58 protein-coding genes and 1 tRNA gene (2 of these 59 running past the window's edge) are annotated in these 57,671 nt (G+C 32.6%); 38 read left to right on the top strand and 21 right to left on the bottom strand.

Annotated elements, in window-relative coordinates; translation table 11 throughout:
- The 5 genes from IHE43_RS14990 to IHE43_RS14970 all read right to left on the bottom strand — a co-directional run.
- Positions 1-628 carry the 5' portion of an AraC family transcriptional regulator gene (locus IHE43_RS14990; protein WP_192184638.1) on the bottom strand. Its footprint begins 341 nt before the window's first position, so only the first 628 of its 969 coding nucleotides appear in the window; its start codon is at positions 626-628; its stop codon lies off the left edge, out of view.
- A 68-nt stretch (positions 629-696) separates the two neighbouring features.
- Positions 697-1,638 carry an AraC family transcriptional regulator gene (locus tag IHE43_RS14985; RefSeq protein WP_192184637.1) on the bottom strand — a complete coding sequence of 314 codons (942 nt, stop codon included), beginning with the start codon at positions 1,636-1,638 and terminating at the stop codon, positions 697-699.
- Between the two features lie 243 nt (positions 1,639-1,881).
- Complete coding sequence (locus IHE43_RS14980; protein WP_192184636.1) at positions 1,882-2,241, bottom strand: hypothetical protein; 360 nt, start codon at positions 2,239-2,241, stop codon at positions 1,882-1,884.
- The gene (locus tag IHE43_RS14975; RefSeq protein ID WP_192184635.1) at positions 2,229-2,858 is read right to left on the bottom strand and encodes an alpha/beta hydrolase; all 630 of its coding nucleotides are present in this window, start codon (positions 2,856-2,858) and stop codon (positions 2,229-2,231) included. Before IHE43_RS14975 ends, IHE43_RS14980 begins: the two co-directional genes overlap by 13 nt.
- A 147-nt stretch (positions 2,859-3,005) precedes the next feature.
- A complete protein-coding gene (locus IHE43_RS14970; RefSeq protein ID WP_192184634.1) occupies positions 3,006-3,239 on the bottom strand; it encodes a GNAT family N-acetyltransferase in 234 nt (77 codons plus the stop codon).
- Between the two features lie 947 nt (positions 3,240-4,186).
- Here IHE43_RS14970 and IHE43_RS14965 point away from each other — a divergent pair.
- From IHE43_RS14965 to IHE43_RS14895, 16 genes are all read left to right on the top strand, one after another.
- Positions 4,187-4,486: a phosphoribosylpyrophosphate synthetase gene (locus tag IHE43_RS14965; RefSeq protein WP_192184633.1), complete on the top strand. Its 300-nt coding sequence runs from the start codon at positions 4,187-4,189 to the stop codon at positions 4,484-4,486.
- Positions 4,487-4,540: 54 nt separating this feature from the next.
- Positions 4,541-4,951, top strand: coding sequence for a hypothetical protein (locus IHE43_RS14960; RefSeq protein WP_192184632.1), 411 nt, complete (start codon positions 4,541-4,543; stop codon positions 4,949-4,951).
- A 17-nt stretch (positions 4,952-4,968) separates the two neighbouring features.
- Positions 4,969-5,445, top strand: coding sequence for a Dps family protein (locus IHE43_RS14955; RefSeq protein ID WP_192184631.1), 477 nt, complete (start codon positions 4,969-4,971; stop codon positions 5,443-5,445).
- Between the two features lie 92 nt (positions 5,446-5,537).
- On the top strand, positions 5,538-5,690 hold the full coding sequence (locus tag IHE43_RS24070) for a DoxX family membrane protein (protein ID WP_370526663.1): 153 nt from the start codon (positions 5,538-5,540) through the stop codon (positions 5,688-5,690).
- Positions 5,691-5,694: 4 nt separating this feature from the next.
- The gene (locus IHE43_RS23665) at positions 5,695-5,985 is read left to right on the top strand and encodes a DoxX family protein (RefSeq protein ID WP_225585129.1); all 291 of its coding nucleotides are present in this window, start codon (positions 5,695-5,697) and stop codon (positions 5,983-5,985) included.
- A gap of 2 nt (positions 5,986-5,987) precedes the next feature.
- A complete protein-coding gene (locus IHE43_RS14945) occupies positions 5,988-7,409 on the top strand; it encodes a tyrosinase family protein (RefSeq protein WP_192184630.1) in 1,422 nt (473 codons plus the stop codon).
- Complete coding sequence (locus IHE43_RS14940) at positions 7,387-8,007, top strand: SCO family protein (RefSeq protein ID WP_192184629.1); 621 nt, start codon at positions 7,387-7,389, stop codon at positions 8,005-8,007. The genes IHE43_RS14945 and IHE43_RS14940 overlap by 23 nt, the downstream gene beginning before the upstream one ends.
- Before the next feature lie 16 nt (positions 8,008-8,023).
- Entirely contained in the window at positions 8,024-9,373 is a 1,350-nt protein-coding gene (locus IHE43_RS14935) for an alginate export family protein (RefSeq protein WP_192184628.1), read from the top strand.
- 194 nt (positions 9,374-9,567) lie between these two features.
- Positions 9,568-10,362 carry an alpha/beta fold hydrolase gene (locus tag IHE43_RS14930; protein ID WP_192184627.1) on the top strand — a complete coding sequence of 265 codons (795 nt, stop codon included), beginning with the start codon at positions 9,568-9,570 and terminating at the stop codon, positions 10,360-10,362.
- Between the two features lie 444 nt (positions 10,363-10,806).
- Entirely contained in the window at positions 10,807-11,466 is a 660-nt protein-coding gene (locus IHE43_RS14925; protein ID WP_255513797.1) for an alpha/beta hydrolase, read from the top strand.
- A 111-nt stretch (positions 11,467-11,577) separates the two neighbouring features.
- Positions 11,578-13,380 carry an amidohydrolase gene (locus IHE43_RS14920; RefSeq protein ID WP_192184625.1) on the top strand — a complete coding sequence of 601 codons (1,803 nt, stop codon included), beginning with the start codon at positions 11,578-11,580 and terminating at the stop codon, positions 13,378-13,380.
- 83 nt (positions 13,381-13,463) lie between these two features.
- Positions 13,464-14,435, top strand: coding sequence for an alpha/beta fold hydrolase (locus tag IHE43_RS14915; protein ID WP_225585127.1), 972 nt, complete (start codon positions 13,464-13,466; stop codon positions 14,433-14,435).
- A gap of 109 nt (positions 14,436-14,544) precedes the next feature.
- Positions 14,545-15,234 carry a hydrolase gene (locus IHE43_RS14910; protein WP_192184624.1) on the top strand — a complete coding sequence of 230 codons (690 nt, stop codon included), beginning with the start codon at positions 14,545-14,547 and terminating at the stop codon, positions 15,232-15,234.
- 62 nt (positions 15,235-15,296) lie between these two features.
- The gene (locus IHE43_RS14905) at positions 15,297-15,677 is read left to right on the top strand and encodes a DoxX family protein (RefSeq protein ID WP_192184623.1); all 381 of its coding nucleotides are present in this window, start codon (positions 15,297-15,299) and stop codon (positions 15,675-15,677) included.
- Between the two features lie 409 nt (positions 15,678-16,086).
- Positions 16,087-16,500 (top strand): nuclear transport factor 2 family protein, encoded by a 414-nt coding sequence (locus IHE43_RS14900; protein WP_192184622.1) that lies wholly within the window; start codon positions 16,087-16,089, stop codon positions 16,498-16,500.
- 54 nt (positions 16,501-16,554) lie between these two features.
- Positions 16,555-17,421, top strand: a complete 867-nt coding sequence (locus tag IHE43_RS14895) for an alpha/beta fold hydrolase (RefSeq protein WP_192184621.1) — start codon at positions 16,555-16,557, stop codon at positions 17,419-17,421.
- A gap of 135 nt (positions 17,422-17,556) precedes the next feature.
- Here the strand turns inward: IHE43_RS14895 and IHE43_RS14890 are convergent, their stop codons facing one another.
- The 8 genes from IHE43_RS14890 to IHE43_RS14855 all read right to left on the bottom strand — a co-directional run bounded on the left by IHE43_RS14890 (position 17,557) and on the right by IHE43_RS14855 (position 24,222).
- The gene (locus IHE43_RS14890) at positions 17,557-18,630 is read right to left on the bottom strand and encodes a TlpA disulfide reductase family protein (RefSeq protein ID WP_192184620.1); all 1,074 of its coding nucleotides are present in this window, start codon (positions 18,628-18,630) and stop codon (positions 17,557-17,559) included.
- 67 nt (positions 18,631-18,697) lie between these two features.
- Entirely contained in the window at positions 18,698-18,916 is a 219-nt protein-coding gene (locus IHE43_RS14885; protein WP_192184619.1) for a hypothetical protein, read from the bottom strand.
- Between the two features lie 217 nt (positions 18,917-19,133).
- Positions 19,134-19,493: a VOC family protein gene (locus IHE43_RS14880; RefSeq protein WP_192184618.1), complete on the bottom strand. Its 360-nt coding sequence runs from the start codon at positions 19,491-19,493 to the stop codon at positions 19,134-19,136.
- Positions 19,494-19,505: 12 nt separating this feature from the next.
- On the bottom strand, positions 19,506-20,381 hold the full coding sequence (locus IHE43_RS14875; RefSeq protein WP_192184617.1) for a pirin family protein: 876 nt from the start codon (positions 20,379-20,381) through the stop codon (positions 19,506-19,508).
- An 83-nt stretch (positions 20,382-20,464) separates the two neighbouring features.
- On the bottom strand, positions 20,465-21,070 hold the full coding sequence (locus IHE43_RS14870; RefSeq protein ID WP_225585125.1) for a Crp/Fnr family transcriptional regulator: 606 nt from the start codon (positions 21,068-21,070) through the stop codon (positions 20,465-20,467).
- Between the two features lie 67 nt (positions 21,071-21,137).
- Complete coding sequence (locus IHE43_RS14865) at positions 21,138-22,076, bottom strand: AraC family transcriptional regulator (RefSeq protein WP_192184616.1); 939 nt, start codon at positions 22,074-22,076, stop codon at positions 21,138-21,140.
- Between the two features lie 165 nt (positions 22,077-22,241).
- Positions 22,242-23,174 (bottom strand): AraC family transcriptional regulator, encoded by a 933-nt coding sequence (locus tag IHE43_RS14860; protein ID WP_192184615.1) that lies wholly within the window; start codon positions 23,172-23,174, stop codon positions 22,242-22,244.
- 127 nt (positions 23,175-23,301) lie between these two features.
- Positions 23,302-24,222 (bottom strand): AraC family transcriptional regulator, encoded by a 921-nt coding sequence (locus IHE43_RS14855; protein ID WP_192184614.1) that lies wholly within the window; start codon positions 24,220-24,222, stop codon positions 23,302-23,304.
- Positions 24,223-24,777: 555 nt separating this feature from the next.
- On the opposite strand from IHE43_RS14855, the gene IHE43_RS14850 reads away from it, so the two are divergent.
- From IHE43_RS14850 to IHE43_RS14815, 8 genes are all read left to right on the top strand, one after another.
- Entirely contained in the window at positions 24,778-25,293 is a 516-nt protein-coding gene (locus IHE43_RS14850) for a RidA family protein (RefSeq protein WP_192184613.1), read from the top strand.
- 384 nt (positions 25,294-25,677) lie between these two features.
- Positions 25,678-26,559 carry an alpha/beta fold hydrolase gene (locus IHE43_RS14845; RefSeq protein ID WP_192184612.1) on the top strand — a complete coding sequence of 294 codons (882 nt, stop codon included), beginning with the start codon at positions 25,678-25,680 and terminating at the stop codon, positions 26,557-26,559.
- A gap of 5 nt (positions 26,560-26,564) precedes the next feature.
- Positions 26,565-27,323 (top strand): sulfite exporter TauE/SafE family protein, encoded by a 759-nt coding sequence (locus IHE43_RS14840; RefSeq protein WP_192184611.1) that lies wholly within the window; start codon positions 26,565-26,567, stop codon positions 27,321-27,323.
- A 17-nt stretch (positions 27,324-27,340) separates the two neighbouring features.
- Positions 27,341-28,324: a type I glyceraldehyde-3-phosphate dehydrogenase gene (locus tag IHE43_RS14835; protein WP_192184610.1), complete on the top strand. Its 984-nt coding sequence runs from the start codon at positions 27,341-27,343 to the stop codon at positions 28,322-28,324.
- A 23-nt stretch (positions 28,325-28,347) separates the two neighbouring features.
- Entirely contained in the window at positions 28,348-28,962 is a 615-nt protein-coding gene (locus IHE43_RS14830) for a pyridoxamine 5'-phosphate oxidase family protein (RefSeq protein ID WP_192184609.1), read from the top strand.
- A 166-nt stretch (positions 28,963-29,128) separates the two neighbouring features.
- Positions 29,129-30,067 carry a ring-cleaving dioxygenase gene (locus IHE43_RS14825; protein ID WP_192184608.1) on the top strand — a complete coding sequence of 313 codons (939 nt, stop codon included), beginning with the start codon at positions 29,129-29,131 and terminating at the stop codon, positions 30,065-30,067.
- Between the two features lie 38 nt (positions 30,068-30,105).
- Complete coding sequence (locus IHE43_RS14820; RefSeq protein ID WP_192184607.1) at positions 30,106-31,152, top strand: proline iminopeptidase-family hydrolase; 1,047 nt, start codon at positions 30,106-30,108, stop codon at positions 31,150-31,152.
- Positions 31,153-31,212: 60 nt separating this feature from the next.
- Entirely contained in the window at positions 31,213-31,503 is a 291-nt protein-coding gene (locus IHE43_RS14815) for a GNAT family N-acetyltransferase (protein ID WP_192184606.1), read from the top strand.
- Between the two features lie 447 nt (positions 31,504-31,950).
- Here the strand turns inward: IHE43_RS14815 and IHE43_RS14810 are convergent, their stop codons facing one another.
- On the bottom strand, positions 31,951-32,130 hold the full coding sequence (locus tag IHE43_RS14810; protein ID WP_192184605.1) for a hypothetical protein: 180 nt from the start codon (positions 32,128-32,130) through the stop codon (positions 31,951-31,953).
- 643 nt (positions 32,131-32,773) lie between these two features.
- On the opposite strand from IHE43_RS14810, the gene IHE43_RS14805 reads away from it, so the two are divergent.
- Positions 32,774-33,646, top strand: a complete 873-nt coding sequence (locus IHE43_RS14805) for a DUF4238 domain-containing protein (protein ID WP_192184604.1) — start codon at positions 32,774-32,776, stop codon at positions 33,644-33,646.
- A gap of 25 nt (positions 33,647-33,671) precedes the next feature.
- Here IHE43_RS14805 and IHE43_RS14800 read toward each other — a convergent pair whose 3' ends face one another.
- A complete protein-coding gene (locus tag IHE43_RS14800; protein WP_192184603.1) occupies positions 33,672-34,601 on the bottom strand; it encodes a restriction endonuclease in 930 nt (309 codons plus the stop codon).
- Positions 34,602-34,886: 285 nt separating this feature from the next.
- On the opposite strand from IHE43_RS14800, the gene IHE43_RS14795 reads away from it, so the two are divergent.
- From IHE43_RS14795 to IHE43_RS14775, 5 genes are all read left to right on the top strand, one after another.
- Positions 34,887-35,600 carry a hypothetical protein gene (locus IHE43_RS14795; RefSeq protein ID WP_192184602.1) on the top strand — a complete coding sequence of 238 codons (714 nt, stop codon included), beginning with the start codon at positions 34,887-34,889 and terminating at the stop codon, positions 35,598-35,600.
- A gap of 68 nt (positions 35,601-35,668) precedes the next feature.
- Positions 35,669-36,484, top strand: a complete 816-nt coding sequence (locus tag IHE43_RS14790; RefSeq protein WP_192184601.1) for a hypothetical protein — start codon at positions 35,669-35,671, stop codon at positions 36,482-36,484.
- A gap of 265 nt (positions 36,485-36,749) precedes the next feature.
- Positions 36,750-37,541 carry a hypothetical protein gene (locus tag IHE43_RS14785; protein WP_192184600.1) on the top strand — a complete coding sequence of 264 codons (792 nt, stop codon included), beginning with the start codon at positions 36,750-36,752 and terminating at the stop codon, positions 37,539-37,541.
- A complete protein-coding gene (locus tag IHE43_RS14780; protein WP_192184599.1) occupies positions 37,542-40,676 on the top strand; it encodes a DEAD/DEAH box helicase in 3,135 nt (1,044 codons plus the stop codon). It begins immediately after the preceding gene.
- Between the two features lie 165 nt (positions 40,677-40,841).
- Positions 40,842-42,674 carry a hypothetical protein gene (locus IHE43_RS14775; protein ID WP_192184598.1) on the top strand — a complete coding sequence of 611 codons (1,833 nt, stop codon included), beginning with the start codon at positions 40,842-40,844 and terminating at the stop codon, positions 42,672-42,674.
- Between the two features lie 60 nt (positions 42,675-42,734).
- Here IHE43_RS14775 and IHE43_RS14770 read toward each other — a convergent pair whose 3' ends face one another.
- The gene (locus IHE43_RS14770) at positions 42,735-47,306 is read right to left on the bottom strand and encodes an AAA family ATPase (protein WP_192184597.1); all 4,572 of its coding nucleotides are present in this window, start codon (positions 47,304-47,306) and stop codon (positions 42,735-42,737) included.
- A 344-nt stretch (positions 47,307-47,650) separates the two neighbouring features.
- On the opposite strand from IHE43_RS14770, the gene IHE43_RS14765 reads away from it, so the two are divergent.
- The gene (locus tag IHE43_RS14765; protein ID WP_192184596.1) at positions 47,651-49,141 is read left to right on the top strand and encodes a recombinase family protein; all 1,491 of its coding nucleotides are present in this window, start codon (positions 47,651-47,653) and stop codon (positions 49,139-49,141) included.
- Between the two features lie 340 nt (positions 49,142-49,481).
- Here the strand turns inward: IHE43_RS14765 and IHE43_RS14760 are convergent.
- Positions 49,482-49,555: transfer RNA gene (locus IHE43_RS14760), tRNA-Arg, on the bottom strand.
- 114 nt (positions 49,556-49,669) lie between these two features.
- Between IHE43_RS14760 and IHE43_RS14755 the strand changes: the two genes are divergently transcribed.
- Positions 49,670-50,182, top strand: a complete 513-nt coding sequence (locus tag IHE43_RS14755; protein WP_192184595.1) for an adenine phosphoribosyltransferase — start codon at positions 49,670-49,672, stop codon at positions 50,180-50,182.
- Position 50,183: 1 nt separating this feature from the next.
- Here IHE43_RS14755 and IHE43_RS14750 read toward each other — a convergent pair whose 3' ends face one another.
- From IHE43_RS14750 to IHE43_RS14735, 4 genes are all read right to left on the bottom strand, one after another.
- Complete coding sequence (locus IHE43_RS14750) at positions 50,184-50,834, bottom strand: response regulator transcription factor (protein WP_192184594.1); 651 nt, start codon at positions 50,832-50,834, stop codon at positions 50,184-50,186.
- Positions 50,818-51,483, bottom strand: coding sequence for a sensor histidine kinase (locus tag IHE43_RS14745; RefSeq protein ID WP_225585123.1), 666 nt, complete (start codon positions 51,481-51,483; stop codon positions 50,818-50,820). Before IHE43_RS14745 ends, IHE43_RS14750 begins: the two co-directional genes overlap by 17 nt.
- Positions 51,484-51,581: 98 nt before the next feature.
- Positions 51,582-52,229 carry a hypothetical protein gene (locus IHE43_RS14740; RefSeq protein ID WP_192184592.1) on the bottom strand — a complete coding sequence of 216 codons (648 nt, stop codon included), beginning with the start codon at positions 52,227-52,229 and terminating at the stop codon, positions 51,582-51,584.
- A gap of 6 nt (positions 52,230-52,235) precedes the next feature.
- Positions 52,236-52,673 carry a hypothetical protein gene (locus IHE43_RS14735; RefSeq protein ID WP_192184591.1) on the bottom strand — a complete coding sequence of 146 codons (438 nt, stop codon included), beginning with the start codon at positions 52,671-52,673 and terminating at the stop codon, positions 52,236-52,238.
- 283 nt (positions 52,674-52,956) lie between these two features.
- On the opposite strand from IHE43_RS14735, the gene IHE43_RS14730 reads away from it, so the two are divergent.
- From IHE43_RS14730 to IHE43_RS14705, 6 genes are all read left to right on the top strand, one after another.
- Positions 52,957-53,808, top strand: coding sequence for a hypothetical protein (locus tag IHE43_RS14730; protein ID WP_192184590.1), 852 nt, complete (start codon positions 52,957-52,959; stop codon positions 53,806-53,808).
- Positions 53,809-53,826: 18 nt separating this feature from the next.
- Complete coding sequence (locus IHE43_RS14725) at positions 53,827-54,231, top strand: hypothetical protein (RefSeq protein ID WP_192184589.1); 405 nt, start codon at positions 53,827-53,829, stop codon at positions 54,229-54,231.
- A gap of 19 nt (positions 54,232-54,250) precedes the next feature.
- Complete coding sequence (locus IHE43_RS14720; protein ID WP_192184588.1) at positions 54,251-54,982, top strand: hypothetical protein; 732 nt, start codon at positions 54,251-54,253, stop codon at positions 54,980-54,982.
- 62 nt (positions 54,983-55,044) lie between these two features.
- A complete protein-coding gene (locus IHE43_RS14715; RefSeq protein ID WP_192184587.1) occupies positions 55,045-55,674 on the top strand; it encodes a hypothetical protein in 630 nt (209 codons plus the stop codon).
- Entirely contained in the window at positions 55,671-56,138 is a 468-nt protein-coding gene (locus tag IHE43_RS14710) for a hypothetical protein (RefSeq protein ID WP_192184586.1), read from the top strand. The genes IHE43_RS14715 and IHE43_RS14710 overlap by 4 nt, the downstream gene beginning before the upstream one ends.
- A 10-nt stretch (positions 56,139-56,148) precedes the next feature.
- Positions 56,149-57,671: the 5' portion of a S8 family serine peptidase gene (locus IHE43_RS14705; protein WP_192184585.1), read on the top strand. 151 nt of this gene lie beyond the right edge of the window; only the first 1,523 of its 1,674 coding nucleotides appear in the window; its start codon is at positions 56,149-56,151; its stop codon lies off the right edge, out of view.

Genomic DNA, 57,671 nt, shown 5'->3' with positions numbered 1-57,671 from the left:
TATCATGATGTTTCGTTTCTGGATTATTAATCACATAACCTTCCCAATATTCCTGCTTTATTTTTAGCAAAAATCTTGTCAATAAATTAGCGCAGATTTGATTTTTCCAAGGCGAATCATTTAAGAGTTGATCAACAATTAGCAAAAGAATTTTTTTCAGTTCCTGTTGAAATACTTCGGAGGTTTTTAATGGAATTTGTCTTTCAAAAAGCAAAAATGGAAAGGTTTTATAAATGGATATTCCGGCATATTTGGAGATAAAATTCTCGGAAAAAATTATCCCGTAAGACTCATTCATAACTTCCCATGTTAACTGCTGAAGCTCTCCGGGTTTATTGACAAATAACATTCCAGGTTTGACATTGAATGGTAGCTTATCTACTATAATTTTTCCGTAAGCATCCAGAACAAAACCTACTGAGAAAAATGTGGTGAAAAAAGGAGGTGTTGAAAAAGGAAGCTGGTCATCGGGATGAAGTACTTTGGAGTTGACAAAAGAGAATTCAGCATCTCCTAAATGTCCATAAGACATATCGACATGATCTAGATCCACGGATGACAAATCCAATCCCATTATTTTGGCTGTGTCATAAAAATCTGTGAATTTAATTTTGTTACTGTTTTCCATTTTTCAAATATTTACAGGTACCATTCCTTCATTATTTACTCAATATTAGATGCTTTGTAAATTATGGATTACACATAATTCTGATTTTTTTTACCGTTGTTAAATTCTTTTCTCAAAGCATTAGGTGCATTTAAAGTTTGCGTTTTAAAATAGCTGCAAAAATAGTTTAGATCGTTAAAAGCAAATAATGCGGCGATCTCTTTCATTGATTTATCGGAATGCTTCAGCAGGTATTTAATTTCATCAATAAGTTTCTCATTAATCCATTCATTTATTGTTTTTCCTGTACAATTACTTATTACTTTCGAAAGATGATTTTCGTTAAAATTCAATAATCTGGAATGTTCTTTTGTTCTCATTATTGAAGTGTCCTCACCTCGAATAAGTCTACTAAAATTATTTTCCATATTTTGACGAAATGCGCTCACAATTGTGGTTTGTTTTTCACTTTCCAATTTCAAATTTGAGTCGCTATTCTGATGTAATTGCATTAAAAACAATAGATTTAGAATTAAGTTAGCAATAAGTTCATCTTTATAGGCCATTGTTGAGAGTGATAAATCATAAATCTCCTGGCAAGTCTGCTCAAAATATTTCATACTTTTTTCAGTAAGATCATAGGTATAACCATTTTCTCCACCTAACTCCAGAACAGTGTCAATACCCGCAGGAAAATATTGCAGGAGAAAAGATTTTCTAAAACTGATAGCATAAACTTTTTGAATTTTTGTCCAATAGCTGGATGAAAACGATTCAGGACGGGAAATTATGATTTTTTTAGAGCTAAGTTCAAATTCTTTATCCCCAATGTAATAAGAGCCACATGCATCTACTATTATGAATAAATTATAAAAGTCAGGCCGAAATGTTGGTGAGTGGAAAGGTAAATTTATACCAAGCTCATGAAGTTTTATAAAACTAAAATCTACACTATTGTAAGTGGAAATTGGTAGATTCATAAAAGCCAGACATTCAGTAATTTTACTTAAATTGGTTAGTACTGGTTTCATTTTAAGTTACTTATGTTTAGTAATGTAGCTTATGTATATATAGATTTGATTTTTCAAAATTGCATAAAAATGAGATGATACAAGTTTCAAATCCTGACTAAAAGTTATAATATTTAAAGATTTTAACTTTTTGGCCGATTTTTTTTACTAAATTATTTATTTTGTTACTACTTAATATATTTGTGCAATCCTTGTGTATTGTAATTTTTTGTTGAGTTTTTTAAAGTTTTATTTTTCAAAGTGTTAAACCACATCAGTTTTTATAAAAATTGATTTTCGATATTTTAGTTGAATATTTTTTGTCTTGTGTCCTTTCCCTGTTATGTCTTCCACCAATAGAATCGATCCGGTTTCAAAACTTCTTTTTTCTCCTAACGAAGTTTCGATTTCTACACCACCCTCGAGTAAAACAATATATTGGCGGTCTGGAGCATTATGAAAATCGTAATCGTAAGTAGGATTAACTTCTCTGAAAACAATTGATTTTACTGGTATGTCATCAGATAAAAATCCAATATCACCATTGTTTTTTAACGGAACTTCAAATTCTTCAAAATGACTGTCGCCATTTTTATCGCTGTAGATTCGGGTTATCTGTAACATATTTTTGTAAAAATAAGTTCATTAGCCAAATCTAACTCGTCCTGACTTATAGTATGTCCCATATTTTCGTAAATCTTTTTAGTTACTGACGCGCCCATTTTTTTAAGAAGTGCTTCTGTTTGATTTACTCTTTCAACAGGAACATGAAAATCAGGATCACTTGTACCGATGAAAACAGGTGTATTTTCGAAATTACCGCTATAATGATCTTGATAAACCTTATCACCAATAAGTCCGCCTGTAAAAGCTACAATACCGCCATATTTTGAAGCATTTCGTGCGGTAAATTCCAATGCAAGACAAGCTCCCTGTGAAAATCCAAGAAAATAGATATTTTCTTTTTTGATTCCGTTTTGCTGAATTGCCACAACAACATTTTGAATAGCATCTAATGCTTTTGAAAAGGAAGGTTCATTCTGTTCAATCGGTACTAAAAAAGAATGCGGATACCACGTTCTGTTTTCAGCCTGTGGAGCAACCAATGCAAAATCATCTACTTTAAGATGTTTTGCAATGGAAATGATATCGTGAGCATCCGCACCACGTCCATGAATCATAATCAACGCCTTTTTGGCATTATTTAATGACAAACCAGCTGTTATAATTTCTTTATTCATAAGTTTTATTTTTAAATAATGTTGTTGTGTAATGCAAATTTTTTATAGTTATATTTTTGATAATTTCCGGATTACAGAAAAAGAAGTAGTTTATTTTTTCCAGATTTCCAGATACTCATCGGTATGTTTTTTGAATTGTGCCTGTACTTAAGGGTAAAGAGATAAGACCATTAAATTATTAGTATGAACATAGGATGCTATTTCGTCCATCAATTTTTTAGCATAACCTTTTCCTTCTTCATCCGGATCAACTCCTGTATGGTAAACGATAAGTAAATCGTCTTTTATGCTTACCATCATTTCTCCTAGTTTTTTATCATCAATATATAGATTAAAAGCACCATGTTTTTTTTCATCTAATTCTAGTTTTATTATTTCCATATATTTTAAATTTCATCATTGTTTTTGCAGGTATAAGACATTTAATTTTCATCTCTTAAGATATTCTATGATAATAAATCTGCAGTTTTAATCTGTTGCGTCTGGCTTGCTCCGGTGGTAGAGATAACAAATTATCACTGATACTACTTAAAGAAATCAAAATCTATAATCTATAAAACTTCCTGCAGCGACGCAAAAAGCAAATTTTATAAGATTTACATTTGATTTAATAATTCATGATAAATTTCTTTTACAAAATTACGAAACCTTGGGAAGTCTTTCCATTAACCTAGATTAAGAAAAAAAGAATCTTGTTTTACTGCGATGGCGGTTATTATTGCAGGGCATAAAAAATTCTTTTTTACAAGCAGGCTGCTCTGACTGATTATTCCAGTGCCCTTAAATTAATCTGTATGCAATTGTCCGTTTCACAATGCGGCTATCCAAAGATTCCAAAGCAGGTCAATCCGTTTATTTTCAACACAGGACTATGTGAGGAAGATGCAGTCAAGAAGTTTTTATAATGTAAGAATTAATTCCTCAGAGTTTGACCGCGGATAGTAATGTTTTAATCGTTGTGTACACTGGCAGTCAAAACTTTAATACTTAAGTGATTATGTTTTATTCTGGCAGATCCTACTTCCTCAGGTCAGATAATACTTTAATAAATCTATAATAGTTCTTTAAATCTTTAATATTTATAATTTTTGAGAACTATTCCATAGAAACCGCCGCTGACTTTAGAATTAATTTTGCTTTAACGAAAACGAAATCTATTGATTATGTTTTTTATATCAATTTTTAAATATAAAATAATATAACAACAAGAAAATGTGAGGAGGTATAAAAACAGAAAATATAGTTCTCAAATCTGTAAATCCATTTACAAAATAATGTTTAATAATTAGGATCAATTAATAAATATAGAATTTAAAAAACTTAAGAATATGAAAAATTACGATACACTATCAGAGGCGATGAATGTAAAACAAGAGGAGGGATACACTTTTGATTTTAATCTTAGTAACTCAACACTAGACTGTAAAAAGTTAAATAGAACATTTGATTCTACTGAATTCAATGTTGATGCATTTTATCGATTTGAAGGAGATTCTAATCCGGATGATTCCGCAATACTTTACGCAATAAGCACTGAATATGGTATAAAAGGATTATTGGTAGATGCTTATGGAGCTTATAGTGATAATTTGAATGCAGCGATGATTCAGAAATTGAAGATGAGATAAATAATAAGGTACAATAAAAAATATAGTGAACTGGAAAAAAATAATTTATAAAATATGGATACAATTAAAAGATTGCACTCACAAAATAAAATCAAGAGATATTCTGGAAATGCCGCTTTAAGCGATAATACAGAAATGGGATTTTTATCGAATCCTATTGTAACGAGCAATGCTATTGTTAGAAAAGTTATTGAAAATTATGACTATAACTTACAGATCTCGGCAGAGGGACATTATATTATACTACTGGATCGCGAAATTGAGGCTTCAGCAGGAGTAGAAAATGACTTTTTTTCTGGTGGTACATTTTTAATTGGAGAAACAGTTAGAGAAGTGCAGAAAATTAAAAGCTTAAAACCTCAAGTCAGCCATTCGTTACTGATTTATAAAACTTTAAAAGCATACGCCATGCCATTTTTAAATTGGAAGCGTTTTATGGTTGACTCAAGATTATTAGATATATAACATTTTAAAATAACAAAATGAACGATTTAAATGCCATAGGATTAGATACTGTAAAAAGTAAAGAGTTAGCATATCAATTGAATGATCTACTTTCTAATTATTCAATATTTTATCAAAATGCGAGAGGATATCATTGGAATATTAAAGGTGATGATTTCTTTGTATTACATCAAAAATTTGAAGAGTTATACAATAATCTCTTTTTAAAAATTGATGAAGTTGCTGAAAGAATTCTAACACTCGGATTCAGACCAAATCACAATTTTACCGAATACTTTAAAACAGCTTCAATTTTAGAAACAAATGAGGTAATTAATGGACAGCATTCTGTGGGTAAAGTTGTAGAGTCACTGGGAATACTTTTGGCTAAACAAAGATTGATTCTTGATTTATCTGCGACAATAGATGATACAGGGACCAATAGTTTAATGAGTGATTACATTCGGGAACAGGAAAAAATGGTGTGGATGTATTCAGCATTCATAAAAGGTTAACCCTGTACTGTAAAGATAATTTCTCAAAGGTCAGGACACAGATTGAAACATCAGATTAAAAAAAAAGCACCTAATCCATAAATTAAAACATTATGAAAAATAAATTATTTGAAACAAGCGAATCATATGCACCTCTATTTTTAAGAGTTATACTGGGACTTGTTATATTGATGCACGGCATGCAAAAATTATTTGGCTGTTTTGGAGGCCTTGGTTTTTCCAAAACGATGTTATTTTTTTACTGAATCAGTGGGATTACCATGGATTATGGGTTTTTTAGTAATCATACTGGAAACTGTTGGGGCTATTGCACTTATTATCGGACTGGCAACAAGAGTTTTTGCATTTTTCTATATAATTCTTCCATTAGGGATGATATTTACTACACATCTTAAAAATGGTTTTTTTATGAATTGGTTCGGAACACTAAAGGGTGAAGGCTACGAATACTTTATTCTGTGGATAGGTATAGCTCTTGCCTTACTAATATTGGGTGGAGGCAAATACGCTATAGATAAAATGTTTATTGAAAAATATTAAATATGGAAAATATTGATAATAATAATAGAAGATCATTCTTGAAAAAATTAGGTATGGCTTCCGTTGGTTTTGCCGGATTACCATTGATATCTTCATCGTTAATAGGGTGTAAAGACGACAAAATAAAGTCTGAAAATGGTGGCTTTGAAAAGAACGCACATTCAAATATTGTGGTAAGAAAGAATATTGCTGATATAGCTGTTGATGATGCAGAAATAAAGCTGTTTAAAGATGCTGTAGGAATTTTAAAAAAACGTTCGCAAATATCACCGTTAGATCCAATGGGATGGCAGGCAAATGCATTGCTGCATACTACATTTTGTGCTACAAGTATGTATTCTAATCAGGTGCACTACAATTGGTATGTTTGGCCCTGGCATAGATTGTACTTATGGTCGCTAGAGCAAAAACTGCAAAAAGCAGTATCTGAACCCAAATTAGCGTTGCATTACTGGGATTGGACAAAAAGTAATTTTATACCAGAACATTACTGGGGAGATGAAAGTAATCCATTATTCAATGCTTCGAGGTTTGTTGGTCCGAATGACAAAATACCAAATGACTTCATCAATGTGGGTGCAGGCTTTAGAACAAAAGATTATAAAACATTTGGAGGGTATCCTGCTATAAAAAAATATGGTGATGCACAGCTGGATGGTATGGCGGAACAGTCTTTTCATAATAATATCCACAATTGGATTGGAGGTCAAATGGCAACTTTTGTAGAGTCTGGTTTTGAGCCAATTTTTTATGGTCATCATGGAAATTGTGACCGCATCTGGGATGCCTGGCTTGCTTACAGTACGGAAAATAAATTACCTGATAGTGAAGAGTGGTTAGAAAAAAAATTATATGCAACAGACGGCAATGGACGCCCGGTAGATTTTAAAATAAAGGAATTATTAAATACAGAAGATTTAGGTTATCGTTTTGCTGATTTAGATCTCAATCCTACTTTTTGTAATCCCTATAATGAAGAAGATAAACCAAAGAGAAATGAATCAAAAAAGGATTGCATTGCTTCCTTAAATCTAAAAACTTCAGATACAAATTCTATTATTAGGGATTTTGCGGACAAGGAAAGATCTCACGTTATACTGCACTTTGAAAGAGCCCAGCTTCCCTATCAGCCGTATTGCGCAAGGGTATTTTTTGAGTATATGATGGACGGCAGGAAACAAAGTAAATACGCTGGTACTTTTACTATTTTACCAATTTTAGATATAGATTCAGTTCTATTGCAAAACGGAGTGTTTCTTCAAATTGAAATTGAAAAGGAAATTGCTCAGGCCGTAGATCAGAAAATAAAAATTGATGTGATTTTTCAACCTGTGCCGTTACCTAATAGAAATATTCCCGATGAAATTTTAAAGTTAGAAAATATTTCAATTTATAAGGATTATGAAAATAGAAATAGTCATTAGAGTTTTACTCTTTACATTGATTTTTGCAGGATGTACAAAGACTGATAAACTTCCAATTTTGGGTGAAATATCAATTGACCCATCGACAGGAGAAAACAGATACTATCAGGCACCGGAATTTCGATTAAAAAATCAATTTAATCATGAGGTAACACACATCGACTTTGAAAACAAAATACAGGTTGTTGATTTCTTTTTTACCAGCTGCCCTACGATTTGTCCTAAAATGACAAAGCATCTGAAATTAATAGAGGAGGCCTTTGACAAAGTTGATGAAGTAGCTATTGTTTCATACAGTATCGATTACAAGAATGATAGTCCTGAGACGTTAAAACGGTATTCAGAAAATTATAAAATAAATAATAATAAATGGACATTCTTAACGGGTGATAGTGATGGAGTTTTTGAACTTGCTAAAGATTATAAAGTGTTAGCCTCTAATGACGGTAGTATTAATCAAAGGAACATAATTCATGATGGCACATTTGTATTAGTTGATGGGAAAAGGAGAATTAGAGGTTATTACAATGGTCTAAGTGTTAGAGATACAAAGAGGTTGATTCTGGATATTAATAAGCTTATAAAAGAGGTGGAATAAAGATAATTTTAAACAAATGAAAAAATATTTCCAAATTTTTATAGTTGTATTTAGTTCTGCTGTTTATTCACAACAAATAAATGAATTCAGATTTTTAAGGTATAATGACGTTATCTCAATTGATAGTACAAATCAAAATTTTTATTATAAAATCAAACAAATAGAGTTATCTGAAAAGGATAAAGCCTTTCTTTTTTTTGGAGGTGAAAACAGAACTCAATATCAATATTTTGAAAATGAAAATTGGGACGAAGCGAATAGGGATGATGATGGATTTGTACTTAACAGGGCGCTTTTTTACGGTGATTTAAAAGTAGGGACTTCATTTCGTTTATTTAGTCAATTACAAAGCAGTTGTTCCATCAGTCGATTAGATCCTAATCCACTAGAAGAAAACCCTTTAGATCTCCATCAATTATTTTTTGACGTAAGTGTAAAGAATTTAACCCTTAGATTGGGAAGACAAGAATTATACTATGGATCCCAAAGATTGATTTCAGTTCGGGAAGGTCCAAATAGCAGGCAGGCATTTGATGCTATTAAGATCATGTATCAAGGAAAGAATTTATCGGCCGATGCATTTTACAGTTATTATGTAAGAAATAGGTTTGGAAATTTCAATGATAAGTTTGATACAGATACAAAACTTCTGGGACTGTACACAAGCATAAAAGGAGTTAAATATTTAAAAAATATAGAAGCCTATTTTTTAAACGTCCAGAAATCAGAAAGCACGTACAATACTTTTTCAGGACAAGAAAACAGAAATACAGTGGGTTCAAGAATTTGGGGGACTTATTTTAATTGGAATTATGATATTGAAACTGCATATCAATTTGGGAAATTTGACAGGAAAAACATTCACGCCTGGACATTTTCAATTAATAATTCTTTTAATTATATGATAAATAAAAGAATTCAGAAAATAGGTTTTAAAACTGAATATATTTCAGGTGATAAAATTCAAAATGATGGTTCTATAGAAACATTTAATCCTCTTTTTCCACGAGGGGCATACTTTGGTTTAGCTGCTTTGATAGGACCTTCAAACCTGATTGATATACATCCTTTTCTGGAATGTCAGTTAACACAAAAAATAAATTTTTATGTCGATTACGATATGTTCTGGAGGGCTTCAGAGAACGATGCTATATATCAGCCAAATGGCGCAGTATTATTCGAAAGCTCAAATTCGACTTCAAAAAAAATAGGAAATCAATTAGGGGCTTCATTTGAATATACTTTTAATAAATACCTGAATTTCACTTTGGAAGGGACATGGTTTAACAGTGGAAATTTTATTCAGGATGTTAGTAATGGTAAAGACATTCTGTTTACAGCCAGTACTTTAACTCTAATCTTTTAAAAAGTATTTCATTACATTTTATTTCAAATCATAGATATATTGAAACGAAATGAATATTTAATTACGACCTGAAATCAGGTATACAATTAATAATTGTCAGGAGACAGGTTGAGAAGATTATAAAATGATATCATCCAATATAGAATTGAAACAAACGGAGTAACGCAATTAATATAACTATAAAATTTTTAAAAATGAGAAAATCAATTACAACAGCAGCGGTGATTTTAATGACCGCTTTCGGAGCACCAATTCAGGCTAGCACGGTTAGCCCAAACACAATTGTCATAGTGCATGGAGCATGGTCTTCAGCTGCGGATTTTAAGTATGTTGAAGCAGAACTTAAAAAAAGTGGCAATGAAGTGATAACGGTAAATTTGCCTGGCCATGGAGCCGATAATACTCCTGTTGGATCGTTAACAATGCAAGGCTATGTAGACGCTGTTAAAAAAGCTATTGGAACAAGAAAAAACATTATTCTTGTAGGGCACAGTTTTGGAGGGATGGTCATTAGCGAGACAGCTGAGCAAATTCCAGGTCAAATCAAAAAGCTAATTTACCTCTGCGCATATTTGCCAAATAACGGAGAAAGCCTTTTTTCCATTTCAGCGGCAGATAAAGAAACACATATCGGGCAATACATACAACCTGATGAAAAAGCAGGTGTGGTAGGAATTGCTAAAGAAGGTATTTTAGATTTTTTTGCTGCTGATGCACCTAAAAATATAGCCGATGTTCTGGTTGCTAATTTTAAGCCAGAGCCAATGGGTCCAATGGCAACTCCGGTTGCACTTACAGATGCGAATTTCGGTAAAATAAATAAAGTATATATTTTTACTGAAAATGATCATGCTATAGGGCTGACCTTACAGAAAAGTATGGCAAAAAAGGCTAATATAACAAAGACTTATTCTTTACCTACCAGTCATACGCCGTTTTTCTCGCAACCAGGCGATCTTGCATCCATCTTACGTAAGGAAGCAAAATAAAATTACAATAATTGGAGGAATGTTACAGTAAAATCAAAACGTACTTTGGAAATTTCTGTTAGTCATATTTAATATGATTAACAGATTTTTTTTGCACGGCACTTTTTAATTAGCTCTTTTTCGATGTTATTACTATAAGCAGTCTTTGATATGGGCACAAAATAGAGTAAGCAAGTGACAAAACTTTTTAAATCTTAGTTTATTATAATTTTTAGTGAATTATTCACAGAAAAGCGCGCTTTCATTAGATGTAATTTTGTTTCAACAAGTAAAGGAATTCATTTTTTATGATACACCAGATTCTACAATTAATAAGGTGTGATTATTAAGCTTAAAGATGACGAAATAAACAGTACTATTTCTGTCAATTAAAGGCACCGACAATAATGAAAATATAATCGCTAAAAAAATTAAAGCATGAAAACAATTAAAAATATAGTGCTTATGCATGGCGCATTTGCAGATGGCTCAGGATGGAGGGGTATATATGACATACTTAATGACAGGGGATATAATGTCACCGTGGTTCATAATCCTCTAACATCACTTGAAGACGGTGTTCAGGCTGTAAACATGGCCTTAGACAAACTCGATCAAGCCGCTGTTCTTGTAGGGCATTCCTATGGTGGAGCTATAATTACTGAGGCGGGTAACCACCCTAATGTAGCAGCATTAGTGTATGTAGCAGCATTTCAGCCAGGAGATGATGAAACAGCTTTACAGTGGATACAAACAGCCCCGCCGGCACCAGAGAGCGGAGTCCTGCCGCCGGATGAAAATGGTATTATTTATTATGACAAAGATAAATACCATATGGGAATGTGTGCTGATCTAAGTGTAGAAGATGCCAGTTTTATGTATGCATCGCAAGGTGCATTTTATGCTAAAGGATTTGTAACACCAATTAAAAATGCGGCCTGGAAATCAAAACCTGCATACGGCGTAATTGCAACAGAAGACAAGAGTATTCCGCCAGAAATCCAGGAAGCAATGTACAAACGTTCCAAAACAATTGCCACGTATGTAAAAGGAAGCCATGCGGTTTATATATCCCGGCCTGAATCGGTGGCAGATGTAATTATTTCAGCTTCAGGAATAGATTAATTTTGTAAAATAAGGTTTAAGTGGTGATTTTATCAGGGTAATTAATTTACTAACTAAAGCATACACGGTTAAGATGGGATTCACAAATAATAATAGATAAAAACATTCACAATGAAAAATTCAATATTCTTTGTATTACTAATAATAGTATTCAGTTCCTTTCAAAAAGACAAAAAGGAAATTGAAACTGCTACAGCAGATTTAATTGTTACAAATGGTAAAATAGCCATTATGAATAAAAACAATACAATTAGTGAAGCGATAGCAATAAAAAATGGGAAAGTTTTAGCGTTTGGAACTAATGCAGAAATTCTAAAGCTAAAAGGGAAGCAAACAAAAGTTATTGATGCTAATGGGCGTACAATTATTCCAGGATTGAACGATTCTCATTTACATCTAACCAGAGGAGGACGTTTTTATAACGCTGAATTAAGGTGGGATGGGGTAACCTCTTTGAAAACGGCATTAAAAATGTTAAAAGAACAGGCCGCCAGAACTCCAAAGGGGGAGTGGGTGAGGGTAGTAGGAGGCTGGAGTCCCTTTCAGTTTGAAGAAAAAAGATTTCCAACAACCCAAGAAATTAACGAAGCAACTGGAGAAGTTCCGGCATTTGTATTATTTCTGTACAGTCGGGGATGGATCAATAAAAGCGGTCTAAAAGCACTTAAAATTGATGAAAACACAAAACCGCCTGAAGGAAGTTCATATGAAAAAGGTGCGGATGGTAAATTGACCGGTGTACTATTGGCTGAACCAAATCCGACGATTCTATATGCTGCAATAGGAGCATTGCCTCCTATGACCGATCAGCAGATGTTGAATTCTACAAAACAATTTTACAGAGAACTGAACCGATATGGTATTACAAGCGGTATTGATGCCGGGGGTGGCGGGCATGCTTTTCCTAAAGACTATGGTGCAACAAAATTACTTGCTAATCAGGGAGAAATGCCCATACGATTGTCTTATTACTTATTTCCCCAGAATAAAGGAAAAGAGTTTGAAGAATTTCAAAACTGGATTGAAAACAATAAAGTAGGTAATAATGGAGAAATTCATTTGGATCATGGATATGAATTAGAAGGAGGAGGAGAATTTCTTACATGGAGTGCAGGTGATTTCGAAAATTTTCTGGCACCGCAGCCTATGTTAGAAGACAGACCGTCGTGGAGAAGTGATATCAAAAAAGTGATTCGTCTGCATGTTGATAGTGGTTGGCCGTTTAGAATTCATGCGACCTATGGAGAAACTATTGCTAATTTACTAGATGTTCTTGAGGAAGTCAATAAAGAAACTAATGGGAAGTTAGCAAAAGAAAGATGGTTGTTTGATCATGCAGAAACTATTACTGAACAGCAGCTCAAAAGGGTTAAAGATCTGAATGGAGGTATTGCGATTCAAGCCAGAATGGCGTATGCAGGTGAATATTTTGTTGAAAGATATGGAGCGGCTAAAGCAAAATATGCACCGCCTTTAAAATTAATGATCAAAATGGGAATTCCTGTAGGGGCAGGAACAGACGGGACAAGAGTTGCCAGTTATAATCCATGGCCTGCACTGTACTGGATGGTTTCTGGCAAGACAGTAGGGGGGCTACAGTTGAGTGCTCCTGACAACATGCTTACACGAGAAGAAGCACTTTTATTATATACAAAGGGTAGTGCTTGGGTTTCAAAAGAAGAAGCTGTAAAAGGTACTTTGGAAAAAGGAATGTTTGCCGATTTTATAGTATTATCAGATGATTATTTCAGCGTACCAGAAAGTAAAATCAAAGATTTATCGGCTGTTTTAACAGTAGTTGGTGGTAATGTTGTCTTCGGTGACAAAGAGTTTGGCAAACTAAGTCCTGAGATTGAAAAAGCAATTCCAGAGTGGTCACCGGTCAATTTTTATGGAGGATATCAAAAAAGATAATTCTGTTAAAACATTCAGTCAGACATAATTTCCTTCTGGGAAATATTCTGCAGACCATTTATTAAAAAACTAAAACAAATAAAATGAAGACAAAACTTATTATGTCCGTCTTAACGATTATGTTTTTAACATGCTTTAATTCGTACGCAAAACACTCTGTAAAGCAAGAGGTAGCTTCACAGGGTACTGTTTACAAAGCAGTCGAATACAAAACAATACTCGTTGATAGTTTAAAAATTTTTTACCGCGAAGCAGGGGAGACAACAAAACCTACCATTATTTTATTACATGGATTTCCGTCATCGTCGCACATGTACCGAAATCTGATTAATGAACTAGCTCGTAATTATCACGTACTTGCTCCTGATTATCCTGGTTTTGGACAAAGTAGTGCTCCAACTCCTCAACAGTATCAATACACCTTTGATAATTTATCCATTACAATGGAGCATTTTATTGATCAATTGAAAATTAAGAAAACGAGTCTTTACATTCAGGATTATGGAGGACCTGTTGGTATGCGAATAGCGACAAGAAGACCCGAACTAATTCAATCACTTATAATTCAAAATTCAAATGCTTATATTGAAGGATTAGGTGAAGTTCTAAAACCGTTAATAACATATGTTCAAAATCCAAATGCCGAAACTGAAAAGGCAGCACGTTTTTTTCTGACCATTGATGCTACAAAATGGCAATATATAACTGGTGCCGGAGCACCTGAGAAAATAGCACCGGATAGCTATAGTATTGATCAGTATTATTTAGATAGAAAAGGAAATGATGTTATACAGTTGGCGCTATTTCGTGATTATGGATCTAATATAGCACTGTATGAAAAATGGCATCAGTATTTTGCCAAATACAAGCCACCCATGCTAATTATTTGGGGTAAGAATGATCAGTTTTTTACAGCTGCGGGGGCAAATGCATATCTAAAAGACAACCCAAATGCTGAAATTCATTTATTAAACGGCGGTCATTTTGCCTTAGAAGAACACCACTTAGAAATTTCTAAACTGATTATAAACTTTTTGAGTAAAAAAGTTAAATAGAAGAAATTAGTAATAGATAATCAATTTAAAAATTGATCTAAAGTTTTAATTAAAAAGAAGTTATAAAAATCAAACAGTTAAAAAAATTAACCATTAAATCTGAATCATTATGAAAAATTTAATTTTAGCAGCAGCAGTTGCGTTGTCTTCACTAAATGCATTTGCACAAAAACCAAGTCCACAATTGTTAAACCCAAAAAATCATACTTTGATTTTGGTAGATCATGAAAGCCAGATGGCATTTGCAGTGGGTAATATGCCCGTGGATCAGCTTAGAACTAATACTGCCCTGGTTGCAGGCGCATCTAAGATTTTTAAAGTGCCTACAGTTATAACAACTGTAGCTGAAGAGTCTTTTAGCGGACCGGTTTTTCCCGAAGTTCTGGAGTTTTATCCTAAATCAAGCACTAAGTATTTTGACAGAACCACTATGAATTTCTGGGAAGATGCTAATGCTTACAAAGAAGTAGTAAGTAAAGGAAATAAAACAATAGTGATGGGCGGCTTATGGACCTCGGTTTGTATTGTAGGACCTGCATTATCAGCCATAAATGATGGATACACTGTTTACGTAATCACAGATGCAAGTGGAGATGTGACAGATGAAGCTCATAATCAGGCTGTAACCCGTATGGTTCAGGCCGGAGCAAGACCCATTACATCAATGCAATATTTATTAGAATTGCAACGTGACTGGTCGAGATCAGAAACTTATACAGCGGTGACAGATTTAGTTCAAAAATATGGAGGTTCATATGGGATAGGTGTTCAATATGGCAGAGCAATGCTTAAACACTAACAGAAAAAATAGAAATAATGATATATATACATTCTCTATTACGTTCAAATTTAGGAACCAAATTGAATAACATTGTTTTGCTTTTTTTTAGGATCGCCATTTCATGCGAACTGATTTATGCGCATGGGTTAAAAAAAATAGGGATTGGGACGGAGATTGCAGAGGTTGTTCCTAATCCTTTAGGTCTTCCTGAAGCGTTAAATCAAGCTTTTGCAACAACTGCAAATCTTATCATGCCTATTTTTATCATACTTGGTTTAATGACACGTATAGCAACTTTACCTATTTTAGCGGTTACTCTCACAGGTTATTTTGTATTACATTTTAATGATCCGGCTCTGGTAAGAGATGTTCCCTTAATTTATAGTCTTTGTTTTTTACTAATATGCTTTATTGGTGCAGGTAAATATTCAATGGATCACTATATCAGCAGGGAAAAGTAAATAAAGATTTAGAGTTTTTAGCATCACGACTCTAATCTTTTAAGACATGATTACATTATCTAATTAAAAATGAAAGGTTATAATTAGGCTGAAAAACCAGCGTTGTTAATAAATTAATTCGCTTTTTAAAATGGCAGCATTCAATTGGATGCTGCTTTTTATTTTAGGCTATGTCATACTGATTAAAATTCTAATAAAGCTCAGATCCTGATGATTTTTAGTAAGCAAAATATTTTTTTCAAAACCGGTTTTTCTATATGATTAGACAGCTTAGTTCTTTTTCATTTAATGAATAAAGAACTGGACACCAATATCTTTATTTATTATAATTTTTGGTAAGAATATAACAGAAATGCAATTAGATTCAATGCCTAAGTTTGTGGTATAGAAATACTTAAATATATAAATCATGGTAAAGAGATATCCACTTCCGCCCTTTACATTGGAGACGGCAATTGAGAAAATTCAATTGGCAGAAGATTCCTGGAACACTAGAGATCCCTACAGAGTTTCGCAGGCATATACAGCTGACAGTGAATGGAGAAACCGTCATCTATTTATTAATGGCACCGAAGAAATTGTAACATTCTTAACGGGCAAATGGTCAAGAGAACTTGACTATAGGCTTAAAAAAGAATATTGGGCACATACAGATAATCGAATAGCTGTTCGATTTGAATATGAATATCATAATGAAGAAGGGCAATGGTTCAGGGCGTATGGAAATGAAAATTGGGAATTTAATGAAGATGGCTTAATGCAGAGAAGGTTTGCTTGCATCAACGATTTGCCCATAAAAGAAAATGACAGAAAATTTATGTAATCAATTTAAAAATAGAGTTTAAAAAGTAAAAGTTTAATTTAAAAACCCAGTATTATGAAAACAAGTTACCATACAAGAAAAATTAATGGAGTAGAGATTTTTTACAGAGAAGCCGGTGATAAAAACAAGCCAACACTAGTGTTGCTTCACGGATATCCAACATCGTCACACATGTTTCGAAATTTAATAAATGATCTGTCAGATGATTTTCATTTAATAGCACCGGATTATCCAGGTTATGGCAGAAGTGAGCAACCACCATTGGCGGATTTTGCTTATACATTTGAAAATTTCAGCAATATTGTAAAAACATTATTGGATGAATTGGATATTAAAAAATTCAGTCTTTATTTAATGGATTATGGTGCACCAGTTGGTTTTAGAATTGCCAGCAGAAATCCTGACAGCATAGAGACGCTGATTGTACAAAATGGTTGTGCTTATGAAGAAGGTCTTGAGACTTTCTGGGATCCATTTAGAGCACTTTGGAAAGATAGAAATGACAAAGAAGCAGCAGCTACATTAAGTACTTTTCATGCTCCTGACGGACTGAAATGGCAATATACACACAATGTTCCAGATACTGCTGTAATTTCGCCGGACAACTGGGAAATTGATTTAAGACACTTAGAACGCCCAGAAAATGGTGATATTCAATTGGCACTTTTTTATGATTACAGAACCAATGTGCCATTGTATCCGGAATGGCAGGAATATTTCAGAAAATCCAACCCTGAAATGTTGATTGTATACGGAAAAGATGATTATATTTTTCCAGGCGTGGGAGCTGAAGCTTTCAAAAAAGACGTGAAAAATTTAGAGTTTCATTTGTTCAGCACAGGACACTTTGCACTTGAAAGTTTTGGTAGTGAAATGGGGGCACTTATTAAAGATTTTCTTTTGAGAAAAACAGGTAAATAAGTAAATAATTAGGAGAAAAAAAGATGGGGTTAGTTTTAACGATCCCATCTTTTTTATAATTTAAAGTATTGAAAAATGATTCACAGCAAGTCTAGTTTTTACATAGGATAGGCTTTCAGATTTTAAAAAAAAATCTTAGACTTTTTTGGTAGTAGCTGATAAAATTTTAATTATATCTGTTGTGGAAAGATTAATACCTATTATAATACCTTTTTCATCGATAAGGTAGTTGTAGGGGATGTTTTCTATTCCGATAAGGTTTTCGATTTTTTGATCCTCATCCAGTAAATTTATCCAGTCTAACTTATCTTTTTCTATAGCCGCACTCCATTGTTTTTTATTTTTATCTCTGGAAATACCAATTATTTCAAAATTAGCCGCCGCAAATTGCTGCTTTAAAGCAATAAGTTCAGGGCTTTTTTTTCTGCAGGGTCCACACCATGAAGCCCAAAAATCAATAAGTATGATTTTTCCACTGAATTTCTTTAAATGAATTAGAGCGCCTTTTTGGTCTAGTAATTCAAATTCTAAGAAAGGTTTTCCAACCGAATAAGTGCCCAACCTGTCAATTCCTTTTTTAAAGAATCGGAGGTCTTGATCAGTTTGTTTGGTAATATCTAAAATAGAATAAAGCGAATTTAATTCCTTTTTGCTAAGTATAGGATTAACCATTGCCAATTCAGCCAATATCGCCCCGCTAAAAGGATGAGTATGATGTTTTTTTAAAAAACCTGTCAAATTCGCATACAGCACTTTATTAAAATCTTTTTTCCCGGCATTCAATTGGTAAAATTTTAAATATTCTTCCTGTATCTGTAAAGAATGAGATCCTTTAATTTCGTCAATATGCATTGTTTCAATAGTTTTCCCATCCTTATCTGTCTTATTTGCACTGATCTCAATGGTAATGTTACTATTCTCTAAATAGAACTGAGGAGCATTCTCAGCAGATTTGATATAAATCTGGGCACTTACCGTATCATTAATTACGCCTGTAAATTCAAAATTATTATTGACAATTTTCACACTGTCCTCTACATTATTATAATATAAGTAAGCAAAATTATCAGTGATATCTCCTTTAATACTGCCATGAATTTTAAACTTGCTCACATCGTTTTTTAAGATAGTTTGGCTCTGTAGGCCTGCAATTGCTAAAATAAAAATGGATAATGCCCACTTTACTGGTTTTAGTTCGATTTTAATCATTTGGTTTTAAATTTTTATTAACTGGTGAAATAAGAATGATATTGATAGTATATATTTTAGGCACATTTTATCCATTTATTTTCTCTTTATGGTATTCAGTTAACCATTTTTCCATTTTATGTAATAACTTAATTTCTTCGGGATTACCTCCTGGGTCAGAAAGGCCAATAATTTTCAGGCTGTAAGTAAATTTTTTATCTTCAAAAGTGCAGGTAAATTTTGGGAATTCATGGTGTGATACGATCCATCTGCCATTATTTGTACTTTTTATTTCAAACTTCTTCATAGTAGGGCCATTTTGGAAAATGATCAATCGAATCCCGCTGCTTTTATTAAAACAGCTATTCGTTTTTCAGGTTTGGTTCCTTTGCATTCAATTTCTAAAGAATAACTTTAGGCAAAATGCATTATATCTTTACTGAAAACTAAATTATTGTTGTAAAACGTAATGAATGCAATTATATTACTATGTTGAATTGCCTGATGTTTACCTTATCTGGATTTCAAATAGGAGTATGTTGATCATAAAGTTCAATTTTTCTGCCGTCAGGATCAGCGATTATGGTCATAAATCCAAAATCGGTGATGGCAGGTTCGGATAAAAAGCGTACATTATTGTCCCTTAATTTCTGAATAGTTTCATTAAAGCTGACAATTTCAAAACCTAAACGTAAATTTACATCGGGTTCCGATTGTTCCTTTGCTAATGGATAAATCTCCAGAATTGTTTGTCCCATTGCAGCTGTATAATGGAAAGGAGAATTTCCATGTTTGTGATATTCAAATGTTAATCCAAATAAGCTATAAAAATCCGCCAGTCTTTCAGGATTCCCTGTTCGTACAACCAATAGTCGAATGTGCATGATAAAGATATTTTACATAGTCATTGGAACTTCCATCAGAAGCATTTCAGAAGCATCGGACTGAGAAATTACTTCAAGAGAAGCGAGATCCCAAATTCCCATTCCGTCCTTTTCGTTAAGAATCGTACCGTTTACCAGGAAGCTGCCTTTTATAATAAAAGCATAAACCCCATTACCTTTCTTTTTAATATGGTATATACTGGTAAATTTATTATCGAAAATTCCCAGATGAAACCAAGCGTCCTGATGGATCCATACACCCTGATCTTTAGCGTCCGGAGATAAAATTTGTTGGAATTTATTATGACGTTCTTTTGACTTGAGTGTGATCTGGTCGTATCTCGGTACTACACTTTTTCTGTTAGGGTAAAGCCATATCTGAAGAAATTTAACAGGTTTGTCTTTGTTATTGTTAAATTCACTATGGTAAATTCCGGTACCTGCGCTCATAACCTGAATGTCACCTTTTTTGATGATGGCTACATTGTTCATACTGTCTTTATGTTCCAGATCACCTTCCAGGGGAATTGATATGATTTCCATATTATCATGAGGATGAGTACCAAATCCTTTTGATGGGTCTACAACATCATCATTAAGCACTCTTAGGACACCAAAATGCATTCTGTCAGGATTGTAATAAGAGGCAAAACTAAAAGTCTGGTGTGTATCAAGCCATCCATGATTAGAATGGCCTCTTGATTCGGCCTTGTGTAAGACGCTATTTCCTGTTACCGGGGTATCAAGGGAGGGCAGATGATTAAAGCCTACCGGTTCAAGTGGTTTTATTTCGTCAATATCATTCTTCATGATATTGGCAACTGCGGCTGAGGCTACAAACATTCCTGTTCCTAAAAGTCCTTTTTTGATAAAATCTTTCCTGTCCATAGTTTTAAATGTTTTGGTTCGCAGCAAATTTCTACCATAAATAAAACCTGTGCATTGAACTGGGACAAGATTTACTAAAAAAATCAGGATTTAAGTTTTCTGGTTCGGATTTTTGATAAAAATTCTGGAGAGATACCCAGATAAGAAGCAATAAAATGTTGCGGTACACGTAATGGTATGGTGGGATACTTCTGCAGAAAGTCATCATATCTTTGCTCTGCGGTGCAAGTAATATTATGAAGAAGACGGTTTTGGGTAACGGCTAAATGGCGCTCCAATAAAATTCTAAAAGCTCTCTCAAATCGGGGTGCGCGTACCAAAAGTTGCTCTTTGGTTTCTGGACTAAAGATCAAAAGATCGGTATTTTCTATAGTTTCAATAAAAACATGGCTGCCAGTTGTTTCGTAATCGCTAAAGGAAATATCGCTAATCCATGAGTTTTCGACCGCAAATTGCAAGATTACTTCAAAACCATTTTCATCTATATAGTATTTCCGGATACATCCACGAACCACAAATGCATCAAAAGTACATTTTTCACCTTTTTGAAGCATAATGGTTTTTTTTTTGATTTGTTTGAAATACAATAAAGAATTAAATATATCGAGCTCCTCTCTCGTAAAGTTCACATATCTGGAAATAGCTGTATTAACTTGTGTGAACATTATCTCAATTGATTTATTTTTCATTAAAATTAACTAAAGTTTTACGATTTGCTATGATATAAATGCTAAGTTATCTATTGAGAATAAGGATCTATTCCTCTAAGCTTTTTTTACGGTAATCTAAGGGAGTAAGACCTGTATGTTTTTTGAAAAAAATACTAAAATAGGATGTATAGCTAAATCCTAACATATATGCAATCTCTTTCATAGTGTATTGAGAGTCCTTAATTAAAATCTTTGCAGTAGAAAGCGTTTTTTCGGCGATTAACTGGCCAGCTGTTTTTCCTGTCCTTTCTTTTAAGATGGTGGACAGATAGTTTTCATGAAGTTGCTGCATCTCGGCATAATCTTTTATATGCAGCACATGCTTAACTTTACCTTTTTGAAGCTGTTCATAGTGATACTCAAGATTTTGTATAAAATCGTTCAAAATATCTGGATTTCGGGATTGTACAGTATTTATACTATAACCTTCCCAGAATTCTTGTTTTATCTTAAGTAAAATTCTGGTGAGCAGATTTGCACATAATTTCTTTTTAAGTGGCGAATCTTTTTTTAGTTCCTGGTAAATTAGTAAAATAATTGTTTTTAGTTCTTGTTGAAATTCTGCAGAAGTATGTAATGGCAAATGTCTTTCAAATAACAGAAAAGGGAATGTTTTATAAATTGAAATTCCGGCATGTTTTATAATAAAATCTTCAGAAAACAATAAACCGTAGGTTTCCGTTATTTCTTCCCATCTTAATTCTTGGAGATCTCCAGGTTTACTCATAAAAAGCATATTGGGTGTGATGTCTACTGTAACATCTTCGTATCTCATGGAACCATATGAATCTATAACAATTCCAATTACAAAAAAAGTAGAACGGTGTAATGTAGAAGTCCATGGAAGTTTCTCTTTTGGGTGGACTATTTTTGAAATTATTAATGAAAAATCATCGTCACCCACGAGTCCATCAGAGAAATTACTGCCTAGGACTTTTACATTATCGTACAAATAGTGCGTTTCTTTTTTTTCTATTTTAGCCATTTTTAAGAGAAATATTTATACTCAATGTGAACTATTTTATAAAAATAGTACTCAGTTTTATAGTTTAAAGTTGACTTAATTTATTAACTTTTAAGATGATATTTAACCATCTTTAGTAGTATTCAAATTTTTGTTGAGATTATATTCTTTATTTTAATATAAACATTAACCATGTTGTAAGTTCTGATATTGTTTTCTGTAAACTCCTGGAGCAGAAAGGGTATGTGTTTTGAAAAAGCTATAAAAATAATTCAGATCACTAAAACCAAAAAGGAAGGCGATGTCTTTCATCGATTTTTCTGAATGTTTTAGAAGATACTTAATTTCATCTATAAGTTTTTCGTTTATCCATTCATTTACAGTTTTTTTGGTACAGCTCGTTATGATCTTGCATAAATAATTTTCATCTAAATTTAGTACTTGCGCGTGTTCTTTAATACGCATAAGTACGGAACAATTGCCATTAATCAATTCGTTAAAATTGTTTTCCATATTTTCACGAAAAGCGATGATAATTTTATTGTTTTTTTCGCTGTTTTTTTTGAAATTCAATTCATTTCCCTGTTCTAATTGCACTAAAAACAAGAGGTTAAGTGCCATGTTTGCCATAATCTCTTCTTTATAACAAGCATCCGAGGTTGCAATTTCATATATTTCAAGACAAGTTTGCTCAAAATAATTCATTGTATCTTCAGGAATGCAGCAGCAATAACCATTCTTAGAATCAAAGTCTAAAATGTTATTAATCCCGCCAGGGAAGTATTTTAAAATGAAAGATTTTAGGAATGTTATATTATAAACTTTTTCCATGTCTGTCCAATCAATTTTAAAAAAAGAATCAGGACAGGTTACTACCACATGGTTAGGACTTAAATCAAATTTATTATCGCCCACAGTAAAACTTCCATTTGCCTTAGTGACAATAGTGAAACTATAATAATCAGATCTAAAAGTAGGCGAATGAAAAGGAAATTTCAGATCCCATTCATGAACTTTTACTATTGAAAACTCATCGTTGTCTAGATAATCATGAAAAGGTAGGTTTAAAAAATCAATCTGGTCTTTATATTTGCTAATTGTGGTAAGTTTTGGTATCATGATTTTGAAAAATAAAGTTAGATAATTTTTAAATGGTGAATTAGGAACTTTTATTTTTCAAAGATATTGGATATGAAATTGTCAATTATAATCTATTATTGACATTTAGTTATAATATTTAAAGATATTAACTTCTATGTAGACTTTTCCTGTAATAAGAGGGAGTGAGTGTAGTTTGCCTTTTAAAGTAAAAGTTAAAATTACGACTGTTGGTAAATTGAAATAAGTCAGCAATCTCTGCTATTGGCATAGATGTTTCAGTTAATAGCAGTTTAAGTTCACTTAGAAGTCTACTATTAATCCATTCAGTTGGGGTTCTTCCCGTTTTAGTTTTAATTATACTGGAAAAATAATCTTCATTTAAAAATTGTAAATCTGCAAAATCTTTGGCTTCTAGTTGTTTTGGCTTTTTCCCTTCTACTATTTCATTAAAGTAGCTTTCTAAATCTTTATAAAAGATATTGACTATTGAATTATTATTATCAATAATACGGTGTAATTGATTTTGAAAAAGTTCTTTAATCTTAATAAGAAGAAATTCCAACATATTACCAATTAGTATCATTTTTTGGTCTAAACTGCGTTGAATTTCCTGTTTTATCTGGTTTGTGTTGTTCTTTATTATCAGGTAGTTTTCCGGGTCTGCTTTTGTATAAATAAACGATTCAGAAAGTAAAAAAGGAAATTCTTTATATATATCATAAAAGCAATAGCTGGCAAGAAATTTTTCGGTAAAGCAGATAAAATAAGCTTCAGTTAAATGATCGAACTTATAATTTCGATAGTGTCCGGGACCAGTTATAAATATACTGGATGATTCTAATATTATTACTTCATCATTATAAAGGTGTGTTGCACTACCTTCATTAATTATAAATATCGTAAAGAAATTAGCTTTATAATTATCTGGCGCATTGAGTAATTTATTTTTATTCCATTGGTCAATTTCTGTAAGCATAAAATCATTGTCTACTAATTCAGTTGAAGGCAGTCCGAACCAATCACTAAGCTCTTTTAGCGTATTAAATATGGGTATTTGCTTTTCCATTGAGTTTTTAATATTAAACTACTTAAAACAGATAAAATAATAATGTATCTATTTTAAAAGGTTGATTTTTTTTTTATTTTTTTTCAAGACATGCTTATCACATCTTTAATTGTAATTTCTTTTTTTTTAATAAAATACTATATTTCAGTTTCTTACACAGTGCATATTTACTAAAGAAAAATAAGGTTTACTAATCTGAAAGGTTAAAAAAAATTAAATCTTAGTATTTTATAATCTTTAGTAAATTATTCACAGAAAATGAAATATTCATTCGTTATAATTTTGCTTCAGCAACTAAATAGACGAATTTTTAATCTTCTATTATATTCCGGTTTCTCAATTTATAAGGAAAGAATCTTAATCGTTAAACGAAGAGGTGTTAGTAATATTCATTATTTACACTGCCTGAGTTTCATAAGAAAAAGTAGTGTATTTACGAGTCAAAAAAAATCATGAATAGAATTCGTCTTTGGATTTTTACATCTGAAAAGGAATTAGATAGAAAAAGGGAAAGCTGAAACCCTGATAAAGTAGGCGCAATTAAAAATTATCATTATGCAAACCGTATTTAAAAAATTAAAATTAATGTCAATATGTATTGGATTGGCATTTACAATTCAAAGTTGTGGTCAAAAGGACAAAGAATTCCAAGATGAAACTAAAAAGCAATCAATTATTTTAAATGAAAAGCCGGAGTATTTTTTACTGCGTCCAGAAGTTGAAAAGGCTTATGGTTATTCACATGCAGTAAAAATAGGGAATACTATTAAGATTTCAGGAGCTGTAAGTTTTGACGATCAAGGCAAACCTGCCGCAAAAGGCGATTTAGCCCAACAAATGAAAAATTGCTATGCAGATTTGGATAAAATATTAAAACATTATGACTGCACATTTGACGATGTAGTGATGGAAAATATCTTCACAACCAACATGCCGTTATTTCTTGAAGTCTCAGGATACAGAAAAGAAATCTACAAGAAAAATTTTCCCACGGGGTCCTGGCTTGGTGTAAAAGAATTAGCATTTCCGGAATTAATGATAGAGATAGAATTGGAAGTTTATAAGCCATAATAATTTTACGAATTATAACCTGATTAAAAAACAATAGAGATTTAAACGGAAGTCATTTTGCATTATAAGAACACTATTTAAAAATTATTTAGTGAAGATCACGATGTTTTCTGATCGGCCAGATCCTTTAGTGTAAGATCGTGCTTCCGTTTATCAAAGCAGCATTCTGCTCCAATATCTTTATTTTTTATAATTTTTGGTGAGAATATAACAGAAATGCAATTGGAATCAATGTCTAAGTTTGTGGTGTAGAAATGCTTAAATATAGTATTGAAAGTAAAAAGATATCCAATTCCAATATAATCGATTTGGATGTTTAACAAGAGGCTCGGGAACTGAAATAATTTCAGATACATATTATAAACCTTTTTAATTTAGAATATTATGGATTTTGGAAGTAGGCAGGAAATGAAAATAAGTTATAAGGTTATAAGTATAGATTCGATAAAAATTTCCTATCGCGAAGCCGGGGATTCTGGAAATCCTGTTTTGTTGTTACTTCATGGATTTCCTTCTTCCTCGCACATGTTTCGAAATATCATTCCTAAATTATCAAAACACTTTCATGTTATTGCCCCTGATTTGCCTGCGTTTGGTTTCAGTGATGTTCCAAATTTGGTAACGTTTAGTTATACTTTCGAAAACTACGCTAATATTGTTACCCATTTTCTGGATAAGTTAAAGATAACTAAAGCGAGTTTTTATCTATTTGACTATGGTGCACCCATATTAATGCGGTTACTCATCAAACGTCCGGAAATGATCGAGATGCTTATTTTTCAAAATGGAAATATTTATACAGAAGGAGTTGGTGATGTGTTAAAAGAGGTTAATGCATTATATAGAAAAGATGATTTTGAAAGCTATAGTAAACTTAAAAGGTTTTTTGAATTGGATTATACCAAATGGGAGTATACAAATGGAGCGCAGGAAATTTCAAATATAGCTGCGGAAACCTATTTTTTAGATCAATTCTTAATGGAACGGGAGGGAGTTAAAGAGATTCAAATGGAATTAAAGAGGGATTATAGTACTAATGTAGCACTTTATCCTGTATGGCAGGATTTTTTAAAAAAACTGCAACCCGTTACTTTGATTGTTTGGGGAGAGAATGATGAAGTATTTAAAAAGGAAGGGGCGCAAATGCTCCAGCGAGACCTTGCTGATTCAAAACTTTTATTTTATCCTACCGGCCATTTTGCACTTGAGGAATTTGGAAATGATATAGCAGAAGAAATAATATCATATTGGTATTTAAACTTTTAACGATTATGGATACTTATTTTGAGCTTTTCTTTTTATTTTTAATGGCCATCATAGGTGGTGCTGTGAATGTAACTATAGGAGGAGGCTGGTTTATTATTTTTCCAAGTTTGATTTTTAGAGGCATACAGCCTGTAACAGGAACTGCAACTACGACCATAATTCTTTTATCAGGTTTTCTTGTTTCATCAAAAGCTAATAAAAAAACAAGGGAAATTTCAAAAAGGCATTTCAGCTATATGGTTTTAGCTTGTGCTATGGGAGGTGTTACAGGAGCTTTTCTGCTTATAGCCTTTTCACATAAAGTGTTTGAAAGTATTGCACCTTATTTGTTGTTATGTTCCTGGATTCTCTTTACTTTTTATAATCGAATACAGAATTATTTTAATTTGGAGTTTGCGGTCAGAAAAGAGTTTAAATACTCGCATACAAAACTAATTCCGATTTTTTTATTAGGTATCTATGGAGGATATTTTGGAGCAGGGATGGGAATGATCATTTTTATTCTGTACAGTTTTTACGGAATCAAAAGCAATGATACTCTGGAAAGATTGGCGTTGTTTTTAGTTGGAGCGAATAATGGAATAGCGATTCTTATTTTTATTTGTTCAGGGTTGATTTTTTGGCCTTTTGCGCTTGTAATGATAACGGGGTCTGTTTTGGGAGGTCATTTAGGAAATGCATGCAAAGAAAAAATTAATATGGCAAGGGTAAAAAAAAATGCAATTGTTATTGGAGCAACGGTCACCTTATATTTCTTATTATAAATTAAATACACTATAACATGAAAAGAATTGCAATTAATGGTTTTGGCCGTATAGGCAGGGCAGCGTTAAAAATTATTACCGACACGCCTGATCAGGAGGTAGTCGGAATTAATGATCTGATGAGTATAGAAAATGCTGTCTTTTTACTGCAGAGAGATAGTATTTACGGCAAATATGAAAAAGAGGTATCGTTTAGAGACGATACTATTTTTATTGAAGGAAAGGCAATTACATATACAACAATAAAAGATCCGTCAGAACTTCCGTGGAAAACACTCGGTGTTGATGTTGTAATAGAGAGTACGGGTTTTTTTACCAATAAACCCGATGCAGAAAAGCATTTGCAGGCAGGTGCTAAATTTGTAGTTATTTCTGGTCCTACAAAGGATACTCCCACTATTGTACATGGTGTAAATACAGAGGAAGGTAAAGTAGAAATCTTTTCCTGCGGAAGCTGTACAACGAATAATATTGGCCCAATCATAGAAATACTGGGACGTCGTATAGGTATAAAAAAGGCAATTTTAAATACGACACATGCGTATACTGCTTCTCAGACTTTAGTTGATGCTCCCTCTAAAAAAGAACCAAGAATGGGACGTGCAGCCGGACTTAATTCAGCACCTGCTGCTACTGGTGCAGCTGTAGCCGTTACAAAAGCATTACCTGAGTTTGTTGGCAAATTTGATGGTATTGCCGTGCGTGTACCGGTACCAATTGGTTCAATATCTGATATTACTTTCGTAACTCAAAGAGCAACTACAGTAGAAGAAATTAATGCGATTTTAACCGAGGAAGCCCAAACGCCCCGCTACAATAAAGTCGTTGAAGTCAGCCATGAGCAATTGGTTTCGAGCGACATAATTAAAAGCACTTACGCAGCAACTGTTGATCTTGAAATGACAAGAGTGGTAGATGGAGATTTAGTGAAGGTTATGGCTTGGTACGATAATGAATGGGGATTTACAAATCAAATGGTCAGACAGATTCAGGAGCTTTAAATATAATAAAAAAGAAATTTGCGATGAATTATCAAGAACTAGCTTTCAGCGACGCCATAAAAGAAATTCAGGAAAAAAAAGGAAGCCGGAGCAGCTATGCCCGAATGGAAAAAATGTCCTATACCGATGGACTGAGCGAACAGGAGATGGCTTTTATAGAAAGTCAGGACAGCTTTTATATGGCTTCTTATGGTGAAAATGAATTTCCATACATACAACATCGAGGCGGACCGCAGGGTTTTGTGAAAATTATAGATGCAAATACGATCGGAATTGTTGATTTTGTTGGAAATCGGCAATATATTTCGGCGGGAAATATTTCAAAAAATCCTAAAGTAGCCATTATAATGGTTTCTTACCCTCAAAGGGCACGCTTAAAAATTTATGCAGATGCTCAAGTCTTAGATGTTGAAGGCAATAGTGAATTATATGAGAAATTAAAACCTGAAGATTATAAGTTTAAGCCCGAGCAAATGATGGTTTTTAAAATTAAGGCCTATGACTGGAACTGCCCGCAGCATATCACACCGCGATATACAGTTGCGGAAATCAAAGAAGTTTTTGATCTTCAAAAAAAACATATTAGCGATCTTGAACAGCAAATTAAAGATTTAGAGGCACTTCTTTCAAAAAAGTAAAATACTAATACTAAGTAATAGATTTAAAATTTTTTCAAAAATGTGAAAACATTATTTGCCTGTTATGGACGTAAAATATGATTTTTATTTCTTAATCCAGATTAATGGATGTGTGGATCAGGGGAAGTACCTTTGTAATGAAATAACCATTTAATGTATAAATACCATGGAAAATAAAATTTTAGGTATGCATCATATCACTGCAATTGCAGGTGATGCAAAGCGTAATTTCAATTTTTACTCAAAAATATTAGGTTTAAGATTCATCAAAAAAACGGTGAATTTTGACGATCCGGGAACGTACCATTTTTACTTTGGCGATGAGACAGGAAGTGCAGGAACCATCTTAACTTTTTTTCCTTGGGGAGAAGGAATTCAGCAAGGCGTAAAAGGTTCAGGAATGGCTACCGAAATTGGATATTCTGTTCCAAAAGGAAGCCTTGATTTCTGGCAGGCACGTTTTGAGAAATACAACGTAATTTATAATAAACCAGCTGAAAAATTTGGAGAAAAATACCTTACTTTTCTCGATCCGGATGGTTTAAAATTAGAGTTAATCGAATCAAAAACAGAAGATATAAGAAAAGCATGGGAAACTGATGAAGTGAAAGAGGATGTAGCCACAAGAGGTTTTCATAACATTACTTTGACGTTAAACAATATAAAAGCAACTGCCGGAGTCTTAACCGAAATTTTTGGTTACAAATTGATAGATCAGGACGTAAACCGCTACCGTTACGCAACAACTGCTGTAGAAAATGCTGCCATTGTTGATTTAGTGGAGCTGACTGATGAAAAAAAGGGTATCGTTGCCAACGGATCTGTTCACCACGTTGCTTTCCGTGTACAAAATGATGAAATTTTAATGCACTTCCGTGAAAAAATTGAAGCATACGGATTGTCAATTACACCACAAATAGACAGACAATATTTCCATTCTTTATATTTTAGAGAACCGGGAGGAGTTTTATTTGAAATCGCAACAGATAATCCCGGATTCACAGTAGATGAAAGCTTAGAAGAATTAGGTCAAAATTTGAAACTTCCTGAGCAGTACGAATCTCAAAGATCCAGTATTGAAAAACATTTAGTTAAAATTAATTAAGAATTTTTAGAGAAACATAAATAAATTAAAACATCCCCATGATCGCTTACAAAAACATTTTTTTACTGGCCTTAGCTGCATTTTTTTTAAATGCATGTAATAAAGAAAACAAATTAGAAAATAAAAACACGAATGTTAGTACGTATCTGACAGACACCACTTCTGGTATTAAAGCAGGTGGTGTAAAGGTGGTACAAATTACTACACCAAAGGGTAAATTTAATGTCTGGACAAAGAGAATTGGAAATAACCCAAAGATTAAGTTATTATTACTTAACGGAGGGCCGGGAGCTACACACGAATATTTTGAATGTATGGAAAGTTTTTTGCCGGCAGAAGGGATTGAATTTATTTATTATGATCAGTTAGGAACAGGTAATTCTGATAATCCTAATGATCCTGCACTTTGGGATTTACCCCGTTTTGTAGAAGAAATTGAGCAGGTACGTCAGGCACTAAAACTGGACAAGGATAATTTTTATGTATTAGGCCACTCGTGGGGTGGGATTTTAGCAGCACAATATGCCCTTAAATATCAACAAAATATAAAAGGTCTTATTATCTCAAATATGATGATGAGTGCTCCGGAATATGATAAGTATGCCAGAGAAGTACTGGCAAAGCAATTAGATCCAAAAGTTTTAGCCAGAATCAGGGAAATTGAAAAAAATAAAGATTTTGAAAATCCGGAATATATGGAGCTGCTTGTGCCTAATTTTTATTCGAAACATATTTTACGTTTAGATGCAAGCCTTTGGCCGGAACCAGTTAATCGTGCATTTAGTAAAATCAACCAGTCGTTGTACGTTACGATGCAGGGACCAAGTGAATTTGGTCTTTCAGGTAAACTTGAAAAATGGGATGTTACAAAAGAACTTCCTAAAATTACAGTACCAACATTATCTATTGGTTCAAAATACGACACAATGGATCCGGAACATATGAAATGGATAGCGACGCAGGTTAAAAATGGCACCTATTTGTTTTGTGACAAAGGAAGCCATATGAGTATGTATGATGATCAGCAAACCTACATGAAAGGTTTAATTAAATTTTTAAAAGATACAGATCATAATAGTAAATAAAAGGTTGTAGAGATATTAAGCCTTGAAAATTAGTTGTACCCTAATACTATTTTAATAAATATGGAAACAATAAAACTCGAATTAGATGAAAAAGAACATGGGGCTTTTAATCTGTATGTTGACAACAGAAAACTAGGTGAAATGATTATTAGTATTAAACCTGATTTACTAACCGTTTACCATACAGCAGTTGAGCCTGATGCAGAAGGAAGAGGATATGCCAAAAAGCTTTTGGAAGAAATGATCTCTTATGTACGTGCCAACAATTTGATGGTTTTACCGCTTTGTCCATATGTACATGCACAATTCAAAAAACATAGCGATGAATATAAGGATGTCTGGAAGAGATAAATTTAAAATACCATTATTCATGATCCGTAATTTAATTCGGGTTCCTGTAATTTAATATGCAAGAAAGCGTAATTATCAGATAATTACGCTTTCTTTTTATTTAGTACTGTTATGAAAACAGTAAAGTTCCAGACACCTCTTTTGTATTAGATAAGATCCGGCTCTCGCTATTATCTAAACCCTACATGCAAAAATACAAATTGCAGAAGTACAACTTAAGCTTTGTGCCTCAGCGTATATTATAATTGTCAAATATGAAAACTAAGCAGATAATGGAATTTTATTTAACAGCTTAATAAATAAGTCTTTTTTCAATTTGATAACGAGTAATAAATCAATTTTTAACCTCCGTTGAATAACAATTAATAATAGCAGATATTCGCGGGGCAGGATTTAAGTAATGATGAAATGGTGCATCATTTTCTAAATGTGATAGCACTATCGTGATCAAGAATTTTCTTCCTTTTCGTTTAAAAACTTCTTTACTACTGCGTTTGCCATGAATTTTAGAAAGCTTAAAATTTCTGCAGCTTCCTCCAAAGTAACATCCATTCCTTCATCATTAAGCATTTTTTGTGCCTTTTGTGGTGAAATTTTTCCATTATGCTTTTCTTCTTCGAATTCCATAAAACTAAAATTATTGTTAATATAAAAATAATATTTTTTTAATCTTAATGTTTACAATGCTTTAGAACGGTTTGTATCTCGTAGAGTTAACTCTACAGATTTACAAACCGCTTGCTTTTTCGATGTAAAAGATGGTTAAATTGTGTCAAAAAGGCCAAAAAAAAAGCTAAAACTTTCGTTTTAACTTTTTTTTAAGAGTGACCGTTACTGAACAATTTACAAACTATTTTATGAATGATTTAAAGAAATTAGCTTATTTCCAAGTGAATTTGTAAGATAATTATTTAAAGTTTTCGTTCTAGGGCGGTTTGTATGTATCGTGGGGTAAGATGTTAAAAATAGTTATTTGATGAAGATTTTATTTCTATAATTGTAATTAGTAATTCAAAATTTTTTAGATAATTTTTAAACTTTAAATTATATTTTAAAAACTAAATTTAAATTATAATTCTAAAAATACTCGCATCAAAATTTATCTATGAAGTTATCTAAATTAAAAGTTTTAAATTTTTGTGGTAGAAAAAGGTCTGAAGTTCGATCTAAAAGTACCATGAATTTGCGAAAATAATTAGTCGTATTCCATTTTTAAAATGGACTTTTTTTATTTTTGCTAATACAATAGTCTAGATAATCGAATTATTGCATGGAAACAGAATTTCAAAATCAGCATAAGCTTTCGCAGATTTATCTAAAACAGTTTGGGTATATTGGAGAAGACAATGAACACTATGTTTCCGTGTATAAAGTCGGAGAAAAAAAGACGGAGAACATTAAAGTAAAATCCTTTACAGCTGAAGTAAATATTTTTGATCTTCCACTGCCGGATATTAAAGATAAAAGGTTGTTTGAGAATTTGAGTTCTCAATTAGAATCTCGTTATCCAAAGGTAATAGCAAATCTTCAAAATCAAAAAAAGCTAATTCCTTTAGATAAAGATGTCCTTAATAATTTTGCTGCCAATATTTTATGCAGGACTGACAGATTTAGGGATTTTATTTCATGGTGTCTTAAAGACAGCAAAGCTGCAGTTACCTTAGTTAGTGAAATTACTTTATTCTCTGAGGGACAGGGAGATAAAGATGAGCTTGAGTTTATAATAAAATACCTTCCGTCTGATTTACAGCTAAACCTTGTAATGCCTTATATCATGACTCATTTAGTGGAGGTGTTTAGAAGATTCAAAAAAGTTATTTTAAAACACTTTGGAAATGTCGGATGGCTGACTTCCGACAATCCCGTTCACATTGAAAGATTTGGACAGCATAGCTATTTGATTCCCATTGAAGCAGAAATCTATTTTCCTTTGTCCAAAGATTTTTGTCTTTTTATGTTTCATCCCGATTCGCTGTCATCCGATAATCCATTAAGAAAATTGAAATTGGATAAAGTCAATCTGGTAAATTTCGAAACATGTGATGCCATCAACAAAAGAATGTTTACAGACAATCAAGCTTATTTAAATTTTGATTATCTGATTTTTAACACACAGACCGATGAAACTACATTTAGAGAATAATGTTTTTATTAATAGTTATTTTGAGTTAATTTTCAATCATACTTTTTAAAGAATTGTATTCATCCACTAAATAATTATATTCTACATCATTAATTACTAAAGCTGCGGGCGTTAAGATGAATCTTCCTTCTCCAGCATCTCTCAATGCAAAACCCTCTACGTCAAAAGTGGCGGTGTCTTCAATATTTGGTATGCCTTTTAAGATTTTTTCCCTTAAAAATTGTTTTTGGGCAGTATAAAGCATAGATTTTATTTCATTATAGTAATGCTTAGAAAGCTGGTCATATTCCAGATCTATATCAAGTTTATGTATTTTTATATTGCGGAATGCAAGAAATTCATCAACTGTTTCGCTTTTTTGCAGTGCCACAAACATTGCTTCATTTGTTTTAAAAGCATTTTTAAATATTGTTAATGTTGATTTATGAGCGTTTGAAATATAATAGTCGAAAAGCTTAATTGGGGCATAGGACTGATTTAGTGATTTCCATTTCTTAAAGGAATGGGGAAAAAATCTCTGAAAGATTTTCTCAAATTTGTCTATTCCAACGATTTGTTTTTCAATTTTTTCCTTATCAAAAATCTGGTAGGGCATTTTATTTAGGATAGCAACCAGACCCTCAGAAGGGATTGTGGAATAAAAGCCGATAAATCCATTACAGTTATTGGAATGCACTCGATCAAAAATGTTTTGTTCCACCGCAGGGGTAATGGATCTGCCTGAGTGGGAATAGTGTTTGCAACTTACGAGCCAGTCAATAATTGTTTTTTGGCCACTTATGCCTTCTCTCAGCTCCCTAACAATCAAATCTTTACCGTTATCTGCCCCTCTGGCTGGATTTGAAATTATTTCATAACCTAATTCCTCAAGAAAATCACGGGCGAATAATTCAAATGTATCTTGGTCACCAATGCCGGTATTAGCCAATGGAATTTCAGCGAAGTCTATAATCATTCTTTTGTCGGGTTTAGTTTTTCTAATGTTCTGGTATTCTTCAATTTAAATAAAAGCGGAAAATGGAACTGATTCGTTTGTCGGAAAATACAATAAATTATTGAAGAACTTATTAATTTTTTTAGTGTATTACAAACTTATTATGCTGCATAAGAAAAAGTGGATGATCGAAATTACCATCCTTTTATTTACTTTTCTCTACATTGCTTTTAAAATTGTTAGTTTGGTATATTTTACAGATTGACTGTGTAAAATTCCTATATTAGTCACTGTAAAGATCATCAAATGGAAATTAGAACTGATTTAGAACGTGTTTTGTGGCATGAGGTAGGACATCTCTGTATTGACCTTATAGAAATTGAGGACAGTCCTGATTTTTTCGTAGATGATTTATGGGCGAATTATCATAAAATTGCAATTTCCGAGTATAAATGGGAAGGAGGAGTGAGGATGCTTCCTTCGATCAAGTTTGACGTATTGCTGCAAGATGATGATAAAACTTCATTTGCGCTGCTGGGGCTGATTTCAGGCTGTGTTTTTCAAACGCTGTTTTTAAAAGATTTACTGAAGGTTCCTGGTATTGGTTTTGAGGATTGTTTTTGTGTGCAGCAAAAGTGTGGTGGAAGGGGTGATATCAGGTCCTTTCTGGGAATAACCTCATTGATCAGGAGAAAGTATGGTTTAAACAAAGACTTCATACAGTTTAGCGAAAAGGAGCTGCAGCATATTTATTATGATATTATTACCAAAAATCAAGAATTTTTAGGTGCGCTCCATAGTTTGATAAGCCGTTACACAGCAATTGTTTATGCTGTTTATGAACTGTCGGAGAATAAGGATGAGTTTAAGTATTCTCTCAAAGGGAATGACCTGGATTCATTAAAAGAAGAGGTTTTTAAGCTAATGAAGGTGACAGGTTTTTATGATGCGGTTAAAGAACTTAAAGAATCCATTAAAGAGAAAATGACCGAAGTTCAAAAAAGCAGTACATCAAGCTAAATTAAAGAATAACAATTAAATACTAAAGTATATAAATATTAAAAACTGGAGTAATTGCCTTTTATGTTATGGAAACATTGGATGAAAAGTATAGAAATTTGCAATTTTTGAGTCTGGGTAGAATGAGAAGCTACACATGCATGCTTTTGACTAATAGGTCTAATTATAAAGTTCATGGAACGGGTGTATTTATTCAGATTCAAGACCACTATTTTCTGATTTCAGCCGCTCATGTTTTTGACAGATATCGAGAGCTATTTATTCCCTTGTCAAGAAACTATGAAATAATTACGCCAGGAGGGACAACTTACAATCATCATACCACAGATAGGAATAAAGATGCTATTGATATAGGTGTTTTAAAATTAGATAACGAATGTGTTTCTCATCTTTTGCGTTCTTATAATTTTTTACAAGCTGACGATTTAGCCATCAATCATATATTCCATAATGAAGAACATTATACTTTTCTGGGTTATCCTTCAACAAGATCAAAAATAGTATGGAATACAAATATTTTTGATTGTAACACTTTTTTTCATTTTACTACTCCTAAAAGGATAGAGGATTACTTATATTTTGATCGAAATCCTGCTATTAATGTTATGACATCTTATAATAAAAAAGTTTCATTTAATATTAAAAATAACACTTTTGGAACAGGTCCAGATTTACATGGTATTAGCGGTTGTGGCCTCTGGTTTACAAATCCTTTAGATCTGTCTACTGGATTTATAAAGCCGAAATTAACAGCCATAATGACTGATTGGCCAGTGAAAAATAGAGCTATAATTATTGGAACTAGAATTGATGTAATTACCGGAATAATAAAAAAGAATCTTGAAATTGATTTTCCTGATTCCAAGATCGTTAAAATCAACTAAATTAATCGATTTATAGCGTTATCTTATATATATTGAATGATGGGCGTAATTTTTAATTGTAAGTAAGCAGACGTGCTTTATACATTAATTTTTTTGCCTAAAGAATTACAAGCTCCAATAATCATCAAAATCAATAATTCTAAATTTTAAAATTAGTTATCAATCTGGTCAAGGAATTTTATTTAAAAAGAAAAACAGGTAAAATTACGGGTTCCATTTAATTTATAAATGGTTAAGTTTCGGAAGTATATTTTAATAAAAAATCATGCCAGTTATTTCTGTCAATAGCGATCATTCGCCGCTTTTCAAAGAGTTTGAACTTATTATCAATGATGAAAAATTACTTGCTCAGCAAATCGGTGATTTAATGCTGGGCCACCAGCATCATGTAGAAAACATTTTACGGGCAAAGAAAGGCTCAGTTGCATATTCACCAAACGACGTAATTGATAAGGCAATTGAAAAACTTGTTGTAGTTGAAGATCATGAAAGGTACAAAAGAGATGGTTGGATTTTTCAATTTATGACATGGATAACTTTAAACGTTGAAAACCGCAAGGTTCCTTTTAAATGTCAGATACCACATCCAGCTCCTGCAATGCATGGAATTGATGGTTTAGGTGTGGTACTTTCGAAAAACAAAGAAATTGTAAAAATTATCATTTCTGAGGATAAGTACACAGAAAATCCTCGAAAAAAAATAAAAGAAGAGGTTTGGCCTGAATTTAGAACTTTTGAAGAACGTGTATATGATTCTCATATTGTAAGTATAGTAACGGGATTAATTAGAGACTTAAGTATCAAAGAAATTAATATGGCCGTGCAACGTGATCTCTATAATATGGATTTGAGAACTTATCGCGTTGGCATTACACCTAGAGTACAAAATCATATTGGAAATGGGAAAAGGAGATTATTTAAAGGTTATGATAATTGTGTAAAGAGGGCAGTCCACGATAAGAGAGAAGCTTTGACTTTTAGCCAAGCTGATATACGAGACTGGATGGATAAAATCTCAGTTAAAATTTCAAAATACCTTACCTCAAAAAAGATTTAGATGTACAATGTTAAGACTGAAAAACTAATTAGAGAAGTTCCCAAAATTGGGCAGCTTGAAATGGAACGGCTCCCACAAGAGCTCACTAAAATTTATGCAAAAATTGTTGGCATAAGGCGTACACTTGAACCTGAACAAGATAATTTGCCCAAAAGTTTTAAAAAAAATATAAAGTTGCTACGTACTTTGGCAACAAATCTTGAGACTTTAGTGCTTTTGGACAAAGAAAATAAAAACCGGCAGTCTTCAGCTTTTGTTGCCGCAACTGCTCAGCATCTTTTATCTACTATCAGTAAAAAAAATAATTCAGGACAACAAAATGAAAAATTTACTGCAAATAGTATCCCATCTGAGATATCTGCAATGATTTTGTTTTTGATCAGCAATAGCCCCGCAGATGCTTGTGAGTTAGCAAAAAAGATGGAAGTTGATTTTCCTAAAGAAAGCGTTTCTTACAAGTTATTCAAAGCACTGGGATATCTGTCAACTGGTGAACTTGAGAAATTGCAAAGACTTGAAATAGAAGAAAATAACTATGAGGAAGTTTATGAGGAAGCTGTTTGGTATTTGTATGAGTTGATATTTAAAGGAGTACATAATCTTGCGTTATTACTTTTAGGGGAGGCAATTGATAAAGATCACCAATTTTTTTCTCAGGTAATTGAATTGAGCAGATATGAGTTTGGAAGTGGTACTCAAAGTAATTTTAGCGGACCCTATCATTTAGCTTCTCTTTTGGAAGCGCTAAGAGAGGAATTAATATTGAGAGGTGTTGTGAGTGTTGCGAAGCCATATGGAGTTGAAGAGGAGCAATGGATTTTTTTTTTAAAAAGACTTGCATTAGATAGACCATACTTATGGGAAAATCATGCTGATGCTATAGCTACAGGATATTTGGAATTTGGAAATTCTGCGGTACTTACATTTCCAACTGGTGCAGGAAAAACTACATTATCTGAATTAAAGATTGCTACAACATTATTTTTAGACAAATCAGTTTTATATCTTGTACCTACGCATGCACTCGAAGACCAGGTCAATAAAAATTTGAAAGATCTTTTTGAGGGACTTGGGAACAGTTTCACGATTGAAATTGGAGGTGAATACACTGAACTTTTTGATGAGCTTCCAACAATAGCAGTCATGACGCCAGAGAGATGTTTAACATTGCTTAGTGTAAGTCCAGATTTTTTCAGTGAAATTGGATTAGTTGTATTTGATGAATTTCATCTTATTAGCGGGAGAGATAATTCTCTTGAAAGAAGGAGTTTAGATGCTATGTTTTGCCTTCTTAGATTATTTTCAGAATTACCTTCTGCGGATTACTTGCTAATTTCAGCGATGGTTGAAAATGGAGGCGAAATATGTGATTGGATTGAGAAAGTTACAGGAAAAAATTGTTACAACTTTAATTCAAATTGGAAGCCAACTAGACAGCTGCATGGATGTGTGATTTTTAAGGAAGAAGAAATTAATGATTTAAAACAAAAACTGCGAACTGCAAAAAGAGAAGCAAATACTAAATCACCTAGTGCAGCTTTGAGAAGGGAACTTAAAGCAGAAGCATATCAGATTTTTAGCTTAAAAAATATGTGGGAGACTAATGCGAGAGACGATTATTACATGTCCAGTCTATTGCCTTCAAAAGTTTTATTAGCAGCAGGTAATTTTTACTGGAATTTAACAAGTAACCGCAATGAGGTTGCCGCTGAACTTGCGTTGCATTTTGGAAATTTAGGGATTAAAACATTAGTTTTTGTGGATCAACCTGGAGTTACTGTTAGTACAGCTCAAAAAATTATAAAAAAAGTTACAAATCCTGTGAACTTCAAAGAAATTCATAAAAAGTTTAGAAGAGAGCTTAACACCCTTGAACTGGAACTCGGTGATTTGATTTATTCTCATTTCGTTGGTGAAGCCCCTGTTGCAGTCCATCATGGTTTAATGCTTCCAATTGAACGTCGATTAAATGAGCAATTTTATAAAGAGGTTTCGGGACCAAATATAGTTGTAGCAACTGCTACTTTGGCGCAAGGTATAAATATGCCAGCAGAAATTGTAATAATTGCTGGTGATGATCGATTTGATGAAGAATTAGACGCACGTGAAACTGTGGGACCACATGAAATTTTAAATGCTGCGGGAAGAGCGGGGCGTGCAGGAAGTGCTGCTCAGGGTGTTGTATTAATAATTCCTGGTGAGGTAGTGACCTTTGATGAAGACAGTAGATTAGGAGATCGCTGGTGGCATTTAAAGAACACTGTTTTTTCCAAGAGTGACCAATGTGTAATCATTACTGATCCATTAAATGATTTGCTGGATTCTTTAACTGATGTGGAAAATTTAAGTGAAAACCAAAAAAATATTATATTTAGATTAAGTCTTGAAGAGGATAATTATAATTCGGTAGTTTCTGTTTTTAAAAATTCCTTTGCAGCTTCCAAACAAGGTAATGAAAATGAGTCTTCAATTGAAAAAGGTATACAAAAACTGATTGAAATCAAAAACAGCTTAGCCTTTGACTTATTATATGATCCATGGGTTGAAAATGTGAGCCTTAAGATGGCTGTCGAGCCTAAAATAGTTGAAGATCTTGGAAAGGCAATTGATGAAATTTCGTTTGAGCAACTTTTTGAATTTGATGTAATGCAATTAATTGACTTTCTTTTTGACTGGCTAGATAACAATGCAGAACGTATTGATCGATTATTTACTGCCAGAGGTGCGAAATATCAGATGGCAAGAGCTCTTAATCTTGATAAAGAAGGATTTACTCTGGAGGAAATAGCAGAAAATTTCAGTAAATTAAAACCAATTTTACAAGCTTACTTAGGTGGCAGTGATTACTTTGTGATTGAGGGAATGATAACAGGAAGAAGTGATAATTTTTTATTAAAAGCAAGACATTTTATATTAAAGCTTGTTCCACATTTTAGTTTTGCTTTTGGAGTTTTCTCGATTACTGCTCGTGAAAAGTGGAATGCAGAAGATGAAGAAGCTGATGAAATTCCAGATGAAATAAAATTATTGGCAACACTAATTCGAGAGGGATTTGATTCGGTAGAGAAATTAAATTACAAGCTAGAAAACTCCAGAATTGGGAGAGTGGAACTTCATAACAGCTTTGCAAGGTAGGGATTAAATAAAGAAGTAAAATTACCTAAAATTTATCTTAAATCTGATTATGGTTTTCCGTAATACTTTGATAAACAAAGTTTATAAATTTGTTTTTTATAAATTTTAGGTTACAGTTTCAATAAAGTTTTACAAAGAGAAGTAATATCGTTAAACAAAAAAAATATGGAAAATATTAGTCCAGAAAAGCTTAGTAAAGTAGATTTAAAAAATTTAGTTTTAAATGAAAATGCATATTTCTATAAAAAAAATACTAAGATCTCTGCCAGCGATATCAGAAGTATTTTTAAAGATTCTCGAATTGAAAAAAATGCAAAATCAAGATATAAACCCTATGTAAAAGAACCAATTTTAGATGCAAATTCTGAAAAAGTTGCAGAATTTTCTTTAGATATATTTGAATATCGAACTAAACCGTCTTTTCTAAAAAAAGGGGATAAAAATTTAGAGGAGACAAAATTTGGATTGTTTTTAGTTATTGAGACAGATGACTATTTAGGTTTGATAAGAAGAAATGTTTCTGGAATTAAAAAGTTGAAAAAAAGTATAGATGAAGTTGATTATGAGATATTGTCAAAATTTTTAATTAATGAAAAAAGTAAATTTGAAAAAATTGTATCTAGTGGAATGAATACTTCTGATACTGCGTTACAAAGTAAAGTATCTGAGAGTAAAGATTTAAAAGGAATTTATTCAAGATTTGGTGCGAGTAAGGAAATACTGCGATCAATAAGAATTGATGACGATGAAGAAAAATATTCAATAGCATTAAACACATCGAGGGTAAATTCTTTTAATTTAAAAAATGACTTTAATATAGTTATTGAATGGGTTTTAATAACAATTAAATTAATTAATAAAGCATATGTTGAACTACCACACAGCGGATTTCTAGATGCTTTTGCAAAGCCTATTAAGTTTGAATCTATCATCAACCAGATTAAACCAACTTACTTATTGATAAGATTTAGTAGTCTCTTAGATGAAATTGAATCTGGAAATATTAAAGAAGTTTATACTGTTGACCACGAAGGTGTTATTGAAAATGTTGAATTAAAAAAAATTATTAAAGAGAATGAAGAGTTAATTAAATTGACACAAGTAAATGATATTAAGTATGAATGTGACAATCTTTCTATAAGACTAAATAAGAATAGTATTAGTCTTTATAAAAAACAGTTTGCTGACATAAAAATTGAATTTCATAGTGGATATGTGACCACTTTAAATAAATATCTAAATATTGAAAACAGTTTTTTGATCAATTTTGACAAAATCGAATATGTTTATTCAAATAGAAAAATCTTTAAAGACAGTAAGTTGTTTGAAAATTTAGAGCACTTTTTTGATACTTTTATAGAAAATCCATTTTTATCAAATGTTAAATCAGAAAAAGGTAATGGCTATACTTCATCTTCATCAGAATTTAAAAAAGATTCAATTTTTTACTTTATAGAGAATCAACTTGCAAAAAACGCTAAAGTTTTGATATGCGAAGATTTAGGTACTGAATTTGCGGATTATATTTCGGTCAATGATGAGGAAATTAATTATTTCCACGCAAAGTACAATGATGTAAGCTTATCAGCATCTAAATTAGAAGAAGTTTTTGGGCAAGCTCAGAAAAATCTGGGTTTTTTAGAATTAAATGATGATTTAATTGAATTAAGAAAGAATAAATGGATGGAAAAATATAAAACTAAAAAAAATGTAACAAATATTGATAGAATAAGAAACTGTCCAAACAGCTTAGATAAAATAGAAAGCATTAAGAAGTATGTGAATTTTGTTTCTGAAAGTCCACATCTAAAGAGAAAAGTTTTTGTTGTTATAAATTTTATCGAAAAAGCAGAACTAATTGCTAAAGTTAATGATTTGAAGAAAGGAAAAAAATTTAGGAATGATTCTGTAGTAGTTCAGATTTTATGGTTTGTCAATTCGTTATTATCATCTTCATTAGAAAGAAATGTTGAGTTCCGTATCGTCTGTAGACCCTAAATTGATAATTAATGGCAATTTACTTTTAAATTTAATATTTCTATAAAACTAGTTGCGATTTCATAATAATTCATCCAGAATTTTCTCTGATCTACTACGGTATTTATAGTCGCTTAAAATATTATCGAATGAATGCAGAAGCTTCTTTCTGTGAGATTTACTTTCTGAATCGTTTTCCTTTAACGCATTAAAGGCACCCACTATGAATCTTGTAAGTTCGTCATTATGATAAACTCTATAATCTTCAACATTAAGCCTATTATTAGTTATTACAAAATTAAAAACTTCTATTGATTCAATTGGATTGATACTGCATTGATTCTTAAGATACTCTATAAAATCGCCAGTGATTTTGTAATTAGGCATAGTAATAATATTTTCCAAGAAAGTACGAATATCCGTAATGTTGATATCTTCAAGGGGTAGGTGATCGAAGTTCAATATACTTTCGAGGTCTTTTCGAGCAAAGTTTATAATCGCACTAAGAAGAAATTTTGATTTTTCAGCAGCGGAATTATTATAGTTAAAATGTTTCATTATTTCCCTTATTCCCCAGTCTCGTGACATTGGACTATTTTTCAATAGTTCAAGAAGAAGAGGCTCTGCTTCTGGTGTGTCTAGCAAATATGAAAAATAAAGTATCGAAAATAAAGTTTTGCTGTCATCTTTTCCTAATGTACTGCTTCTAATCAGTTTTTCAAATATTGGTATTAAGGGGAGGAAATTATGTTTTACCATAAATTGCATTCCCCATATGCCGGAGGCAATAATGTAAATATCTTCTTCCTTTTGAAGATGATCTAGAAAAAGAGAATACGACCTTTTAAGGTTAAGACTATTTAGGTATGCAAAATGATGGACTACTAACGCTTTAGCTTCTCGAGGCCCATTTTTTAAAATTTTTTCAATTGTTTCAAATATAATGTCTTCATACTTTGATATTTTGCATTGTATTAATGCAGTAACAGCAAAACCATAGTCGGAATTTAAGCCCCTTTGCATAAGTCCCTTAATAGAAGTTTGAATCTCTATGTCTTTGGTATATTCTCTGGGATTTTCCCAATTTAGCGCACATTCTTGTAAATAGTTAATTAAATATTGATTGTCAATATTACTCTCTACCAAATACCTTGCTATAGTAACCAAAGTGCTATCATATATATTTTCTACTGTAGGCAGAAGATTTTTAAAAAGTTGGTGAACAATTTGAGGATCATATTTAGCTTCACTTAAACCAGACAGACCCATTATAGGGTATGATCTATGAATATTTGTATTGGATATGGAACGGCTTACAATTTCTTCAAATTTTTTGTTTGGAAAATTTTTTGCAAAATCTCTAAATGCATAAGAATGTTCACTAAGACCGCCTTTCAAGTGGTTTTCCATTGAAAATTGGCGATGTTGATTATATTTCAAAAATGATTTGAGCCATTGTTTAACAGACATTTTTGCATATGCATCTTCGCGAAGCGGTCTATGTACAAAACCTGCGATTCCTCTAGAAGTTTTATATTTAGTATAGTTCCAATGTTCAACTTTACGTTCTAACTCTTTTTGTAATTTTAAAAGATCGCAATCAGTATCAATAATTTGCTGTGGAATTGCCAATAAAATTACATATTGCGTTAAACCCCATCTCAAATGTAATTTTGGTTTTTCTGTAAAAGCCCAGATTCTGGTTTCAGCTTTAACTTTAATCAAAGGTATTTTTTTCAAAATATCTTGTTGCTGTTTTTTAGTCATGGCTGGGAATGCTTTTTCGAAAATTTCTAAAAACTCTGACCCGAGATCGCTCGATGTAATATAATAGTCCTTATCAACCAAGTGATAAAGCAATTGAAAAACAATAGCGCTATAGGTAGTTTCACTCTCTTTGAGTGCAAATATAATTAAGCGTAAAATTGCAACTGAAGCTGACTTATTATTTTGACTGGCAAAAAGCAAGAATTCTTCATTGCTATCTTTTGCCATTGACCGCAAACACTGCGCAGCCTGCCAATATAAATATTGATTGCCATAAATAAATTGGTCATCCTGAAGTTCTACATCCGTAAAGAGATGATCAGTATTAATATTTTCATAGGTTGTTTCATTTTTCTTTAAATCCTTTTTAATAATTTCAAACAAATAATTGAATATAGTTGAAGGGATGCTTTTAGAAAGTTCATTTAAAAGTTCCTTTTCCTGATCTTTAGTCCTGCTGGCACGGTCTAGAAAATCTTCGTCAAGATATCTGTGTTTTAATTTTTCAAAACTGTATTTTGGATCATTTTTAGCAATATTTTTTAAGATCATAAAGTAGCCAAAAGGATCAACTAAGTAAAAATTTGAGGACTGCTCCAATAGTATATAAGCATTTTTATTCGGCCAGTCTGAAATACGTATTAAAATCTCTCTTTTTAAAAGGTTTTGTGTGCTGTCAATAACAAATTTCCAAGCCCTTTGGTCATTTTGTTCTATGAATCTATTTAGAAACCAAGCAACCGACATTTGTCTATATTTGTGGAACTCTTGTGATGGAATGCTTTCTTCATCGTAAATTTCACTTTCTAAGATTGCAGACATCAATTTTTTGTCAATTGCCAAATACAGCCATTTTACTGCAGTTGCATGTTCAAAAAATACCATATGAAAATTTTGGTCAATTTTAGTAACTAAAACAACAAATTCCAGTTCTGCAGCTGTTGGATTCTCCTGCGTTAATACGGTTATAAAAACCATTTGTTTTATGTGAAAAAGAATATTTTGATCATTTAGTATTTGATTTATTGTTTTAATATAAATGACTTTATCAATCTCTCTTAAATATGAAATGATCATTTTAACGGCAGATCTTATAAAAATTGATTGTTCTTGTTCTAAGATATAATTGACAAGATCCCAATTATTTTCAACAAACTGTTTTGCAAATATAAAATCGTAAAAAGTCTGATGAAAAAATTGTATCTGCTTATCTTCCTTTTTTATCAAACGCTGGCTTTCGAGGTATTTTAGTTCCTGAAAATAATCCTCAAAGTGATGTTCACTTATTGTTATGGATTGCTGCTCAAACATTTTGCATGCAATCTTGAATAAAAGTGTTTTTACAGATAAACTCTGTACAGGCACATAATTCTCAATGGATAAAATCTTTTGTTCAAATAACTCAGTATACAGGCTTTGAAGGCTGTTAATTGAATTGTATTTTGGGGCTAGTTTTTTTGCAATCCTCGAAAATATGTTTAAATGATTTGGAGTGCGCAGTAACTGTAAAAGTTTTCCGTTAAGCTGTGCTTTGGTAATATTAATTTTTTCGAGTTGCTGCAATACAATACTTTCATCCAGAATTTCAACATTAATCGTTTTAAGATTTTTGTAGATGCGAAGTGATGAGTCATGATTAAGATCGAATGTACGAACAGAGATAATCAGCCGTATATTAGGATCATGCTTAAAATTTTGAATTAGCATATTGAAGACCTGAAGAAAGCTGCGGTCTGCTGACATGGACTGTGACAAGGCATCTATCTGATCGATAATTATAACAGTCTTTGTATAATTTGTCTTGCACTGTTTCACAAAATCAAGTATTGGAATTGGCAGACCGATTTTATCTTTTAAATCAGATAGATTGGCAGCATGTAATTTATCCGCCTTCAGGCCCAAAGTGGGAATTCCTTCATTAGTCAATGAATCATAAAGATCTTTAAGAATTACTGTTTTTCCCATGCCGGCATTTCCGGCCAACAAACAAATGTTCAATTCTTTTTCGTGACTGTCTTTTTCTGTTTCTGTACTTATCCAGTTTAATAATTGTGCTGTTTCTTTTCTTTCAATATGGCTGTCACTAATTTCTTCAAATTCATTAGGTTCCATCTGAAGGCTGGAAGAACCGCTTATTAATTCGCTGCGTAAAACAGGCTCATCAAGTACTTGATTAATATAATTAGATACTTTTTTTTCAAGCTCCTGAACTGCGCTATTATCTACAACAGATTTTACTTCAAAAAAAAGGGGAATAAATTTTAAGCATTCAGGCTCAGATAGGAATATGTCGAGATCAGCAGGAATAAACGTTTCCACTGTAATTAATTTAATTATTCTGCGCACCTCTTCCAAGGTGTCAGGAAGCAATAACGATTGTAAAGTAGGCTGTTTTAAGTTTTTAGCAACCCATTTGTCAAAATTATTTTCGTTATCAATATGATGCTGTAAGCCATCAATGAAATCACGGCAGTCTGAATCCAAGCCATTTGATACTACAATGTAATAAGTAAATTCAGAAGGATTAGGAATCAGTCTGTTATCCAAAAGACTATTGAGAATAAATTTGGTTATTTCCTGTCCAAAAGCTGATTTTTTGAGAGGCTCTGTATATTTTTTGCACTGTATAATTCCTGTTGACACCCCATTTGTAAATAATGCGCAGTCTCTTCCTTTATCTCGAACACCCGACATCAAACTCACAGAATCATATAGTTGAAACTTATTTTTGCCAATCAATGTATAGCTGATACTATAAAGTAATTCTTCAAACCTTCGGCTGTCTGCAATTTCATTGTAAGGAAAAGATTTATTTGCCAATGCCAATGGTTTATTGATATATGCTTCGGTAGTTATTGGTGGATTTGAATATTGAATATCTAGCATTAAGAATAAATGGATGTGTGATAAGATGTAAAGTTAACAAATTGTAGAACAGTTTTAAATTGCACTATGCTTATTTTGATGCCTTTTTATTAGTGATAATATAGTAATTTTATAAATGGTAAATAAAAAGAAAAACGACAACTTTATTTGATAAAAAGGGCATCCCCAACACTTTGGGCGAAATTGAAGCAATTGATATGTTAAGAAAGAATCAATTAATTCTAATTAATACTGGGACAGCTATGTTCATATTTTCTCTGTAAGTTAGCATCGCAAAATTTTATTCTCAGGTTAATTCTGTTTTGATTTAATAGATAATACAGAACCAACAAACATATAATTCTATGAAGTCAGCCTATTTATACGTTCGTGTAAGTACGGACGAACAAAAAAGAAAAGGTTACTCCTTGCCAGAACAGGAGGACAGATTATTGAAGTATTGTAAATATTACGATATCGAAGTTAAAGGAATTTATCGTGAAGACTTCTCTGCGAAGAATTTCAATAGGCCAGAATGGAACCAATTATTCTCAGAAATCAAAAAGATATCATCAGGAGAAGATAAAAATATACTATTTATCAAGTGGGATCGATTCAGTCGTAATGTTGAGTATGCTTACGAGATGATTGGAAAGCTTCGGAAATATAAAACAACAGCAAAAGCTATTGATCAACCAATTGATTTCTCTGTACCAGAAAGCACAGTTATGTTGGCTGTATATTTAGCTGTTCCAGAAGCAGAAAATACACGGAGAGCTCAAAACACTGCAAATGGTATTCGTCGGGCAAAATTGATGGGTAGACATCCTAGTAAGGCACCATTAGGATTTATTAATTTGACATTAATGGATGGTAAAAAAGGTATTGCTCCTAAAGAGCCTGAAGCCGAAATTATAAAATGGGCTTTTAATCAAGTTGCCAAGAACGATCATAAAATATCTGAAATCATTAAAATAGTTAATGATAAAGGATTAGTATGCTCAAGGTCACACTTTTTCAGGATTTTACATAATCCTGTTTATTGCGGACTAATACCGGTCACACTAGACTCTGGTGAAGAGGGGGTAGTAAAAGCTTTACACGAGCCGTTGATATCTGAGTCTTTGTTCAATCAGATTCAGTCTGTTATTAATACAAGAAGAAAGACTACTTCTAATAGAGATGATTTACAATCAATGTTTTTTCTTAGAGGTTTTTTAATCTGTCCAGATTGTGATCGAAAACTTAGCGGAAGTGTTTCAAAAGGTAGATCAAAAAACTATCCATATTATCATTGTCATAATGGCTGTAGAACAAGAATAAATGCATTATTTCTTAATGACTGTTATCAGAATGAACTTCAACAATTGATGCTATCAAAGAATGCAGTTGAATTATTTAAAGACATTTTGGAAGACCAGAATATAAAGACACAGAAAGCAAGTTATTTATACGCTCAAAAAGTATTAGAGAGGAAAATAAATGAGGAAGAGTTGACTCTTTCTCGAGGCAGAAAATTATTTATAGCCGGAATATTAAAAATTGATGACTACAATGAATTAAAAAAAGAGAATCAAGTCAGCACTAAAAATCTTAAAAAAGAAGCACGTGATATTGTTGTTAAATTAAAGGCCATTGATAAAAAAAATCAAATAGAAGAAAAAGCGTTAGTTGAAATCTTTCAAAGATTTTCTGAATTTGAGACCTCAGATAAAAGGCATCTTGTAAATCTTATTCCACCGACGGCCATTAATTTTAAAACAGGAGATCTATCTTTAGGTTTAAATCAAGCATTTTTAAAAATATTATCAAAAAAAAGAAACAGAAAAACTAATAGAAAAAATGAATTTCATTGAGAAGAATGTTTCAGTAGAAAAAGCCGTTATTATTCTTTCCAAGAACGGCATTCAGGTAGATGAGAAGGAAGCTAAAATTATTTTGGAATTACTATATTTAGTATCAAAAAATTACGATAAACCAAAAGAGATAAAAATCCTATATCCTTAACGGGATTTCGAACCATCGTTCAGCTTCGATTAATTCTCTGATAGCACCACTTTAAGACTGTTTATTTCAAACAGACTAAGAATTTCTTTTGAAATAATCGAACCACAAATTTTAGGCTGTGAAGGCTTATAAAACCTATATGTTTGTGTATAAAAAAAGAGACAACTATTTGCTAGTTGTCTCCTTAAGTGACCTCGACTGGATTCAAACCAGTAACCTCTTGAGCCGTAATCAAGTGCGCTATTCAGTTGCGCCACGAGGCCTTTTGTTTTCAATTAAGCTAATTTTTCGTAGCTTTGTTGAACGCTGTTTGCGGGTGCAAAGATAGAGATAAATGTGAGATATACAAACGAAAAATAACATAAAAATAAAAAAAAATGAAGATTGAAAATTATATACGTGATATTCAGGACTTTCCTAAAGAAGGAATTTTGTTTAAAGATATTACGCCACTGTTAAATGATCCTATTGCCAGAACAAAATGCCTCTCAATTTTATTAGAATCCCTAAAAGGACAAAAAATAGATAAGGTAGTAGGAGCGGAGAGTCGTGGTTTTTTCTTCGGAATGTTATTGGCAAACGAATTAAAGGCTGGTTTTATTCCTGTAAGAAAACCAAAAAAATTGCCTTATGATATTATTTCGGCGTCGTACGAATTAGAATATGGCTTTGATAGTCTCGAAATGCACACCGATGCCATTCAAAAAGGAGATCGCGTTTTGATTCACGATGATGTTCTGGCAACAGGCGGAACTGCAAAAGCGGTTTGTGAATTGGTAGAGAAACTTGGAGGAGAAATTGTGCAGTGTAATTTTTTAATGGAATTATCTTTTCTAAACGGTAGAGAAAAAATTAAAAAATATCCCATTTTTGCAGCACTTACGTATTGATTTAAACCAAAACGATTTTATGTTTTATGGCGTAGAGGACTAATCCAATTCGGGTTTTGATTTCGAGTTTATCGAAAAGACATTCCCGATAACCGTCAATTGTCTTGGGACTTAAACACATTTCTGAAGCAATTTCCTTATAGGTCTTTTCGGTACAGGCATGTTTTATAAAAACAATTTCTTTTTCTTTTAAATTAACCTTTTTAGAATCATCATTGGCTTTTTTAACCAGCATTCCCGAAACCATCTCCGTAAAATAAAAGCCTTTTTCAATGACTGATATCATGGCGTCCTTAAAAATCTCTGGCGAAGTATCTTTTAGCAGATAACCTTTAGCTCCATTGGTAATCATCTTAATTATGATTTCTTCGTCATCATTGACAGAGAGGGCTATGACTTTTAAGCCGGGTCTATTTTCTTTAACCCACTTCATGGTGCTTACTCCATCTAAAACAGGCATATTGACATCCAATAAAATCAGATCGACTTCTGTATCAGGATACTCCTGTAAATGCGAAAGAAAAACTTTGCCATTTTCAAAGCGGTTAATGACCTCAAAATCCTTAAAACTATTGATTAAAAGTTCGAGAGATTGCGAAAAAAGCTGGTGGTCATCTACTATAATAATTTTGTTTTTAGTATGTGGTTTCATTGGTTTTAATTAAGGGGTATTCTAAAATTACACTAGTTCCTGACGGACCTGAGTCCATATTTAACCTGGCTCCAATTAATTTGGCTCTTAATTTCATGTTGTTTAAACCTAATCCTGAGCTTGTCTGGCTTGTATCATACCCAACTCCGAAATCTTTCATTTCTAAATGAAAAATAGTATCAGTTGTGTTGATATTAACTTCAAACAAATCACTGTGTGAATGTTTTAAGCTATTGTGCAATGCTTCCTGAAAAATTCGATAAATGAACAAATCGTGTTCCTGGCTGATATTCGGAATTTCGCCTGTAAGATGATATTGGTATTGTATATTTTTCAGCTTTTTTATACGCTCTAAATCTTGTTGTATGGCTTCGATAAAATTGCTTTGCAGTAAATTGTCTTTATTGATGATTCGGGATAAAATCCTTATTTCATCTAATGATTTGGCTAATATTTCTTTTAAATCATTAAGTTCATTTTGTTGAACAGGTGTTCCGCTATTGAGGTACATGTTGAGCTGCATGATACCAACAGAAATAATTTGGCCTATATTATCGTGAAGTTCCTTACTGATTTCGCTCAGCGTCTGATCTTTGATCTCTATTCTCGTTTTGACTAATTCCGATTGAAAATAAAGCTCTGACTCCATTTTTTCGACCAGATAAGTATTCTTTTTCCTCAGAAAATAAAAGAACAGGACAAGCAGAATGACCAGTAAAGTTAAGAAAACGATACCTAACGAAATGACTAATAATTGTATTTCTTTTCGCTCCATAAAAATCCAATAATATAGCAACTATGTGCCAGGACATTTAAAATAAAAACTACTAAACTAAAAATAGATTCATCATGTTTGATCAAAAACCAGTTTAATGCCAGCATAAAAGGCAAAAACGGTACATGAAAAACTAATATTCCTAAAATATACCAGAAAAAGACGGATCTTTTAAAATTTAATATTTTGTCTGAATTAAAAATTTCAACCAAATATAAACAGGCTAATATCATAATTAATATAACTCCAATGGCAAAACTATAAGTAAATGAGTGGTTTACATCTTCTTTGAAATATAAAATATTCAAAAAAAAGGAGATGATAAACAGCATAAAACAGAGAATCGCTATTAGCCTATGATTTACTTTTGACAATAAACTCCTCAAAAGTAGTATATAGGCAGAGAAACTAACGAGCATATAAAAATTAAAAACATAGTAATTTAATAAGCCGGTCCATTCTGTAAAATAATATCCAACTTTTTCAATTACAACAGAAAACCAAATTAAAATTACTAAAAATTTAGCTTTATTACCGGGAAGTTTGTGCATTGAAATCAATCCAATAATTCCAGAGAATAAAGCTAAATAGAAAGTGTAAAATCGTAAAAATTCAAACATAATTTTTTAGTATAATAGGCTTGGCGGTCTTCCGATACTGCCATAATTCATTGGTTCAATACTTGATATGTCGCCATCGCTATTGTCCATAACTAACGCTAAAGTTTGTACTTCTCCTTCTTTAGAAGCTTTTCTGATTTTCTTTCCGGTAGCTTGTAAAAATACGGTCATCAAACCTGCTTTTTCGGCATATTTTTTCTGTTCAGGATATACTCCAAAGTAAATACGAATTCCGTTTACGTCATATCCGGTTTTTTCACCTTTGGATTTGATGTAATGAATGTAATTTTCTAGTTCATCTACAGAAAACCAAACCGCATTTGCATCTTCTTTTTTAATGTATTTAGCAATAATGCTGGCTCGGTACTTCATGAAATTCGAGTGTAATTCTTTAGCGAATTTTCTAGTAATTAATTGGGTTGGTCTTCCGGTTTCTTTTTCCATAATGTTAAAATTAAATCTTTAATGGTTAATGGTTTAATTGATTGTTAAATAATGTTTAAAACAAATATTATGAGCAAAATTATTTTAAAGCCTTACAATGGACAAGGGGAAATACACCCTTTTTTGTAAGGGTAAATTTATTTAAAATTTTGGGTTAAAGTACTGTTTTGTAGTAATTTATAAAAAACCAATTTTACATCGTTCCTTTTTGTGCACAAAATGGATAGGCGAAATCTGAAAAGCCTGTTTAAAAGAGTAGGAGTTAATAGTAATACTAAAAATTATGAGTTTATATCACGAAGTTTTTCAGGGAGAATCATTCAGCGAAGACAATTATTTTGAAGCTGTACGATATGTTTTAGGACCAGAATATTCTAATTTGAGCGAAAGTGAGCTCGAAGATGTCCTTTTATCAAGAGTAGACCAAATGTCTGAAAGTGAAGCAGAAGGTTTTTGGTCAAGTTTAGGAAATGTAGCCAGCAGTATTGGTTCCGGAGTTTTACGTGGCGTTTCGGCCCTTGCTCCAGTTGCTGGAACTGCCATAGGCACTTATTTTGGAGCACCACAGATTGGTGGAGCTATAGGTGGCTTGGTAAGTAATCTCGCCGGAGCAGGAAGCGCTGCCTTAGACAATAGTCGCCAACAACAACGCAGACCCGCACCACAACAACGCAGACCAGCGCCTCAACAACGCAGACAGGCTCCATCGCCAGTTAGACAAGCCTGGGGTAATACTACCCGCTATATTGCTGATGCAGGCAGAGCGGCACTTCCGGCAATTCAACAATATGTACAGGATAATCCGGTGCAATTGCGTCCGCAGGCTGCTCAGGATATTGGCAGAGTGCAAGGTTTGTACAATCAATTAGGAGGTATAATCAATAACCCTCAGTTTCAGGCAGGTCAGGCACAACAAAGCTTAGGAACTGCAAGTCCAAATTCACCAATTGAAAGCCACTCTTTTGCAGAATTGATCGAAAGCGTTAATTATCTGACCGAAAATATTCTGTATGAATATTATAACGGTGGATTAATTCCAACGGAAGATTATTATGTTGACCAATACGGACAGTTTGTAGGTACAAATACCCCCAACAGAATCAATAGACTTGAAAATTCTATTGCCAGTTTATAAAACCTAAAAGTTATAACAATGGATGCTTATTTAGAATATTTGAAAGAACATAATCCTGAAATGGCTAAATATTTTGAGCTTATGCAACCCATGATGGAAAAAAAAGAACCTGAAGAGGAAAAAGAAATTCCAAAAATTGATCCCGCGCTTGAAGAGCGAATCAGGAAGCTTAAAAAAATCAATCATAAACTTTTTACCATTATCGAAGGATTGAAGTTTCAGCTTGAATTTGAATTAAATCAAAATGATGATTTAGCAAAAGCTATTGGGGCCTGTACGGAATGTTTTGGCGAAAATGGTGATTGCCCGGAATGTTTTGGAACTGGTAAACCAGGTAACAGCATTCCTGATTTTATTCTTTTCAACAAATTTATTCAGCCTGCTATCCAGAAGTATAACAAACATTATTTCAATAAAAATTAACCATTAAAAATTTAAAATTATGAGCTATTTCGAAAGTTATTTAGACGAAGATTTATTAAATGAAGATTATTTCAATGAAGATCTTTTAGGCGAGGATTTATTAGAAAGTTATGACGAAAGTTATGATGAAGCCGCAAAAAAAAGACCTTCCATAAAAGGAATCAGACCAAATGTAAGTTCAGCAGTGAAACAAAGATCAAACTTTGGTAAAGCCTTAAGCGGAAGAGCTAACGATTATGCAACAAAAAGCGAATTAAAAAAATCATTAGATGCGATCTCAAATCAGGTAAATGAACTTAAAAAGACTTCATTAGCCACTAATAAAACCTTGGTTGCATTAGATCAAAAGCATACAGAACTTGCCAAGTTAGATGCCCGTAAAGGTGATAATCAAACTAAGGTTTTAAAAAATATGCAAATGATGAGCATGATGGGATCATTACTGAATCAGCCAAAATTAAAGCCTGAGAATTTGCAATATATTCCCGCTAAAGCAGCAGAGGGTAATAATCCTGCAATTGAGGCAAAAATAATTGAGAAGCCAAATACAAGCGCTATCTACGTAGATCCAACGATGTCTTTATTATTACCAATGATGACTACTATGGGGGATTCAGGCTCTGGAAAATCTGATAGCTCAAACATGATGTTGCCATTAGTTTTGATCATGTCACAACAAAATCAGGGTAATACTACTAACAACTCTAATACAATGTTGCCACTTGTCATGATGATGATGATGAATAAGTAATCTAAAAAAGGGCAGTTGATCCCAATTGCCCTTTATTTTTTTAACCTTAAAATTATAAAGAGATGAACCCATTTAATTTACTAATCAATTATGTGATAGCCAACAGCAGAGCAAGTTTTTATAATGTTCCCGGAAATCAGGAAATTACTAATACGGCACTTTTAACCGGCATGGTTTCTGAAAATCCACTGATGAGTTATTTAATTATTGATAACAAAGCAAAGATTGAAGGCGAAAAGACCATTGTGCCTGTGGTAACACAAACTCCTACAGGAACAGGCGCCACTCAGGGTTTGCAGGCTCCCGGCATTTCTGCAACTGGAGCTGAAGATCCAAAAAACACAAATGAGACACCTAAAGGAACTTCAACTGGGGAAACTGCTCCTGTAAATGTTGTAACCTTAGAAAACGTAAAAACAGAAATTTCAGATAGTACTAAAGCACTAAAAGAAGAAATTGCCAAAATTTCAGAAAATAACAAAGTAGAGTTGCAGAAAATTATTGCAGAAACTTTCAATCCAAAAATTGAAGGATTAGAAAAGAGCAATACAGCTTTAAATACTGCTATTATTGAAATTAAAGGTAGATTAGATGAAATTTCAAAGAGTACACCAGCTCCGGCTCCAGATAAGATAGTTCCAAATAAAGATGTTTCTATTCAAAAAGAAATAACTAAAAACGGACCAAAATGAAAACAGCAGCATCTAACACCGAAACGGGCAGTTTTGATCAGGTTGAAAAAAAATTAGTGCAAATTATGGATGCAATAAACAGTATTCGTCCTATTTTTTTTAAAAATGAACTGAAGTTTTCAAAGAAAGCTAAAGAAGAGAAATTGTTTCTTTACAAGAAGTTATTCCCTGAAAGAGTTTTAGGTATTAATAAAATTCAATCAGATTACAACAAAATTTTAGATGATACCAATTTATCTAAATTAGAGAAAGTTGACCTGGATTTTATCTTAGATCTGGAGAAAATTGGGTTTAAAAAAAGCCAATATGTAAATGAAATGAATGTTTTGGCACAAAAAGAAGAAAATCTAAATGATGCTTTTTTTAATTTTTTTATAGGCGAAAGTATTTATTTCAATTTTCTAAGTTCAGAATTAAGAAATATCCAATATAAACTAGATGGTATTCGTCGTTTAAATCCTTAAAAAACAGCTCATGGATCCAAGACTCAAAATTATCTTATATGGTAATCCCGATGAAGAATTATCGTTACTAATGCGTTTAGAAAAGGAAAAAGAATATCCGGAACATTGTAAAATTATTTCAGAATTTGGGACGATTGTCAGCATTCGGACAGAGCGCCGTTATTTATGCCGAATTTACAATAGCAAAAAGGTAAAAAGTTTAAAAGCACCTAGTGTGGTTCCGGCAAATATTGCAATAGAGCAAGTTTCATCAAATGAAATTTTAGAAAAGAAAAACGATATTCCAGACGAAAATACTTCGAATGTTGTTTTTGGAATCATAGATTTTGGTTTTGATTTTACACATCCGGACTTTATCAAAAATGATAAGACTCGTTTTGAGAAAATTTGGGTCCAGTCTGATCGATATGCCGAGAATAAATATGGCTATGGAAGAATTATTACAAAAGCCCAGATTAATGAGGCATTATTAGAAGAATTTCCATTTAAAAAATTAGGTTATCATCCCGGAAAATCAGATTTGTTTGGAAACGGCACACATGGCACGCATGTTCTCGGAATTGCATGCGGGAATGGTGCTGTAGCTCAAAAGAGTTTTGCGCCAAATGTTGAGATTTTAGCCGTAGATATGGGAACAAATCTCGTTAATGGTTGTAATCTATCTCTTGGTGATTCGGTCAAATTAATCGAAGGAATTGATTTTTTATTAACAGAAGCAGGAGATCGTCCAATTGTAATAAATATGAGCCTTGGTGGGCACGGAGATGCGCATACTGGAGAAACTTTAGTTGAACAGGCTATTGACCATATTTTGGCAACCAGAAAAGGAACTGCTATTGTACAAAGTACAGGAAATTACCATCAGGCGAATGTGCATACTTATGGTGACATCAAAAACAATCAGAAAGTTAAAATACCATGGATGTTTAAAAAACACGATCGTACTCCAAACGAGATGGAAATTTGGTATCATGGAGACGATATTTTGAGCGTAAACGTGTATGATGATAATCAGAAGATATTGCTGTCTTCAACGCCTTTTAAGGATGAATTGATTCTAAAAGATGGCGATGAAGTTGGTATTTGCCTGCACAGAAGTAAAGAGCCTAATACTAATAAAAATCAAATTAATATTCTGGTCAATGGTAAATTAAACTCCAAATTCTGGACCATTGAATTGGTTGGAAACAAGGTAGAAAATGGGCGTTATCATTGTTATATTGAACGCGATGATGGCGGACAATCTATCTTTTTACCTAAAATTGCCAATAAAACCCATACGACGAACTCCATTTGTAATTCGAAATATAGCATTGTTGTTGGAGCTTACAATCAAAATGATGATGCGAAGCCAATTTTATCTTTTAGTAGTTCAGGTCCAACTGTCGATGGCCGCATGAAGCCGGAAGTTGTAGCACCAGGCTTTAAAATACGATCATCCTGTTCTTCTTCCAGTAAAGAAAATAAGGCATCAAACAAACTGACTTCTAAAAGTGGAAGTAGTATGGCGGCACCTTATGTAGCTTCTCTGGT

It is taken from the genome of Flavobacterium sp. MDT1-60 (genome assembly GCF_014844035.1).
GTDB lineage: Bacteria > Bacteroidota > Bacteroidia > Flavobacteriales > Flavobacteriaceae > Flavobacterium.
Note: the sequence above shows the minus strand (reverse complement) of the source record. Positions and strands in the feature narration are given on the sequence as shown.

Coding starts and splice junctions, on each gene's coding strand:
- IHE43_RS14855 (WP_192184614.1), bottom strand. CDS start 24,222: ATGGAAAAGCAAATACCCATATTTAATACGCTAAAAGAGCTTAGTGAT.
- IHE43_RS14920 (WP_192184625.1), top strand. CDS start 11,578: ATGAAAAATTCAATATTCTTTGTATTACTAATAATAGTATTCAGTTCC.
- IHE43_RS14865 (WP_192184616.1), bottom strand. CDS start 22,076: ATGGCTAAAATAGAAAAAAAAGAAACGCACTATTTGTACGATAATGTA.
- IHE43_RS14945 (WP_192184630.1), top strand. CDS start 5,988: ATGGAAAATATTGATAATAATAATAGAAGATCATTCTTGAAAAAATTA.
- IHE43_RS14710 (WP_192184586.1), top strand. CDS start 55,671: ATGAAAACAGCAGCATCTAACACCGAAACGGGCAGTTTTGATCAGGTT.
- IHE43_RS14825 (WP_192184608.1), top strand. CDS start 29,129: ATGGAAAATAAAATTTTAGGTATGCATCATATCACTGCAATTGCAGGT.
- IHE43_RS14835 (WP_192184610.1), top strand. CDS start 27,341: ATGAAAAGAATTGCAATTAATGGTTTTGGCCGTATAGGCAGGGCAGCG.
- IHE43_RS14830 (WP_192184609.1), top strand. CDS start 28,348: ATGAATTATCAAGAACTAGCTTTCAGCGACGCCATAAAAGAAATTCAG.
- IHE43_RS14740 (WP_192184592.1), bottom strand. CDS start 52,229: ATGTTTGAATTTTTACGATTTTACACTTTCTATTTAGCTTTATTCTCT.
- IHE43_RS14890 (WP_192184620.1), bottom strand. CDS start 18,630: ATGATTAAAATCGAACTAAAACCAGTAAAGTGGGCATTATCCATTTTT.
- IHE43_RS14790 (WP_192184601.1), top strand. CDS start 35,669: ATGGAAACATTGGATGAAAAGTATAGAAATTTGCAATTTTTGAGTCTG.
- IHE43_RS24070 (WP_370526663.1), top strand. CDS start 5,538: ATGAAAAATAAATTATTTGAAACAAGCGAATCATATGCACCTCTATTT.
- IHE43_RS14915 (WP_225585127.1), top strand. CDS start 13,464: ATGAAGACAAAACTTATTATGTCCGTCTTAACGATTATGTTTTTAACA.
- IHE43_RS14730 (WP_192184590.1), top strand. CDS start 52,957: ATGAGTTTATATCACGAAGTTTTTCAGGGAGAATCATTCAGCGAAGAC.
- IHE43_RS14850 (WP_192184613.1), top strand. CDS start 24,778: ATGCAAACCGTATTTAAAAAATTAAAATTAATGTCAATATGTATTGGA.
- IHE43_RS14810 (WP_192184605.1), bottom strand. CDS start 32,130: ATGGAATTCGAAGAAGAAAAGCATAATGGAAAAATTTCACCACAAAAG.
- IHE43_RS14735 (WP_192184591.1), bottom strand. CDS start 52,673: ATGGAAAAAGAAACCGGAAGACCAACCCAATTAATTACTAGAAAATTC.
- IHE43_RS14965 (WP_192184633.1), top strand. CDS start 4,187: ATGAAAAATTACGATACACTATCAGAGGCGATGAATGTAAAACAAGAG.
- IHE43_RS14745 (WP_225585123.1), bottom strand. CDS start 51,483: ATGGAGTCAGAGCTTTATTTTCAATCGGAATTAGTCAAAACGAGAATA.
- IHE43_RS14805 (WP_192184604.1), top strand. CDS start 32,774: ATGGAAACAGAATTTCAAAATCAGCATAAGCTTTCGCAGATTTATCTA.
- IHE43_RS14960 (WP_192184632.1), top strand. CDS start 4,541: ATGGATACAATTAAAAGATTGCACTCACAAAATAAAATCAAGAGATAT.
- IHE43_RS14875 (WP_192184617.1), bottom strand. CDS start 20,381: ATGGACAGGAAAGATTTTATCAAAAAAGGACTTTTAGGAACAGGAATG.
- IHE43_RS14970 (WP_192184634.1), bottom strand. CDS start 3,239: ATGGAAATAATAAAACTAGAATTAGATGAAAAAAAACATGGTGCTTTT.
- IHE43_RS14715 (WP_192184587.1), top strand. CDS start 55,045: ATGAACCCATTTAATTTACTAATCAATTATGTGATAGCCAACAGCAGA.
- IHE43_RS14985 (WP_192184637.1), bottom strand. CDS start 1,638: ATGAAACCAGTACTAACCAATTTAAGTAAAATTACTGAATGTCTGGCT.
- IHE43_RS14925 (WP_255513797.1), top strand. CDS start 10,807: ATGCATGGCGCATTTGCAGATGGCTCAGGATGGAGGGGTATATATGAC.
- IHE43_RS14775 (WP_192184598.1), top strand. CDS start 40,842: ATGGAAAATATTAGTCCAGAAAAGCTTAGTAAAGTAGATTTAAAAAAT.
- IHE43_RS14880 (WP_192184618.1), bottom strand. CDS start 19,493: ATGCACATTCGACTATTGGTTGTACGAACAGGGAATCCTGAAAGACTG.
- IHE43_RS14720 (WP_192184588.1), top strand. CDS start 54,251: ATGAGCTATTTCGAAAGTTATTTAGACGAAGATTTATTAAATGAAGAT.
- IHE43_RS14980 (WP_192184636.1), bottom strand. CDS start 2,241: ATGTTACAGATAACCCGAATCTACAGCGATAAAAATGGCGACAGTCAT.
- IHE43_RS14795 (WP_192184602.1), top strand. CDS start 34,887: ATGGAAATTAGAACTGATTTAGAACGTGTTTTGTGGCATGAGGTAGGA.
- IHE43_RS14930 (WP_192184627.1), top strand. CDS start 9,568: ATGAGAAAATCAATTACAACAGCAGCGGTGATTTTAATGACCGCTTTC.
- IHE43_RS14895 (WP_192184621.1), top strand. CDS start 16,555: ATGAAAACAAGTTACCATACAAGAAAAATTAATGGAGTAGAGATTTTT.
- IHE43_RS14900 (WP_192184622.1), top strand. CDS start 16,087: ATGGTAAAGAGATATCCACTTCCGCCCTTTACATTGGAGACGGCAATT.
- IHE43_RS14765 (WP_192184596.1), top strand. CDS start 47,651: ATGAAGTCAGCCTATTTATACGTTCGTGTAAGTACGGACGAACAAAAA.
- IHE43_RS14860 (WP_192184615.1), bottom strand. CDS start 23,174: ATGATACCAAAACTTACCACAATTAGCAAATATAAAGACCAGATTGAT.
- IHE43_RS14910 (WP_192184624.1), top strand. CDS start 14,545: ATGAAAAATTTAATTTTAGCAGCAGCAGTTGCGTTGTCTTCACTAAAT.
- IHE43_RS14725 (WP_192184589.1), top strand. CDS start 53,827: ATGGATGCTTATTTAGAATATTTGAAAGAACATAATCCTGAAATGGCT.
- IHE43_RS14845 (WP_192184612.1), top strand. CDS start 25,678: ATGGATTTTGGAAGTAGGCAGGAAATGAAAATAAGTTATAAGGTTATA.
- IHE43_RS14870 (WP_225585125.1), bottom strand. CDS start 21,070: ATGAAAAATAAATCAATTGAGATAATGTTCACACAAGTTAATACAGCT.
- IHE43_RS14820 (WP_192184607.1), top strand. CDS start 30,106: ATGATCGCTTACAAAAACATTTTTTTACTGGCCTTAGCTGCATTTTTT.
- IHE43_RS14840 (WP_192184611.1), top strand. CDS start 26,565: ATGGATACTTATTTTGAGCTTTTCTTTTTATTTTTAATGGCCATCATA.
- IHE43_RS14935 (WP_192184628.1), top strand. CDS start 8,024: ATGAAAAAATATTTCCAAATTTTTATAGTTGTATTTAGTTCTGCTGTT.
- IHE43_RS14885 (WP_192184619.1), bottom strand. CDS start 18,916: ATGAAGAAGTTTGAAATAAAAAGTACAAATAATGGCAGATGGATCGTA.
- IHE43_RS14755 (WP_192184595.1), top strand. CDS start 49,670: ATGAAGATTGAAAATTATATACGTGATATTCAGGACTTTCCTAAAGAA.
- IHE43_RS14770 (WP_192184597.1), bottom strand. CDS start 47,306: ATGCTAGATATTCAATATTCAAATCCACCAATAACTACCGAAGCATAT.
- IHE43_RS14975 (WP_192184635.1), bottom strand. CDS start 2,858: ATGAATAAAGAAATTATAACAGCTGGTTTGTCATTAAATAATGCCAAA.
- IHE43_RS14785 (WP_192184600.1), top strand. CDS start 36,750: ATGCCAGTTATTTCTGTCAATAGCGATCATTCGCCGCTTTTCAAAGAG.
- IHE43_RS14750 (WP_192184594.1), bottom strand. CDS start 50,834: ATGAAACCACATACTAAAAACAAAATTATTATAGTAGATGACCACCAG.
- IHE43_RS14780 (WP_192184599.1), top strand. CDS start 37,542: ATGTACAATGTTAAGACTGAAAAACTAATTAGAGAAGTTCCCAAAATT.
- IHE43_RS14940 (WP_192184629.1), top strand. CDS start 7,387: ATGAAAATAGAAATAGTCATTAGAGTTTTACTCTTTACATTGATTTTT.
- IHE43_RS14815 (WP_192184606.1), top strand. CDS start 31,213: ATGGAAACAATAAAACTCGAATTAGATGAAAAAGAACATGGGGCTTTT.
- IHE43_RS14800 (WP_192184603.1), bottom strand. CDS start 34,601: ATGATTATAGACTTCGCTGAAATTCCATTGGCTAATACCGGCATTGGT.
- IHE43_RS14955 (WP_192184631.1), top strand. CDS start 4,969: ATGAACGATTTAAATGCCATAGGATTAGATACTGTAAAAAGTAAAGAG.